Genomic DNA, 57671 nt, shown 5'->3' with positions numbered 1-57671 from the left:
GACCAAAAAAGGACCTGTTTTCTTTGGCGATACTACTGTCAACGTAGATCCAACGGCAGAAGAGCTGGTAGATATTACGTTATTGCTTGATAAATCTGTTAAGCAGTTTAACATCAAACCCCGTATTGCTTTATTATCATATTCGAACTTTGGTTCAAATGATGGGGTAACACCAAATAAAGTAAGAGAAACGGTTAACCTCCTGCATAAAAATCACCCAGAGGTAATTGTGGATGGAGAGATGCAAGGAAACTTTGCCATCAACAACGAACTACTGAAAGATAATTTTCCATTTAGCACTTTGGCCGATGCTCCGGCGAATACTTTGGTGTTCCCAAATCTGGAGTCTGGAAATATTGCATACAAATTGTTACAAGAGTTAGGCGGTGCCGAAGCGGTTGGTCCGATCTTGTTAGGACTCAATAAACCTGTTCATATTGTTCAATTAGGTAGTTCTGTACGCGAAATCGTCAATATGGTTACCATAGCTGTTGTAGATGTGCAAGCAAAAGAAGAAATTGCAACATCCAAACGAAAAGGTATATTTGGAAAAACAACTAAAAAGTAGAATTACATGTACGCCTATATTGATGGTAAATTGACATTCAAGAACCCAGCATATGTTGTGGTTGAAGCCGGAGGTATAGGCTATCATATAAACATTTCTTTAAATACATACAGCGCTTTAGCTGATGCAGAAAGGTGTAAGCTCTACACTTGGCTGCATGTAAAAGAAGATGCACATACATTATACGGCTTCGCCGATGAAGGCGAACGCCGTTTATTTTTACACTTAATATCGGTATCGGGAATTGGACCAAATACAGGTAGAATGATTTTATCATCGATCACACCTATAGAGATCCAGACCGCAATTGTTAAAGCAGATTTACCTCTAATTCAAAGAATTAAGGGCTTAGGGGCTAAAACCGCACAACGCCTGGTTTTAGAACTACAGGATAAACTAAAAAAAGAAGGGGTAGATTCATTAATTTCTATGCCTCAACACAATACTGTTAAAGATGAAGCGTTATCAGCATTGGTAATGCTCGGATTCGCCAAACAAACCGCCGAAAAAACTATTGACCAGATTTTAAAAGTGACAGAGGGGACACTTTCGGTAGAGCAACTAATTAAACAAGCTTTAAAAACTTTATAGATCTACTGCCTTTGAAGAGAATATCTACATTTCTGTTTCTCATCCCTCTTTTCTTAATTGCTTCTCAAAACGTCTTCTCTCAAGTTGTTCCAAGCAAAACGGATACTATTACCCCAAAAAATAATTTTAGTTTACGAGAAAAAGAACATTTAGGACTTAGTCCGGCAGTTAATCCGTTTTATCCGGCACCTAGCAATTTAAAGCGTGTTGTAGAATACGATGCCAAGAATAAACGTTATGTGGTAAAGGAATTAATTGGCGAAAAATTTGTTTTAAACACACAATACTTAACCATTGATGAATACCAGCGATTGGTTAACAGTGAGATAAAACGCGGTAACTGGCGTAGCATTTCAAATGCAGAGGTAAGTGATTACAGAAGCACTGGTATTATTCCACAGATCCAGGTAAACAGCAAAGCTTTCGAAAAATTATTTGGTGGAACAACCATTGATATTCAGCCCCGTGGAGAGGCAGAACTCACCTTTTTAGGCCGGGTAAATAAAAATGAAAACCCGCTTTTTAACGAAAGACAGCGGGTGCAGACCAATTTCGATTTTAACCAAAGAATCCAGATGGATCTGGTTGGTAATATCGGAACCAAACTAAAAATCAAAAGTAATTACAATACCGAGGCCCAGTTTGATTTCGAAAATCAGATTAAGCTCGATTATACCGGCGGACCTGATGATATTATCCAAAAAATTGAAGCGGGTAACGTAAGCTTGCCTTTAAATACCTCTTTAATTACCGGAACCCAGGCCCTCTTCGGTATTAAAACACAATTAAAATTCGGGCGTTTAAACGTAACAAGTGTTTACACGCAACAAAAATCGCAATCACGGGAAATTAAAATTACCAATGGCGCGCAACAAAATACCACCACGGTAAATATTGATAGCTATGAGGCCAACAAACACTATTTCCTCTCACAATATTTTAGGAATAACTACAATAAAAACCTGGCCAACGCACCTATTATCACCTCTCCGATCCAGATTACCAAAATTGAGGTATGGATTACCAATAAGGCAGGTAATACTACTGACTCCAGAGATGTATTGGGCTTGATGGACTTGGGAGAAAATGTTCCTTTTAACAATAATTTAATTACCGGAGGAACTTCTGGTTTGCCGGCAGGAACTACCGCTACGGGTTTCCCACAACAGTCAAACAACCTGATCTCGCAGTTAAATGCTTATCAGGGCGGTGCTGTAAGGCAGACAAATTCAAACGCCGTCCTTTCTTTCTTCCAGACAACGCCAGCTAACAGTAGCAATACCGATAACTTTGCTAAACTGGTTTACGCAAGAAAGTTAACCGAGCGTGAGTTTACCTTTCAGCCGCAACTGGGTTATTTATCGCTGAACAACCCGCTAAATGCCGACGAGGTTTTAGCTGTTGCCTACCGCTATACCTATAACGGGGTAGAGTATCAGGTTGGTGAGTTTTCTACCGATGTATCTTTCGATGCGGCTAATCCCAAGGTGCTTTATGCCAAATTATTAAAGAACGAAACCACCAAGATCCAACTGCCAACATGGGATCTGATGATGAAAAATATTTATTCTATCGGAGGGTACCAGATCAGCAGTCAGAATTTTAAACTTGATATTTACCGTATCGATAATGAAACCGGCGTGGATAACCCGGTAATGACTGAAGGACAAAATACGGCGAATAAGCAGTGGATTGCCTTAACCGAATTTGATCGTTTGAACCAGCAAAATGAACGCAGGCCAGATGGGGTTTTCGATTTCGTGGCCGCAAATAATGCTTTTGGCGCTTATTCTACTGCAAGCAATGCCAATCAAGCCAGTATGTTCGGTGTAGGCAGCAATGGGCAAACTTCGTTGGTTACCAATACCAATTCGGGTTATATCACCATCGATCCGGCAAATGGAAGGATTATTTTCCCTGTTATTGAGCCATTTGGTAAAGATTTAGCTTCGAAGTTTTTACCGAGTGAGCAGGCTCTGATCAATAAATATACTTTTACTGCGCTTTACGATTCAACACAAACCATTGCTAAGCAGTTGTTTCAAAACCAGAACAGGTATACCATTAAGGTAAATTACCAATCTGATATTTCTTCTGAATTCAGTTTAAATGCCATTAACGTTCCGGAAGGATCGGTAAAGGTTTTTGCCGGAACAATGCCATTAACCGAGGGGATAGATTTTACTGTCGATTATCAGGGTGGCCGGGTGAGCATCATCAATCAGGCACTTTTGGTGTCTGGTCAGCCGATTCGGATTACGACTGAAAACAGTGAAACCTTTGGCCTGCAGCAACGATCACTTTTTGGAACTCGGTTAGATTACCGTGTAAACAATAAACTAAACCTTGGCGGTACCATCATGAACCTGACCGAGAAACCTTTAACCCAAAAGGTAAACATCGGCGAAGAACCCATTTCGAATACCATTTGGGGAGCAGATATCAACTATAGCTCACCATCAAGATTTTTAACAAAACTGGTTGATAAACTTCCGTTCATTTCAACCAAAGCACCTTCGAGTGTAACGTTTTATGGAGAGTTTGCGCAATTGATTCCTGGCCACCCAAGGGCATTGAATTTTGCCGGCAGTAAAAACGGGGTAAGTTACTTAGATGATTTCGAAGCATCCAGATCGGTAATCGATTTAAAGAGTGCCATTGCCTGGCAGCTGTCGGGTACGCCACAGCTTTTCTCAGAATTTGATAAATCCAACGATTTATCTTATGGTTACAATCGGGCAAGAATTGCATTTTATAACATCGACCCAACTTTTTATAATTCTGCCGCTTCAACCACTCCGGCCAATATCAGGGGCAACCGGGGAGAACTTTCCAATCACTATGTGAGAGAGGTAATTGAGCAAGAGGTTTTTCCGTTTAAAGAAACGGCAACCGGACAGGCCTTAAACATTACCACTTTCGATGTGGCATATTACCCAACCGTTAGAGGGCCTTATAATTTCCGTACTACCGACTTTAGGCCAGATGGAACATTATTGCAGCCCAAAAATAACTGGGGAGGTTTCCAAAGAAAAATCGAAACCAATGATTTTGAAGCCTTAAATGTGGGCTTTATTGAGTTTTGGGTAATGGATCCATTCATCTATAAACCAAATTCTGCCGGTGGCGACATGTATTTTAACTTGGGAAATATCTCAGAAGATATTCTTAAGGATGGCCGGAAATCGTTAGAAAACGGTCTTCCAGCAACAAACGATCCAAGCAAATATGAAGAAACCGCTTGGGGCCGTGTACCAAAACTGCAACCCGTTGTACAGGCTTTCGATAACAATGCCAGTTCGCGTAGAGCACAGGATGTAGGTTTGGATGGACTATCAGATGCTGATGAAAAAGTAAAATTTGCAGCGGCAATTACGCAGATTAAATCGCAGTTAAATGCCACCGCTTCTGCCGCGCTTGATGCCGATCCATCATCAGATAATTATACTTATTTCAGAGGTCCGGCACTAGATCAGATCAATGCGGGTATTCTTAAACGCTACGAAAAATATAACGGTACTGAAGGAAACTCTAAAACTTCGCAACAGTCGCAAGAAGAACTAGGGCTTGAAAACTCTGCATCTACTTCTTTACCCGATGGGGAAGACATCAACCGCGATAATAACATGACGCAAAGTGATGAGTATTTTCAGTATAAAGTTTCGATCCGCCCGGGAGATTTAAATGTTGGGCAGAACTTTATTACCGATAAGGTTACCTCGCAGGTAAAATTGGCTAATGGAAATACCCAGGCTGTTTCATGGTATCAATTCAGAATCCCGATCGGTCAGTACCAGGACAAAGTAGGCGGTATCCAGGATTTTAAATCGATCCGTTTCTTCAGGATGTTTATGACCAATTTCGCTGATACTGCTGTGATGCGTTTTGCCAAGTTGCAGTTAATCCGTGGAGAGTGGAGAGAATATAATGCTTCCAACCAAGCTGCACAGGTAATCGTCGATCCATCGTTGCCTGCACTTACCCCTGATAATTCTACTATTGAAGTTTCGACAGTAAATATTGAAGAAAATGGAAAACGTTCACCGATTCCATACGTTACCCCTCCGGGCATTCTTCGCGAGCGCGATTATAGCAACTATCGTGGCGATACACGTTTAAATGAGCAATCGCTATCGGTTATTGTAAAATCGTTAAGAGATGGCTATGGTAGAGCGGCATTTAAAACAGCCTACAGCGATTTCAGATCTTACAAACATTTGGAAATGTTTATTCATGCCGAGGCTGTTAATAACCAAATTTTAAATGATAATGATGTTGCCGCATTCTTAAGAATCGGAACCGATAACCAGGATAACTATTATGAATATGTAATCCCGTTAAAGGTGACCAATCCGGGTACAAGCGATCCTGATGCCATTTGGCCTGAAGCCAATAGAATGGATATTGATTTAACACTTTTCCAAAATGCCAAGCTCGCCCGTAACGTAGCTAAACAAGCCAACGGACAACCATGGCCTACAAATGTTCCATTTACCTATACCGACGGAAATAGAACCATTGTAGTTAAAGGGCAACCTGATATGAGCAAGGTTAGGGTGTACATGGTGGGGATTAAAAATCCGCTCCGTGCCGCCAGTGATGAACGGAACGATGATGGCCTTGATAAAAATGCACTGGTTTGGTTTAACGAATTGAGGTTAACTGAATTTGACGAAAAGGGCGGTTGGGCAGCTACAGGAAGATTGAACTTAAAACTGGCTGATTTTGCAGATGTAAATATTTCCGGAAGTAAATCTACCATCGGTTTCGGATCTATCGATTCGAAAGTGAGCGAGCGGAACCGTGCAGATAATGTATTGCTTGATGTTTCTTCTGCCATGGAATTAGGTAAGTTCCTGCCGCAAAAATCGGGTGTGAAAATCCCGATGTTTGTAAGTTACTCTAAACAGGTTTCTACTCCACAGTACAATCCTCGCACTCCGGATATCGAGCTTAAAAATGCATTAAACCAATCAACGAAAGAACAAAAAGATTCGATTTTAAATTTCGCACAGGATTATACCGTTAGAAGAGGCATAAACTTTACCAATGTCAGAAAAGAACGGACCAATAACAGTAAACCTGTCCGCCTATGGGATATTGAAAATTTTGCCGCAAGTTATGCCTACACCCAATATAATCATCGCGATTTTATTAATCAGAGCAGTATTCAGAATACCTATAGGGCATCGCTGCAGTATAGTTATTCTAGAGAAGCCAAAACAATAGCACCGTTTGAAAAGATTATTAAATCGAACATGCTGGCTTTACTGAAGGATTTTAACTTCAGCATTTTTCCAAGTGCCATTAATTTCAGGATCGATGTAGACCGTTTATATTCAGAAAATACCTTACGGAATAACGATCCGAATAATACCATTGGGGTTTACCAGAGTGGTTACGGCACTACCTTTAACAAAAACTTTACCATGAGCCGGATTTATGGTATCGCCTGGAACCTTACCCGTTCGTTACAGTTAGATTTTAATGCCACCAATTATTCGATCATTGATGAACCGGATGGAAGGCTTGACGGTTTAAAACGCGATACCGTTTGGCAAAACTTAAAACGTTTAGGGCGTACAACCGATTATAACCATAATTTAAACGTTACCTATAACCTGCCAATTGATAAAATACCAGGACTAAACTGGATTACCGTAAAAACCCGTTATGGGACCAACTTTAACTGGCAAACCGAGCCGCTTTCTACTTTACGCGATCCGAATATTAATTTGGGTAATACGGTACAGAACAGCAGAACGGTACAGGTAAATCCAACCTTAAACTTAACTACTTTATACAACAAGTTTGGTTTTATCAGAAAGGCAGGCAACGATCAGGAAGGAAGTGGCGCTAAGACATTTTTTATTAATCTATTAACGAGTGTAAAAAACGTTAATGCCAGCTTTGTTCAAACCAAAGGTATTTTCTTGCCGGGCTATCTGCCAACCACCAAGTATTTTGGTATCGATAATGCAACTGGTGCACCAGGCTTGGGTTTTGCTTTCGGAAGTCAGCGCGATATTCGCGATATGGCCTTAAACAACGGATGGTTAACCACCGATACCTTGCAGAACCAACTGTATGTAAACACACTCAGAGAAGATTTTCAGCTTACCGGGCAGGTAGAGCCATTTAAAGATTTACGGATTACGCTAAAAGCCAATAAGGCGCAAACAAGAAACTTTTCTACCAATTTCAGGTATGTAGCCAGTGTATCATCGTTCGAAAACTTAAGTGCCATCACTACGGGCGATTATAGCGTGTCGTACATTGCTTTGGGTACGGCTTTCAAGGAAAATAACTCAACAGTAATTTCGGGTCTGTTTAATCAGTTTATGGCCAATCGGATCATCATCTCTCGAAGATTGGGTGCTCAGAATCCAAATTCAGGGGGTGTAAACGGCAGTTATGCCGATGGTTACGGTAAAGAAAGTCAGGATGTAATTATTTCTGCTTTTATGGCCGCTTATTCGGGCAAAGATGCCGGAAAAACGAAAATGAATGCCTTCCCTAAAATTCCCCTTCCAAACTGGAGTTTAACCTATAGCGGTTTAACACGTATTCCTTTTATCGCCGATAAGTTTTCGTCTGTCGATATCAGACACGGCTACCGCTCTGCCTATAATATTAATGGCTTTAACTCCTTATTGCGCTATCAGGAAACCAATGGTGCAGTTAGCAGTAGAGATGTTAACAATAACTTTTTACCGGAATACCAGTTTGCCCAGGTAACCATTTCTGAATATTTTTCTCCATTAGTTGGTGTTGATACCAGGTTTAAAAATAACCTGACCGCTTCTTTCGAATTAAACCGTTCACGTTTATTGGGATTAAGTTTATCAAACAGCCAGCTGGCACAGCTATCAGAAAATAATATGGTTTTAGGATTAGGCTACCGTACCAATAAATTCCGCTTCCCATTCGGATGGTTTAAAAGCCTGAAAATGGATAACAACATGGATTTCAAACTGGATGTAGCTATCCGCGATAATAAAACCGTTATTTATCGTGCCGATGTTACCGAAGCCGAAGTTTCTTCAGGCGCAAAGAACATTACATTAAGGCCAAGTGTAGATTATGTGTTGAATCAGAAATTTAATATCAAATTGTTTTACGATTCGAATATTACCAAACCTTATACTTCGCAGACTTTTAATACTTCATTCAGTAATTTCGGGTTTAGTTTAAGGTTTACATTGAATTAGGAAACGCGCAATAGTGGAGAATCCTAAAAACTGAACTTGATTACAGTAGAGCTATTCAGCGTCTTGATAAAATTTTCGCTGTTGAACCTGAACATATGATGTTTTCTGAGGCGAATTGCTTGGTTTCTTGTTTAAGCTAAATCAATCTAGATTTATCCAATACATCATTAGGATTCTTGAAGCCAAATTTCGTGAATTTCGATAGAACGGAAAAATTAATGCCTATTGGCGAACGCCAGAGAACAAGGCATTTGTTAGTTGGGCAGTTGGTTATTTAATAACAAATCCAAATGAATATGATGAAACCTTTAAGAAAATACTTACTGGCCCAGAGTATATAGCTGTTGATCCAACCTTAGTAGTTCAACCACAAAATAAATTGTGTTCATCAAGTTTTGTGTTTTCAACTGTTGTTATTCCAGATCCTAGTCAAAACTCTAGAGGCTGGAAAGAAGCAGCCATTAAAGATGTAACAATTAATGTATTACCTGAAAGTTATTTGGAGAATATTTGGGATATTGTTACAACAGGGAGCATATTTGCTAAAGGAATTTTTAATTTAACAGTTGGAGTGCCTGGAGATCTGCCTAATTCAATTGTTGCAAAGGAGGCAGCAATTGCTGCAAATACGACGATGGTTCAATTGGAAAAAAGCTATGGAACAAAAGGGTTAACAATTCTTATAAAATCTGGTACATTGGGCAGAACTGTTGCAAAACTAATGCAGATACAATTAGGAACTGCAGTACCTGGAGCAAGAGTTAGTGCTAAATTAACTGGAAGCACTCCACCTCATACACCGGTAACTGGAATAAATTGTCAATAATGAATAATATAAAAGAAAAAATTTACCAAATAATTAAAAATCTGTTTCGAAGAGATTTTTTTTATGATCAGGGTTCTGCCACTACTACTGAAAATATCAATGTGCAAATCAAAAAATTTGAGAAAGAAAATCCAAATGCTACAACTATTTTTTTAAATAACCTGAATAATAGCTTCCCAAATATTAAAATTGAAAACTTTACACATTTTTTTAATCAAGATCGATGCATAAGGTTCCTTATACAAATAAGTGAAGAAAAAAGATTTATATGTCAATTAAGTGTTTTTAATTATTTTTCGGTCTACCAACATAGTGTAAAATTTATTGATGGAAGATACGAATATGAAAAACCTCATTTTGTTAACACCAATGAATCAGAAATCTGCGATGAAATTTATAGATGTAGTAAAGTAAACGCAATTAGGGCAATTTGGTTAAGCAGAGATATTTTAAATGAAGTTGTTGATGAGTTTTCAATTCTAGACGATGATCCCTTATTCCGATATGAGATAAAAATTTCTGACATACTTTTCACAGATCATTATATTTAACAAAGAATTAAAAATGTGTTTAATGGCAACTTTCTGTCAAAAACCTCACTTTAAACATCATTAGTTTATATCCTCATTATTAGATTATTCAAATGCTGATTATCATAGATTAAAGTTTACAGATCAGTCTTTCGAAGAGCTAAAAAATGATTTTGAAAATATAGATAATACCTGTTTTGCATACAATTCGTTCTGGACAAGCGAATCAGATGCATTATTATCGGAAATAGATAATGATTAATGAAAGCATCATCATAATAACATTTAAAAATATGAAAGCAAGCAATTTCGTTGATAGAATTCAAAAATTAAAGCCAAGAAAAAAGGATTTCAAAAATACAGATATTTCAATGAGTTTTGTTGAACGATGTATAAATGAATTTGAAATTACTCCAGTAGGGGAAAAGAAATTTGACAATGAAATAATGACTTTGATTTTGAATTACAATGTAGATAACTTAAATCTTAATGATATTACATTTGATTCTGATTATCAGGGAAATAATGAATATATTTTTTTGGGTGGGATATAAATGACCGTGTGTTAGAAAAATTCAAGAAAACGGTTGAAGATCAAAAATTAACAGGTATCGAATTCATGCCAAGCAACTTAAGGCTTGTAGAGTGGTTACAAGGTGGTGTAAGAGAAAAAATTTATGGCAAAGCATAATAAAGAAATTAACCCCATAAAAAACTGGATTGATAGTGATAGTGCTTTGGCTTCTATTTTAGTTGAGATACAGAGTTTAAACAAATCAATTGAAGAACAGGCTGAAGTCGCATTTCATAGATTATGCGAGACATACAATTTACCAAAGATGCCAATAGATGTTGATGAAACAGAAGATTCGGATATCGAACAAATATCTGTATATCAAGAACTGGGTTTAGTTAAGTTTCTTGAACCTAACGATGATCTTCGAGGTTTAGTTTTAGTAGCGGTTTATAATGTGATCAATCAGATCACTATAAATTTAGATGAGGTGTATAAAAAGGCCGGTATTAATAAAGAAACTTTAATTTGTTACAAGGGTGAATATTCTAATGTGAGTATCTCTTTTCTAAATGATAATGAAAGCTGGTTTGCTAATGGTTGTGTTATGTGCTTGAAAGGAGCATAACAAATCTTATTTCATTCTTTAGAGGCAGTATGTATACTAATTTTGATTGATTTAATTTTGGATAACAGAATGATCGATTAACACTTCGACATTCCAACATAATATTTAACTTTGCGAAAACTAATTTTAAAACCATGAATTTTCCATCAGAATTAAAATACACTAAAGACCACGAGTGGGTTAAAGTTGAAGGTAACGAAGCTATTATCGGTGTTACTGATTTCGCTCAGCGCGAATTAGGTGATATTGTTTATGTTGATATCAATACGGTAGGTAGCGAAGTAGCAAAAGAAGAAGTTTTTGGTACTGTAGAAGCTGTTAAAACGGTGTCTGACTTATATATGCCAGTTACGGGTACGGTGTTAGAAGTTAATGCTGAACTGAACGACAATCCTGAATTGGTAAATTCTGATCCTTACGGAAAAGGCTGGATGGTAAAAGTATCTTTAGCTGATTTAGCTGAAGTAGAAAGTTTATTAACTGCAGCAGCATACCAGGAATTGGTAGGCGCTTAATTATTATATTTTGTACAAAGCACTGAAACAACAAAAATGGGCCATTTTCTGGACTATTGTCGTTTTAGTGCTTTGTAATATTAAGATGCCCGATTCACCTGGGCATGGCTTTTTTTTCGAAGGCTTTGATAAAATGACCCATATGGGTTTTTTCTTTGTCTTATCGGTATTACTCTTCTACGGGAAAATAAGATATCAGCATACCTTCGCTTTCAGAACATTAACCATTTTTAAAATATTGCTTATCAATGTGATCATTGGTGGCGGAATTGAACTGTTACAATGGAAAGTTTTTACCTACCGATCTGCAGAATGGTGGGATTTTGGCTGCGATATGTTAGGCGCAACTATGGCAGTTTTTAGTTATGTATTGCTTCATAAATTAAATTTCAATGAAAACAAAAATTAGTATCATCTGTGTAATTGTGGCCATAGGTTTAAGTGGATGCAGTATCTTTAAAAAGAACTGTAACTGCCCAAAAGTGTACTACAAAACTTATCCTTCGCCACAAAAATAATCCCCTCTCCGATCGACCTTCCTTTTAGATCTGATCACCTTCCTAAAAAGGCTGTATTTAAAATGTTACCAAGCTTTTAACACACCTTAACAAACCTTTGCGCCTTTCCCTAGTCTGATAGCTTAGTTTTGTATTATAATATCTAATTTTTTTTAATGAAAAGAAACGTTCAGCGGGCAATATTCATTGTGCTCCTATTTTGTGGATATATTGCCCAGGCTCAAAATACTGGCTCAATAAGCGGTAAAGTAATTAACGCAAAAGATAAAAAGCCGGTCGACTTTGCTACCATAGCGGTTAAAAGCTTAAAAGATTCGAGTGTTGTGGCCTCAGGTCAAACCAATCCTGATGGATCTTTCAGTTTTAAGAGCATTGCTCCAGGTAAATATAGAATCTACTCCGCCTTTTTAGGTTTAAAAACAGCTACTAAAGATATAGAAGTGGCTAAAGCAGCAGTAAATGCGGGCGAAATTAGCATGAGTGATGATGGTGTAGATTTAAAAGATGTTAATGTTACTGCAAGCATTCCGGTGGTTGTAAAAACCGATACCATAGAGTTTGATGGGAAATCGATCAAGGTTAGAGAGAACGCTGTTGTAGAAGATATGTTGAAGAAACTACCTGGAGTAGAGGTGGCAAAAGATGGAAGTATTAAAGCGCAGGGCGAAACCGTTACCAAGGTTAAAGTAGATGGTAAAGAGTTTTTTGGAACAGATCCCTTATTGGCGACCAAAAACTTGCCTGCCGATATGGTAGATAAGATCCAGGTAATTGATGAGATGTCTGAGCAATCTCAATTTTCAGGCGTTGATGATGGTACGAGGAATAAAATCTTAAATATCACCACTAAAGCCGGAATGAAAAAGGGTTATTTTGGAAATAGCACGGTTGGATATGGAACACAAGATCGTTATGATGCAAGCTTAAATGTGAACAAGTTCGATAATGACCAGCAGTTTAGTTTTATCGGCCAATTTAACAACGTAAATAAACAAAACTTCGGACAGGGCAATGGCGTTGGTAACGGTTTTGGCGGCGGTGGCCGGGGTAATTTTGGCGGTGGTGGCAGTGGTGCGGGTAGTGGTGGCATTACAACCACAAATGCAGCTGGTTTAAACTTTGCAGATACCTATAAAGATGGCACCCAAATTCAGGGAAGTTACTTTTTTAACAAATCGGCTGTTTCAAACCAGCAGACAAGTTTCACTCAAAATTTATTGGGAGACAGAATTACTACCGTTTCGAACAATGCGGATAATAATACGGACCGGATCAACCATAGGTTTAATTTTATGATCGATACCAAGCTGGATTCTTCCACAACAATTAAGATCCAGCCAAACGTATCCTATACCGAAAGTGATGCTACAAACTTGAGCGATTATACCCGAAATCTGATCCAGTCTACAACTGTCGGAAATCAGCGCTATATCAGCAACAGTACTGCTCCAAACATCAGCAATAATCTTTTGGTCCGTAAAAAGTTTAAAAGACGCGGGAGAACATTATCGCTTAATGTTAACACCAGTATTAATAATAATGATGCCGATAATTATAATTACATATCTGAAACGAATACCATTAACAGTACGCCAACGGCTAGTTTGATCGATCAGTTGAACAAAGTGAACACAAACTCTATTAACAATACCTCCAGATTGGTATATACCGAGCCCTTATCAAAAACAACAAGTTTAGAGTTTAACTATCAAAATGGATATAGCCATGATAACCAGGGCCGCCAGGTATTGGATTTCAACTCAGCAAGCGGGCAATATGATCTTGTTAATCTGGATTTTACCAATATTTATGAGAATCAAACGTTAACAAATGCTGCGGGTGTAAGTTTTACCACCAACGAAAAGAAATATAACTGGAATATTGGTTTAGCTGCACAACAAACCAATCGCGAAAATACCAACCTAACAACGGGTTTGGTAAGAACGCAGAATTTTATCAATTTAACGCCCTCGGCTAATTTCAGGTATAATTTCAGCAACTCCAGAAGATTGAATATCCGTTATAGAGGAACAACCCAACAGCCAACAATCAACCAGATACAGCCAATACCTGATAATACCAATACACAAAGTGTTTTTGTCGGTAATCCAGGTTTAAAGCCTCAGTTTAACAATAATTTAAATATTAACTATAATAATTTTGATTTCGCCAAAAGCAGAATGTTCTTCGCTTTTTTAAGTCTGAGTCAAACTTTTAATGCAATTGGTAACAGTAGTCAATTGGTGACTGACCAAAATGATAAGGATTTCGGTAAAATCAGAACGACCTACGTTAATGTTGATGGAGTTTATTCGGGTAATGCAAGTATCAATATGGGGGTCCCAATTTTACCTGAACGTAAATTGACACTGAATGCATCGTTAAACGGAAACTACAACAGGAATGTGAATTTTACCTCGGGTAATAATAACACTGCTGATCTGGTAAAAAATATCACGAATTCCTGGTCAGTTACCAACAAATATAATTTTGTAACCAACTTTGATAAATTTGATCTTACTGGCGGTATTTCTGGCACATACAATAGGGCAACTTACTCTGCCCAGCCAAACTCCACCACAAACTATTATACCTTAAATCCCAGTTTTGATATCAGTTATTTATTTCCCGGAAATATCCGTTTAGCGGTAGATTTAGATTATATTAAAAATACAGGTAGAGGTGAAGGATATAATACCGAATATACTTTGGTAAATTCTTATATCAGCCGCCAGTTCTTTAAAAATAGAGGTACATTTAAAATTGCTGTTAACGATGCATTTAACCAGAACCAGGGCATTAGCAGAACAGCAACCAATAATACCATTACAGATTTAAACTATAACGTGTTAAAACGTTATTACATGTTCTCATTCACCTATTCTTTAACCCGAATCGGCGGAAGAAATATGAGCGGAGATATGCAGATGCCTGCTCAGGGAGGCGATGGCGGTCGTCGTATGAGAATGTAATCTGTCTTCTTCACTATATCGTCATTTCGACCGAAGTGTTCCAAAGGAGCTCCTTTGGAGGAGAAATCTAAAATAATGCTTAAAGATTTCTCTCCCGAAAGTTCGGGATTACACTCCAGTCGAAATGACGATTTTACTTTAGAAAAGTCTCGGTTTTAACCGGGACTTTCCTGTTTTATAGCCGCGGAGTTTTATGATTAAATGTATTGTTGACATTTATGTATTTCAAATGTTACCTAAGTAAAAATAAACCTTTATAAAAGTCGATAGTCTCTATGCTATAAACCAAACTAACCGAATGAAACAAATTTTTACGCTCCTTCTTATTTTATCATCTTTTTATGTTTACGCTCAGAAAACGGGTTCAGTTAGCGGACGGGTTGTCCAATCAAAAGATAAAAAACCAATCGATTATGCCTCTATAGCGGTTAAAAACTTAACCGATTCTAGTATGGTTGGTGCAGTGAGCACCACCGAAGATGGGAAATTTGTTTTCAAGGGGTTAAAACCTGGTACTTACAAGTTATATGCTGCATTTTTAGGCTTAAAAAATACCACTAAAGATTTTACCATCTCAACAGATAAACTTGATATCATCTTGGGCGATATTGTTTTAGAAGGTGGCGCAATAGACCTTCAAACGGTTGATATTAAAGCAGAAATTCCGCCGATTGTGGTGAAAAAGGATACACTCGAGTTTAATGCAAGCTCGTTTAAAGTGGTAGAGAATGCAGTAGTAGAAGACCTGTTAAAGAAACTGCCAGGAGTAGAGGTAGATAAGGCTGGAACAGTAAAAGCCCAGGGCGAAACCATTACAAAAGTTAAAGTAGATGGTAAAGAGTTTTTTGGGAACGATCCTTTATTGGCTACTAAAAACCTTCCAGCCGATATGATCGATAAAATTCAGATTATTGATGAACTGTCAGATCAGGCACAGTTTACCGGAATCGATGATGGCTCGAGAACCAAGATCATTAATATCACCACCAGAAAAGATAAGAAAAACGGTTATTTTGGAAATAGCACGGCGGGCTATGGTTCTAATGACCGTTACGATGTAAATGCGAACATTAACCATTTTAACCAAGATAAGCGATTGAGCATAATTGCGCAGTTCAACAATGTAAACAAACAAAACTTTGGCGGTGGCTTGGGTGGAGGGAATGGCGGCAGTAATGGTGGCCGGGGCGGAATTACCGATACCAAAGCTGGCGGTTTTAATTTTTCGGATGAATATGCCGATCAAACCGAAGTTAGTCTAAGTTATTTCGTTAATAAATCTGATAACCTTATTCTGTCGAACAGTGTAAGGCAAAATTTATTGGGTAATGAGACTACAGTTTTTAATAACAACCAGGTCAATAATTCCGATCGGTTAAATCACCGCTTAAACTTTATGGTCGATACCAAGATTGATTCGTTGACCTCGCTTCGGATACAGCCAAATTTAAGTTATACCGATAACGAGAGCTTGAACAACAGCACCTATACCCGAGATTTTAACAGGTACATGATTACTGGAACGCAGACGTTAAGAAATCACAATACCGCGCCATCCATCAGCAACAACATTTTATTGCGTAAAAAATTTATGCGCAGGGGAAGAACGCTTTCATTAAACTTCAGTACCAACATCAACAATAACGATGCTGATAATTACAATACCAACCCTGAAACCAGAAAAGAAAACGGGACAACTACTCAAAAAACAACCGATCAGTTTAATGATCAGGAGAGTGAGTCCATCAGTCAGAATACAAGATTGGTATATACCGAACCCCTGGATAAAACTTTGAGCCTGGAATTTAATTACCAGAATGGTTATAACCACAATACATCCGATCGTTTTACCTATAATTTCAATCCGGCCACTTTACAATATGATCTGTTGGATGAAACCTTTAGCAATGCCTATGAAAATACCATTTTAACCAACTTGGCGGGTTTTAGCTTTAACAAAATGGCAAAAAAATACAACTGGAATGTGGGCATGGCGGTTCAGAACACAGATCGCACAAATAACAATATCAGCAGGGGCTTTGTACTCAAGCAGAATGTTTTCAACTACACGCCTTCGGCTATGTTCAGGTATAATTTTAGCAACAGCAAACGCCTGGTATTTAACTATAGGGGGAGTACAAACCAGCCGACTATTCAGCAGTTACAGCCGATCAGGAACAATACCAACACACAAAGTATTCCCGTTGGTAACCCCGATCTGAAACCCGAATTCAATAATACCCTTCGTGTAGCCTACAATACATTTACTGTTGGAAAAAACAGGTCCTTATTCGTGAATTTAAACCTTACCCAAACGTCAAACCGGATTGCGAATAGCAGCAGCCTGATTCAAAGTGGCGAAGACCAGGGGAAACTGGCCATTACTCCGGTTAATGTAAGTGGTGTTTACTCAGGGTCTGTTTCCTCTTCATTAAGTTTGCCGATTATGGCCGAGAATAAGCTGAATTTCCATATCAACGTTAGTGGTAGTTATGATAGGGATGTAAACTTTACCAACGCCTTAAAAAATATCACCAATAGCTGGTCTGTTACCAATGGCTATCGTCTGGTCTCTAATTTAGATAAGCTCGATTTAACAGCAGGCGTAAGTGGCTCAATTAACCGTGCAACATACTCGGTTCAGCCTAATTCTAATACACGTTATTATACCTTTAGTCCGAATGTGAGTGTAAGCTATTTGTTCCCTGGAAATATCCGCTGGGCAATAGATGCCGATTATAACCAGAATACCGGAAGGGGAGAGGGTTTTGATACACATTTTACGCTCGTAAATTCTTACATCAGCAAACAGTTTTTCAAAAACAGGGGAACCTTTAAAGCGGCGGTAAACGACTTACTGAACGAAAACCAGGGCGTAAGCCGTACGGCCAATAACAATACCATTCAGGATGTAAGTTATAATGTATTGCAGCGTTATTTTATGGTTTCGTTTACCTATTCCTTAAACCGTATGGGTGGTAAAAACCGCATCAGGGGAGGTGAAGAAGGCGGCAGGGGCCGTGGTGGTAATGGCGGTGGCGGCTTTGGCGGAGGCAGACAGCGGAACTAGATCATTTTAGGGTAAAGCTGTGTAATTTATATCCCACACACCACTATCTTATTTGGAATAAATCTAAAGAAAGGTTAACTTGCGCCAAATTTAGCACATGAAACTGTCGCACCTTAAAGTTGGAGAAAAAGGAACAATTGTAGCTTTTACAGATTTAGATATGTCTGTAAAGTTAATGGAGATGGGCTGCTTGCCTGGTGAGGTGGTAGAGGTAGAGCGTTTTGCTCCTTTGGGCGATCCTATGGCGATCCGTGTTGCTGGTTATCAGCTTTGCTTGCGTAAAAGCGAAGCCGATGTTATCATTATTCAATAAAAAAGCTGGGTTTGGATATTAAAGTTGCGTTAGTTGGTAATCCCAATACAGGTAAATCTACTTTATTTAACCGTTTAACAGGGTTAAATCAAAAAATCGGAAATTTTCCAGGCATCACTGTCGATAAGAAAACAGGTTTTACCAAACTTGCTGATGGTAAAGAAGCCGAGATCATTGATTTACCTGGAACATATAGCTTATATCCGAAAAGTGCTGACGAAAGTATCGTTTTTCAAGTACTTGCCGATAAAAAAAACAATAGCCATCCTGATGTTATTGTCCTCATTGCCGATGCTTCCAATTTAAAGCGCAATATGCTTTTGTATTCGCAAGTAGCAGATTTAGGCATTCCTATGATTTTAGCCCTGAATATGATCGATCTTTCGGCTAAACAGGGGATCGAGATTAATCTGGATAAACTTGCAGAGAAACTGGGCGTCCAGGTGGTTCCCATTTCAGCACGAAACAACATTGGGATTGACAAACTAAAACAGGCCATTGCCAATACCAATAAAATTGCCACACAGCTGCAGGATGTAGATGTGAATTTTCTAGCTCCTGAAGCGATTAATGCCATAAAATCGAAACTTAATTCTGATAACGATTATTACGCGCTGCAGGTTTTGCACCAGCACGAGCATTTAACTTTCTTTACCGAAAAGGAACAAGAAGAAATTGAAAATATAGAGCAGTCGCACCATTTCGAATCTTCAAAAATTCAGGCTGCAGAAACCATTGCCAGGTACAAACACCTCAGTACCATTTTATCTGATGTGGTTGTTGACAAGGGTACTGAAAAGAAGTTTTCTTTTAGTGATAAATTGGATGCTATTTTAACCCATAAAATATGGGGATTTGCCATTTTCCTGCTCATTCTTTTTGTTATTTTCAATGCTATATTTGCCTGGTCGTCCTATCCAATGGACTGGATTGAGACTGGTTTTGGTTTTATAACGAGTACCGGTCACGAATATCTGCCGGCGGGTATGCTTACCGATCTGTTATTGGATGGTGTTGTTGCCGGACTGGGTGGCATATTCGTATTTATCCCACAGATTGCAATCCTTTTTGCCTTTATATCCATTTTAGAAGATACCGGCTACATGGCCCGTGTTACCTTTATGATGGATAAAATTATGAGCAAGGTTGGCCTTAACGGTAAATCGGTAGTGCCAATGATCGGTGGTTTGGCCTGTGCAGTTCCGTCTATTATGGCTGCAAGAAATATCGAAAACTGGAAAGACAGGATGATTACGATCATGGTTACCCCATTGGTAAGCTGTTCGGCGAGGCTCCCGGTGTATATTTTAATCATTTCCTTAATCATTCCTTCTCAAAACGTTCTAGGTATTTTTAACCTGCAGGGATTGGCGCTGATGGTGATGTACCTGGTAGGTATTATCGCTGCGGTATTAGTGGCATGGGTAATGAAATTCATCATCAAAACCAAAGAAAGGTCATATTTTATCATGGAGCTGCCTATTTACCGCATGCCAAGGTGGAAAAATGTATTCTACACCATGTATGAGAAATCGAAAACCTTTGTTTTTGAAGCGGGTAAGGTAATCATTGCCATTTCCATCATCCTTTGGGTAATGGCCTCTTTCGGGCCAGGAAACCGTTTCGAAAGTATCGATAAAAAATACGAAACCGCTTTGGCCGATACCACAAAAAATACAGATCACATCAAGACCATAGTGGCTACAGAGAAGTTGGAAAACTCTTATGTAGGTATCCTTGGGCATTGGATCGAGCCTGCCATCCGCCCTCTGGGATACGATTGGAAGATTGGTATCGGTTTAATTACCTCTTTTGCTGCCCGTGAAGCCTTTGTGGGTACAATGGCCACCATTTATAGTGTTGATGGCGGTGACGAAGATACAGCAACCATTAGAGAACGTATGTCGGCCTCGGTGAATAGCCGCACTGGCTTACCTGTGTATAGTTTTGCTACAGGTATTTCGTTAATGCTTTTTTACGCTTTTGCTATGCAGTGCATGAGTACAGTTGCTATTGTTTACCGTGAAACCAAAGGATGGAAATGGCCGGTTATCCAATTGGCTTATATGACAGCCATGGCTTACGTTGCTGCGCTTGTTGCTTATCAGTTGTTGAAATAAATAGATCCGTCATTTCGAGCGGAGTACAACGTAGCCGAGAAATCTGTCTTGATAATGCTTTCTAACTTATATCCGGATTAAACATGAGTTGAGAGAATAGTTTTTTACAACATATTCCCGCGTTGTCACCCTGAGCGGAGTCGAAGGGCGTTACTAAAATATTTATTATAATGATTAGAAGAGCAATTCCTGTACAGCTTATGTGAGCTACCTACCGCTTTCAGTTTTACTTTGCCTGCGGCTTCGTGTTCACTCCATCCGGTAGCTATCGGATCGGGTCTAGGTGGCCCGTTAGGTAGTACTATTTTTGTCTAGGAGTATATGTGCCCTTCTCCGAGTCCTTATATTGAACAGGTTGTTGCGTTTGTCACCCTGAGCGTAGTCGAAGGGTCGATAAGCAAATTGCTATTTATTGCACAAACCTTTGTTTCTAAACCCGGTAGTAGCGGCAGCCTCCTTCCGATTTTACATTGGGATTTATCGGAGCTATAGCGGATAACGGGACTGCCGTTCCCGAAACCCCACTGAACGTTCATTTCCCAATAATTATTAAGCGTAATTAAAAGCATTTTACCATATAAGGCATTAAGGCCATTTAAGCTTGGTGCTCTAATAACATCCTTTTGCTTTAGTCTTTCCGCTTTAGTCTTTCTGCTTTTACCCCAGTTCAATCTGACGCTTAATGCTCTCTTCTAACGAGATTAAAGTCTCCGTACGCTGAATACCGTTCACGGCCTGTATTTCTTCGTTTAAAACATGGCGTAAATGATTGGTATCCCTGCAGATAATTTTGGCAAACATGCTGTAGGCACCGGTAGTATAATGCAATTCTACCACTTCCTTAATTTTGCTCAGTTGTGCAACGGCATCTTTGTACTGGATTCCTTTCTCCAGGTAAATACCCAAAAAGGCACAAATATCATATCCAGCCTTCTGCGGATCAATGATTAAGTGGGAGCCCTTGATAATGCCCATTTCCTGCAGTTTCTTCATCCTAACATGTATGGTTCCGCCCGAAACAATCAGATCTTTAGCGATTTCTGTATAAGGTTTAGTGGCATCCTGCATCAATTGCTTCAATATATCGATGTCGAGGTTGTCAATTTCTAAATTGGAATTGTCTTTTTTAAGCATATTTTTGAATTATGATAAGCGAATTTACGAATATTTATCAATATTATAAAAATAAAATTAAATGTTTAAAATATTTGCAAGGTATTGGTTGTTCCTTTACATTTGTATCAAGCAATTAACAAAAAGGAAACGTTCTTTCAAAATTGCATAACATAATGTAGGGTGGTGAAACAGGCAGACACACCTCCTTGTCTCGGTGGCGGAGAATAATGGGAATATACCGGTTTCGGTACTAACCACTCCTTGAAGGTTCGATTCCTTCCCCTACAGCGGCTTTAGTCCTAAGTCAAGAGTCCATAGTCTTTAGTAGACTTACGACTGCAGGCTTTGGACTAATGACTAAAATTGTTGGGTGGTGAAATTGGCAGACACGCCTCCTTGTCTCGGTGGTGGGGAATAATGGGACAAACGCAGTTTATTGGGTTGACCACAAATTAATTTTTTGAACTGTAGCTAACTACCCCTTGAAGGTTCGACTCCTTCCCCAACAGCATTTTTTATGAATAATAAGTTAGTTAATCGAGCAATCCTGGATAGGTTGCTCTTTTTCTTTTTAAACTAGTTTTTTTCATAACCCTCCTATATTTATAGATATATTGTTATATTACCCATCAAATTTTATCCGTTAAATGCCTGTGATGAAGAAACGCGTTTCGATTAAAGATATCGCTAAACAATTAAATATTTCCATTACAACTGTATCGTTTGTAATTAATGGGAAAGCAAGAGAAAAAAATATTAGCGAATCGCTTACCAAAAAGGTTTTAGAACTGGTTGCTGAATTAAATTATCAGCCCAATACCCTTGCAACAAGTTTAAGAACAGGCAAAACAAAAATTATCGGATTCCTGGTTGATGATATTTCTGAACCTTTTTTCTCAGGTATAGCGCGCCGAATTGATGAAATTGCTTCGAGCCTTGGTTATAAGATACTTTTTAGCAGTACCAGGAACGATACCGAAAAGGCAATAGAACTGCTACAGATTTTTAAAGACAGGCATGTTGATGGCTATATTATGGCCTTGCCTGAGGGTTTGGAAGAAGAAGTTAAAAAATTGATTCAAACAGAGGCTCCAGTAGTACTATTTGATCGGTATGTACAGGATGTTAAAACGGATTATGTAATAATCGATAACCTAAGCAGCACCTACGAAGCCACAGCGCACCTCATTAAAAATAATTATAAAAAAATAGGTTTCGTAACCATCGATACCTTACAGCAACAGATGGTAGACCGTTTGGCCGGTTACGAAAGCGCTGTAGAAAAATATAACTTGCCGGCAATTGTAAAGAAGATTAAATATGTAAATTCTGCCGACTCAATTGAGGAGATGATCAAGTTTTTTAAAGCGGAGAAAGAGCTAGATGCGGTAGTTTTTGCAGCCAACTATATTTGTTTAGATGGCTTAAGAACTTTTAGGAAACTAGGGATTCAGATCCACAAGGATATGGCAGTTGTTTCTTTCGATGATTTCGAAATCCTGGAGTTTTGCGAGCCTCCGGTTACGGCTATTGCACAGCCTCTCGAGGCCATTGCAGAAAACGTGATGAAAATTTTATTGAATAAGCTCAAAAAAGCCGGAAAGTCTGTCGAAAATACGCAGGTATCGTTACCTACCATCTTAAACGTTAGGGGCTCAAGCGCAAAAAAATAAGCAATAAAAAAGGGAATAGATTTAAATCCATTCCCGTTCGGTTTATATTTTACACAGATTAAACTGTCATTACATCTTTTTCTTTGGCCTCTGCATGTTTGTCAACCTTAATGATATAAGCATCGGTTAACTTTTGCACTTCGCCTTCACCTGTTTTAATCTCATCATCAGATACACCTTCGCCTTTCAGTTTTTGAATTTTGGTATTGGCATCTTTACGGATGTTGCGGACAGTAATGCGGCCTCTTTCGGCTTCTTCCTTCACTTTTTTCACTAAGTCTTTTCTACGCTCTTCTGTTAAAGGCGGCACAACCAGACGGATAACAATACCATCATTTTGTGGATTGATACCAATATTGGCTACTTGAATAGCTTTTTCAATTGCAGTTAAAAGTGATTTTTCCCAAGGTTGGATTACGATTGTTCTGGCATCTGGCGTATTAATACTAGCTACTTGTGATAATGCTGTAGCGGCGCCATAATAATCCACGAAAATACCATCCAACATTCCAGCTGATGCTTTGCCAGCTCTGATTTTAGTTAATTCAGATTCACAATGATCGATGGCTCTGTCCATTGCAGATTGAGCATCCATTAATTGTAATTGTATGAGGTCGTTCATAATTGTGTGTATTTCTACAAAAATAATAATTTTTATTCCTTATTTAACCAAGGTTCCAATAGGTTCGCCATTGGCGATTTTCATGAAATTGCCATGTTTGTTCATATCAAACACAATAATCGGCACTTGGTTTTCTTCGCAAAGGGTAAATGCGGTCATATCCATTACATTAAGCCCCTTATCGTAAACTTCCCTGAAAGAAATTTCTTCATATTTAGTGGCCAATGGATCTTTCTCAGGGTCGGCTGTATAAATCCCATCAACACGTGTTCCTTTTAAAACAACATCAGCTTTGATTTCGATAGCGCGCAAAGCTGCTGCAGAATCGGTTGTGAAGTATGGATTTCCCGTTCCTGCACCAAAAATAACCACACGGCCTTTTTCTAAATGGCGAACAGCTCTTCTGCGGATAAATGGCTCACAGATCTGCTCCATTTTAATGGCGGTAAGTAAACGTGTTTTAATACCCACTTTTTCTAACGCATCTTGCAGGGCCATAGAGTTGATAACGGTTGCCAACATGCCCATATAATCGGCCTGTGCCCTGTCCATCCCACTTTTTTCGGCGCTTAAACCTCTAAAAATATTTCCTCCTCCAATTACGATTGCGATTTCTAAACCTTTATCGTGCACGGCTTTGATATCTTCTGCGTATTGTTTAACGCGTTCATTATCAATTCCATATTGTTTGTCGCCCATTAGCGATTCTCCGCTAAGCTTTAATAGGATGCGTTTGTATTTCATGACCTCAAAAATATTAACATTTTTTTAATACCAAGCTATGCTTTTTAATAATTGATGTAAATATTTAAATAGAAATGCTCATTTAAAGAAAAAGGAACAATAAATAAAATATTGTTCCTTTTGTGATATCGTTTTTATGGTGTTTGGCAGGTCTTTGGACTTATATCGTTTCGCCTTTAAATATGACTTCTTTTAAATTCAGATCATCATCAAGTACCAATAAGTTTGCCTGATGCCCGGTTTCTATCGTGGCAGTAAGATTTTCTATTCCGATCAATTGGGCAGGGTAGAGCGTTCCCATTTTAACTGCATCATTTAAGCTGATATCACAATGTAATGCACAATTTCTGACCGCTTCTAACATGGTGAGCGATGAGCCGGAAAGCGTACCATCGGGCATCACATATTTATTGCCCTTTTGAACATGCTGATATGGCCCTATTGAACAAGCAGTAACCGCATCGGTGATGAGGAACAAACGTTCTCTTAATAGTTTTTGAGCAAACTTTACTACTGCAAAATCTACATGTTGCCCATCGGCAATAATACTGGCCATAGCTTTGTCGTGGCTAAAAACAGCGGTCGGAATACCCGGTTCACGGTGATGGATTGGACTCATGGCATTAAAAAGGTGAGTAGTGGTTTGGATGCCTTTGTTATAAGCACTAGTTGCCTCATCAAAAGTTGCATTACTATGCCCTAATGAAACCACAACACCATGGTCTAGTAAGTGTTGGATGACTTCATCATCCTGGATTTCCGGCGCTATCGTCATCATTTTAATTACACCATCACCAAAATCAATCAGTTTCTTAATTTCATCCAGTGAGGCTTTACGTACAAAGGCAGGAACATGGGCACCTAAGCGTTTCGGATTTAAAAACGGTCCTTCTAAATGTAAGCCCATAAAGTTTTTTGCAGATTTACGGTGTTCTTTAGCTGCTTTGATACATTCATCAAAAACTTCAGGAGAATTTGTTGCCATACAAGCTAAAAAGCCTGTAGTGCCTTTTTTAAGTAGGTCATTTTCCATGATACTTAATGATTCGGTGCTTGGCTCGGCTGAAAATAACCTATCGCCGGCACCATAAATCTGTAAATCTATAAAACCTGGTATAACAAGCGAAGGACTGGTTTCTTTGTTGCTGCTTTCATTAATATTGGAAATTAGAGCGCCATTAATTATGATGTCCTGATTTTTTTTTAAATCGTTGCCCTGAAAATAGGAGATATTGGAAATTACTTTAGGCATATCAAACGTTTGAGTAAATTTAATCTTACACGGTTAAAGTTAAATATTGTAGGTATATATTTGGGTAATAAGATAAAATAACCAAATGAATGAAAATCAGTCTAATAGAAGAGGTTTTTTAAAGGCCGGACTCACTTTAGGTGCTGCTGCTTTGGTAGCTCCAACAATGGCGATTGCAGCTGTACCCGCTGAGGAAGAAGGTTTTAAAATTGCAGTAGGTCCTTATCTCCAAACCAATTTCAATAATGAAATGACCATTCTTTGGTTAACCAATAAAAATGCTGCAGGTTGGGTAGAATTTGGGGAGCAGGCTGACCAGCTAAGTCAAAAAGCATATGGAAAGGCCGAGTTGGGCTTGATGCAGGCTAATAGTAAGTTGAATGCCGTAACGCTCAAAAATTTAAAACCAGGAACAAAATATTATTATAAAATTGTTTCGAAGGAAATTAAAGACTTCCAGCCCTACAAATTAACCTATGGTGTAACGGTAAGCAGTGCTGTAGAGGAATTTGTGAATGCCGACCGAGCGAAAGAGGAAGTTTCATTCTTAATGATGAATGATACGCACGATCGCCCAGAATCAATCCCTCAATTGTTAGGGCTGGTTCAGGACAAGAAGCAAGACTTTATTTTCTTTAACGGAGATATATTCGATTATCAAACTGATGAGAAACAGATTATCGAACATATGCTCCAGCCTTGTGTAGATAGTTTTGCAAAGCGTACCCCTTTTATTTACGTAAGGGGCAATCACGAAACAAGAGGTAAATTTGCACGCGAATTTCCGCAGTATTATATGCATGTTGGCCACACAGCTTTTACCTTAGGGCCTGTTCGTTTTGTAATTTTAGATACTGGTGAAGATAAAGAAGATGCGCATCCAGTATACGCGGGTATTGTAGATTTTGATGATTATAGAGTTCAACAGGCTGAATGGCTGAAAACAGAAATAAATTCAAGAGAATTTAAAAAAGCACCGTTTAGAGTTGTGATGATGCATATTCCACCACGCTTTTCGGGCGATGCGCATGGACCAAAACATTGCACTGAGCTATTTGAGCCATTGTTAAATCAGGGTAAAGTAGACTTGGTTTTAAGTGGCCATACTCATAAGTACATGGTGCACCAACCTGATAAAGCATTAAACCATTACCCTTTAATTATTGGTGGTGGCCCGAGGACAGGGACAAGAACAATTACCAAGATAAAAGCTGATAGAAATAAACTTGTGGCGAGTATGCTCGATGATTCGGGTAAGGAAGTTGGTGCTTATACTGCTTTGAGGAAATAGGTAAAACTTAAGCGGTCGTCATTTCGAGCGGACCCGATAGCTATCGGGTGCGACGGAGTCGAGAAATCTATCTAGAGAGCGTTTTTGAATTAGATCTCTCCATTTCACTGCGTTTCAGTCGAGATGACGATGTCTTCTTCTATTGAAATGCGTAATGGTATTGGAATGGAGAGAGGAAGGGAATTGTAGGAATACCACGCATAAAAAAAGCTCCCAAAATTTTTTGGGAGCTTTTTATTATTCTAGAAGTGCTTATGCACCTAATTGTACACGTTTGAAAGCAGATACTGTTAAACCTTTAGAAGTGTTATCTAAATATTTACGCACATCCATAGCGCTATCTTTAACAAACTCCTGGTTTAATAAAGTACTGTCTTTGTAGAATTTATTCAATTTACCAGCAGCAATTTTCTCAACCATTTCTTCTGGTTTGCCTTCTTGACGGATAACGTCTTTAGCGATCTCAATTTCACGTTCGATAGTAGCAGGATCAACACCGTCTTTATCAACAGCAACTGGGTTCATTGCAGCAATTTGCATGGCAACATCTTTACCAGCTTCAGTAATATCTACGCCATTAGCGCCTTCAAATACCACTAAAACACCCATTTTACCATTAGAGTGGATATAAGAAACGATTTTTTCGCCAGATATATTTGCGTACTCTTGAATAACGATTTTCTCTCCGATTTTACCGGTTAGTTCAGTTATGGTTTCGGCAACTGTACGTCCATCTTCCAAAGTAATCGCTGATAATTCTTCAGCAGTAGCAGGATTGTTGGCAACTGCTGCAGCTAAAACGGCCTGAGCTAGATTACGGAAATCTTCAACTTTAGAAACAGGTTCAGTTTCGCAAGCTAAAGCAAGTAATTTACCATTTGTGCCATCCGCTGAAACATTGATTGATACCAGACCTTCAGAAGTAGCATTACCAGAACGAGCGGCAGATACTTTTTGACCTTTTTTGCGCAATAAATCAACAGCAGCTTCGAAATCGCCATTAGCTTCTACTAAAGCTTTTTTGCAATCCATCATACCAGCACCAGTTTGTTGGCGTAGTTTATTTACATCAGCGGCAGTAATTTGTACTGTAGACATTTTATTTCCTTTTTTAAATTTTACAATCTTGTTATAACAATTACAGGTTACAAGTTACAAGCGCCAAGTTAAACTCATGTTAAGCCAACTTAAAACCTGAAACCAGTAACCTGCAATTAAAAAAATATTACTATTCTTCTGTTTTAGTTTCTTCTGATGCTGACGCTTCAACTTCTGCCTCAGCAGCTTTTTTACGTCTTGGCTCTTTTGCTTCTGGAGCATCAGCGGCAGCTTTAGCAGCTACTGCTTCTTTTTCAGCCTCATCATCTTTTTCGCGTTTACGCTCATCTAAACCTTCTTCAATAGCTTTGATAATTACATCAGTAATTAAAGAGATTGATTTTGTAGCATCATCATTCGCCGGGATAGGGAAATCGATGTTAGAAGGATCAGAGTTAGTATCAACCATCGCAAAAGTAGGGATGTTTAATTTTAACGCTTCAGTAACTGCAATGTGTTCTTTCTTAACATCAATTAAGAATAATGCTGCAGGTAAACGGTTTAAATCAGCAATACCACCTAAAAGTGATTCTAATTTAATACGCTCACGTTGAATCATTAAACGCTCTTTTTTAGATAAGATCGAATAAGTACCGTCTTTAGTCATTTTATCGATGTTAGACATCTTTTTGATTGACTTGCGAACAGTAGCAAAGTTAGTTAACATACCACCTAACCAACGCTCGGTTACGAAAGGCATGTTTACTTTTTTAGCTTGTTCAGCTACGATTCCTTTTGCTTGTTTTTTTGTTGAAACAAATAATACTTTACGTCCTGATTTTACGATTTGTTTAATCGCAGCCGCAGCTTCTTCAGTTTTAGTTAAAGTTTTATTTAAATCTATAATGTGAATTCCATTACGCTCCATGAAAATGTAAGGAGCCATTTTTGGATTCCATTTACGGGTAAGGTGACCAAAGTGTACACCTGCATCCAATAAGTCTTGATAAGTTGTTCTTGCCATTGTCTTTGCCTCCTGTGATTAACGTTTACTGAATTGGAATTTCTTACGAGCTTTAGCACGTCCTGGTTTTTTACGCTCAACCATACGCATATCACGCGTCATTAGGCCTTTAGCACGTAATGCAGGTTTTTTCTCCGCATCTAGTTCAACAATCGCTTTAGCAATAGCTAAACGAACAGCTTCTGCTTGTCCTTTTACTCCACCACCTTGAACATTTACAGTGATATCATAACGACCTACAAGTTCAGAAACTTCTAAACTTTGGTTTACGATATATTGCAATGGTAAAGTTGGGAAATATACTTTGTGATCTTTACCGTTAACGGTAATTGCGCCAGCACCATCTTTTAAGTAGATACGTGCAACAGCTGTTTTTCTTCTTCCTGAAGTGTTAGTAACTGACATTTCTTAAAGTTTAATGGTTTTTGGAGATTGAGCTGCATGAGGGTGAGTTTCACCAGCATACACAAAAAGATTGGTGTATAATTTTTTACCCAATTTAGTTTTCGGTAGCATACCGCGTACCGCTTTCTCGATTACACGTTGAGGGTGTTTCGCCATTAACTCCTTAGGAGAAATAAAACGTTGACCACCTGGATAACCAGTATAAGAAACATATTGCTTTTCGCTGAATTTGTTTCCTGTCAATTTAACCTTGTCTGCATTAATAACGATAACGTTATCTCCGCAGTCTACGTGTGGGGTGTACTCAGGCTTGTTTTTACCACGGATGATCATAGCGATCTTCGATGACAAGCGCCCCAAAATCTCGCCTTGCGCATCAACAACAATCCACTGTTTGTTAACAGTTTTCGCATTGGCCGAGACAGTTTTGTAACTTAACGTATTCACTTGCTTGTATTTAATTTATTAAACAATTTATTATTCCCATTAAATTTGGGACTGCAAAGATAGATAGAATACTTTTATTATCAAATAGTTGGTTGAAAAAAGTTTTGGATTTTACCTCGCAATCGTCATGCTGAATTTATTTCAGCATCTAACAGGCTATATCTTTTTCAGGTTGTGAAAAGAAAACCGGAAATTATTTGGGTGGTTCCAGACAGGCTTTACGCTAAATTTTTTTTGTTTTTTTAAGCTTTGACAAATTTCTTGCCTCAGCGCTATTAATTTGTCGAAGCAAAAAACAAAAAAGGATATCGCTGCAATCCCGTTTAGAAAATTCAGGTAGGGTGGTGCTATTAATGGTTAAATTTACGGCGCCAATTTCCTGAGTCAAATCTTGAAGTCGCAATTTGCGACTTCAAGATTTTTTAAATATTCATTAAAATCACAAATCATCAGGCATATAGCCAATTCTTTTTCTCGGCCCAATTTTCTTATCGATGAGTTTATCCAAATAGGTGAAAACCAATTCGATGTTTTTATCCTGATTACTTACTTTTTGTTTAATCTCTTCGATTTCAAGTTTGAGTTCGCCGCTATCAATAATGAATTGGCGTATGCGCGAGAAAATCCTTACAATTTGAATATTCACCTGAATCGCTTGCTTGCTATTTAATACACTTGAGAGCATTAATATGCCATGTTCGGTAAAAACATTGGGTAAATAGGTTCTTCCACCTCTTTTACCTTTTGAGGTCACAATTTGTGACCTCAAAGATTCCCATTCTTCACCGGTTAGTTGGAACATGAAATCATTGGGGAAACGTTCTATGTTTCGGCGGATACTTTGATTTAAAACCTTAGTTTCTACTCCATAGAGCTCGGCCAAATCGCTATCGAGCATCACTTTAAGACCTCTTAGCTCGTAAATTTTATTAACTACAATATTGTCAGGGATGATAGGAAGCACTTGTTTAGCTGTCATATCATTTTTTGGATTTGAATTGAAGATACAAAAAATAGATGCTTTAGACCAAAATTGAATCTATAATTTTTTTGATCTTTTCTTCCCTTTCTGCATAATTTCCACTGATCTGAATATAGTTTATTCCACGTTTTTCAAGCTCATTCTTAAACAGATTAAACATTTCCAGGCGCCTATCTCCAAAATCGCGGAGATGATCAGCTACCCATTCTACATCAATATCCAATAGAAAATATAAATCGTACCTGATTTCATTTTCAAGATCGTTTAGGATATCCGGAATCTCATTTAAATAGTATCGCGAGTATATTTTTGTCGTAATTAAATCAGTATCACAAAAAATGATTTTATTCGCAACTTTGGTTTTTTCTTTTACCCTTTCCGTTTGTGCTACCCCGATTTTGATAATATCATCAATTGTGATATCGTTCGAGTTGATTAATTCTCGCGCAACTTCTGGAACAAAGGTAGTTTGATAATGCATAGCCATTTTCTCGGACATGGTCGATTTTCCTGTGCTTTCTGGTCCGTAGAAACAAATCTTCTTTACAAAATATGGGCGGACTTCTTTCGGGATAAATCCCCAGTATTGGAATGGGTTGGATCTGATCATAGTTGCAGAAACAGGGATGAATTTTCTTGGTTCGTCAAACAAAATATGTTTAGCGTCTAAATTGGCAGCAAAAGGCTCTCCATAAAATTCTGAACTAAAAAGAATGTCGATCTTTGGATAAACCTCCCGCATTCTAATCGCCCAGATATTTGTCCGATCATTTAAAGGGAGTGTTTCATTATCAAAATCATCAGCAATAATGGCCGGCTTGATTTTGGGCTGATCTTTAAATATTTCTCTGATCCATTCGAAACGCACCACCGGATCAATCCTGTCTGCAGGAGTAAAACTCATTGATACAATCAGCTCATCGCAATGTGATGCAGCAAAATCAATAAGCGCAATATGCCCATTATGAATAGGCATAAACTTGCCAATCACTAATCCCCTTTTCATGCGGTTTTTGAATAGTTTCTGTATTCTTTTATCCAATGCCATAAAGCAAAAGCAGCAATGATGGTAAAAATTAAATACTCTACCCCCATAAACTTGATGCCTTTTAAAAAGTATAAATAAGTAGCTACTACATCGATGAGCAGCCAGATAATCCAGCATTCTACTCTTTTCTGGATCATTAAAAAAGTGGTAATTACACTCATTACAAAAATAAATGAATCAATAAAAGGATAAGCACTAGGTAAATTGAATAATAGTGGCAGCCAATTGTGTAGCTGGCTGGCCAAAGTACCCATTAATAATGTGCCAACAATGCCAACGGCCAGCAAGACTAGAAATTGCCTTAACGGCATAAAACTGATTTTAAGCTCCTTGTTTTTATCTTCTTCCTCAGGTTTTGGATTTGTCCACCGCCACCAGCCCATGATGTTGGTTATAAAAAAGAAAGCCATCAAAAACATATCGGGGTAAAGCTGGTTTTGATAATACAAAAAGGCTGATAAGAATACATTAACAATGCCAGCGGGCCAGCTCCAAACGCTTGCTTTTGCTGAAAGGACAACTGAAACAATCCCCGTAATTACTGCGAAGAATTCCAGATAGCTCATTTTATATTCAAGAACCGTGAAAAATATACTTTTGGCATCGAAAAAATTCATCTTTTATTTTTTTGAAGATATGCAAAATGCTAATGTAAATAATTTATTTGCGGCTCTTGGTTTCCTGTTGGCAAACAATCCAAAAATATAGCTGTTATAAGAATATCCATTGGCTAATCGCCGTATTTATTAACCACAAATTTCGTTTATGCAGTATATCGACCAGATTTTCGGTTATCCAATCCCTTTGTTTTTTAAGAATCTCATCATCGGATTAATAGCGGTATCTTTTGGCATTTTAATCAAGTTTATCATTCACAAAACTTTCATCCTGCTTTCGCGATGGTGGGATTTTATCATTATAAAATCGACAGTGAAGCATTTGAGGAGACCTGTAGCTATTTTTATTCCCTTATTGTTCCTTAACTTCTCGTTAACGCTGATGGAGATGGCGCCAACATATCGTCTTCCAATAACCAAGATATTGGAAATTGCACTTACGGTTACTTTTGCACTTATTTTGGTGAGGGCAATTAACGTTTTGGAAGATTATTTCTACCTGAAATATGACCTAAACAAAGAAAATAACCTAAAGGAACGTAAAATCAGAACGCAGCTGCAGTTTGTTCGAAAATTTATTGTTTCGCTTATTATTTTAATTACTGCTGCTATTATTTTATTGAGTTTTGAAAGCATGCGTAAAATCGGGGCTGGCTTACTTACAGGTGTTGGCATAGGTGGGATTATCATCGGTTTTGCGGCGCAGAAATCCCTTGGAAATTTATTGGCAGGCTTTCAGATTGCCTTTACCCAGCCGATCAGAATTGATGATGTTGTAATTGTGGAAGGCGAATGGGGAAAAGTCGAAGAAATTACTTTAACATATGTGGTGGTTAATATCTGGGATCAACGGCGGTTGATCTTACCGATTACCTATTTTATTGAAAAACCATTTCAAAACTGGACACGTGTTTCTGCTGATCTGCTTGGAACGGTTTTTTTATATCTTGATTATACCATCCCAATTGAGCCATTACGGCAAGAATTAACCAGGTTATTGAATGCTAATCCACTTTGGGACAAGCGCGTAAATGTGGTACAGGTTACCGATAGTACAAAAGATGGCGCCATCGAAGTCCGATTTCTGATGAGTGCTTCTAATTCTTCAAGGGCTTTCGATTTACGTTGCCATGTAAGGGAAGCTATGATTTCGTTTATTCAAACAAATTATCCTGAAAGTTTACCGAAGAAGAGATTGGAGTTTGAGAAACAGTAATTACATGTCATACTGAGCCTGTCGAAGACTCCCTAAATACTTCGACAGGCTCAGTATGACAATTGCCCTAAATTATTTAAACATGCCTTTCAGCTTTGCTAATTTTTCCTGTAAATCGCCATCAGCATCTTTTGGTTCATTACGGGGTTTGGAATTAGGCTTGTTGTTATTGGGTTTGTATTCTTGCTTAGGCTTATGTTCTTTAGACTCCCGACTGCGGACTTCAGACTTCGGACTAACTTCAGTTTTCATTGATAGCGAAATCCTTTTACGTGCTGCATCAACTTCCATCACCGTAACTTCTACCTTTTGATGCACTTTTACCACATCATTTGGGTTAGCCACAAAACGGTTAGCCAGCTGACTAGTGTGAACCAAGCCATCCTGGTGTACACCGATATCAACAAAGGCGCCGAAATTGGTGATGTTGGTTACAATTCCAGGCAGTTTCATGCCTATCCTTAAATCTGAAATCTCGTTCACACCATCTGTAAAACTAAAAGCTTCAAACTGCTCACGTGGATCGCGGCCAGGTTTTGCAAGTTCTTTTAAGATATCTGTTAGTGTTGGTAAACCGATTTCATCCGTTACGTATTGCTGCGGTTTAATCTGTTTTTGCAGCTGCGTATCTTTCATCAAAGCAGAAACGGTTGTGCCCAGATCTTTCGCCATTTTATCTACTACAGCATAACGCTCAGGGTGAACACCGCTCGTATCCAGAACATTTTCCGCATTGCGAATGCGTAAGAAACCTGCTGCCTGCTCGTAAGCTTTGTCGCCCAAACGAGGTACTTTTTTCAAACTCTCACGGTTTTTAAAAGCACCATGCGTATTTCTATAGTCTACAATATTTTGTGCTAAAGTTGGACCCAAGCCAGAAACATAGGCTAAAATCTGTTTTGAGGCGGTGTTTAATTCTACACCCACAGCGTTTACCGCACTGATTACTGTATCATCCAAACTTGCCTGTAATTTATTCTGATCAACATCATGCTGGTATTGACCAACACCGATAGATTTTGGGTCGATTTTTACCAGTTCTGCCAATGGATCCATTAAACGGCGACCGATTGAAACTGCTCCCCGTACGGTAATATCCTGTGTAGGGAACTCTTCTCTGGCCACTTCTGATGCTGAATAAATGGAAGCGCCACTTTCGTTAACCATTACAATGGTGATGTGCGGTAAATTTAACGCACGAACAAAAGCTTCAGTTTCTCGCCCTGCGGTACCGTTACCAATGGCAATGGCTTCAACATTATGTTTTTCACAAAGCTGTTGAATGGTAAATTCGGCATTTTTTACATTCCCTTGTCCCGTATGGGGATAAATTGCTGTGTTTTCTAACAACTGACCTTGTTTATCTAAACAAACCACCTTACAGCCCGTACGGAAACCAGGATCGATAGCCAGTACATTTTTTTGTCCCATTGGGGCTGCCAATAACAATTGACGTGCATTTTCGGCAAAAACCCTGATAGCCTCTTCGTCCGCTTTTTGTTTGGTAAATACACGAAGTTCGGTTTCCATAGCCGGTTCCAGTAAACGTTTATAGCCATCTTCTAAAGCCTGCTGAACTTGTTTTGAAGCGGCGTTATTGCCTAAAATAAACTGGTTCTCTAAAATGGCAATGGCATCTTCTGCTGGTGGAAGTGCATCTAATCTTAAAATTAATTCCTTTTCGCCACGGCGCATCGCCAAAACGCGATGTGAAGCTGCTGTTTTAACCGGCTCGCTCCATTCAAAGTAATCTTTATATTTAATGCCTTCTTCTTCTTTTCCTTTGATCACTTCTGATTTAAAAACAGCTTTTTCCTGAAAATAAGTGCGCATTTTGGTCCGCGCCTCCACATTTTCAGAAATCATTTCGGCTATGATATCCCTTGCGCCTGCTAAAGCTTCGTCAAGTGAGTTTACACCTTTCTCAGCATCGATAAATTTATCTGCTGATGCCTCTAAATCAAAAGCATTTTGCTCAAATATCTGCAAGGCCAAAGGCTCTAAGCCTTTCTCTTTTGCTACCGATGCACGTGTTTTACGCTTAGGTTTAAATGGCAGGTAAATGTCTTCTAAAAGCGAAATGGTTTCTGCTTCGTTGATCTTTTTTTCCAGTTCTGGTGTTAACTTGCCAAGCTCGGTCATCGATTTCAAAATTGCTTCCCGGCGCTTGTCTAAATCGCGCAACTGCAAAACCCGATCGCGGATTGCAGCTACTTCAACCTCATCTAAACTGCCTGTGGCCTCTTTACGGTAACGCGATATAAAGGGTACGGTTGCACCTTCATCTAACAGATTTATGGTTGCCGTTACTTGTTTTTCTGCAACTTTTAATTCGGCTGCAATTATTTTATGGTGGGTTAACATATCCTAAAGATAAAAATTAAAGGAAGCAAAGCTAATCAGGATTTGCGGGATTTAATGATTTTTAGAATGAAGTTTTCCACCGAAATTTGTGAGTAAGTTTTTGGAAAATGCCAGGGTTATATTCACCGGCGTTCGATCATTTTTCCATTTATAATCAGCCAGTTGTTGGGAAACAATTTTACAAGTCTTTGCTTTTCAGCCTCGGTAACCTGCCCGGTAAGTTCTAATCTTCCGATTTGAATTTTACCCAGTTCGTCAGGAATAGCAATGTTTTTTAAGAATTTGATCCGCAATGTGCCTATGCTTTTTAAAGTATACAGCTCTTTTGGAATTTCGCTAATGTTACTCATTGAAAGATCATCAGCGCTGGTTTTATTGCCAAAAACGGAAGTTTCGGATGGTGCATGGTCTTTATTTACAATAGCCCAGCTCATTTCCGGTTTCATAGTGAAATCTTTGTTATTTTGGGATAAACCGATAAACCCTGCCCAAATTTCCATATTGTGCTTCGTGTGGTGTGCTGCATCTTCCAGAATAAAAGGAACTTTTACAATTTCCGAAGCCAGATTGTTTACGCTGGTAATTGGTTTTAAACCTGTTTTGTTTCCTTCTTTGGTATAAGGAAAGAACTTTACAATCCAGCCGTCGATTGTATTTACCGTTCCATATTTCTTTTCGGTATGGTATTTTACCATATTCATCCAGAAATCTTTATTCACTTTTCCTTTTTTCGCAGCTATTATTTCTTCGATAATAGGGATGAGTTCATTTGTCCACCACTCTAATTTATACTGCGAGAGATATTTTGTTTTCTCCAGTAATTTTTTCCAGTCTTGCGTGGTGCCTTCGATGGTAATTTTTGGGATGCCGCAGCCAATAATAATCACCTTAAATTCGAAATAAGATTTTACGGTTTCCATAATCGTAACCTGACTTACAATTTTCGAGGTGGGGGTGGTAGTGCTAAAATCGGAGGTCAAAACACCCACCAGTTTTTTGCCTGTATAATCGTTAATCTGCGCGTTAAATTGCTGAAAAATTGAAGCCCAATCTGATTTGGGGTTACCAAGCCAGATTTTATCTGAAACAACGGTTAAAGTCTTCCTTCCCTCAAAGTTTACCATCTGCGAGCTAAGTTCTTCTGCATTTTGAGTGATATGCCGGGCAAAACCCTGGCTGATCAATAACCAGAAAATATCGGGAGAGATCACAAACGGCCTGTGATCTATATATGAATTTAAAATGCCCGTTAGGAAAGGATGCTCACCATAATAAACCAAACTGTCGGGTAGATTTTCAATATTTCTTTCTACATCTGCTTTCAACACTTTGAGTATTTCCGAAGTAGGAACAACAGGAATAAGTTTTGCTGGTTTCGAAAGTGTTTCAATTTTTACAACTGTTGCTTTCTGGCAAAATGATTTGATAGAGATAAAGAGAAGTAGGAGTAAAAGTATTTTTTTCATCAGGCTAACGTTTTTTTAGAATGGTTTACTAGACTGATGCTTTTTTGAGCTGCTTTCCATAATCCACACTTCATCTACCCGGATGAAAATACCAGAAGCGCTATGATTTCTTCTTTTTAACTTTCCCTAAATCTTTTTCTGCTTTAAACCTGGTTATTCTGGTAATCAGATCTAGCGGCAAAGGTTTATCTAAAGCAAACTGTACAGCTCCCTTACTCCATTTGTACTGGGCAAACTCTTCTTTAAATGCCTCGATTCCTGAGCCAGTTGGATAAAAGCCAATGTGTTTAGCATAACCGGCAAAATAAACCAATACGGTGTTCCGTTTGAAGGCGGGCATCCCATAACTGATTACTTCTTTGGCTTCTGGTACGGCCTGGTGGATAGTTTCGCGGATTTGCTGTAGCAACTTTTGTGTTGCTGCCGGAAAATTAGCAATGTATTGGTCAATGTTTTCTGGTTTTGGCTGTTCCATAGTCGATGGTTTTGTAAGCTGAATTTACAAAATTTCTTAAAAACCTATTCGCTGACCTGGATATCGTGTTTGTATAATAGTTGACAATGTAAAGCACATTTGGACGCTGCCCTGAAAGAGGGAATAAAAAAATCCCCCAAATTGCTTTGGAGGATTTATATGTTTTGGTCGTCGCCTAACTCAGACTATAATTTGTAATTACTTTTTAACGTACATTACTTCTTTTACCGCTTTAACAACACGCTCAGCGTTTGGTAAGCTTGCTGCGATTAAAGTTGGTGAATATGGAAGCGGAACGTCGGCACAGGTGATACGTAAAACCGGTGCATCTAAATAATCGAATGCATGTTTTTGTACCATGAAAGCAATCTCTCCAGAAAGAGATGCCAAAGGCCATGCCTCTTCTACAACAACCAAACGGTTTGTTTTCTTAACAGAAGCGATAATGGTATCATAATCGATAGGACGTACAGTACGTAAATCGATCACTTCAACATTGATGCCTTCTTTAGTTAATTCTTCTACAGCTGGGTTTACAACGCGGGTTAACATTTTACCAAAAGTTACGATGGTTACATCCGTACCTTGTTTGGTTACATTTGCTTTTCCTAATTCGATATAGTATTCTTCTGCAGGAACATCGCCTTTATCGCCGTACATTACTTCAGATTCCATGAAAATAACCGGATCCTGATCTATGATTGATTGCTTTAATAATCCTTTTGCATCGTAAGGAGTAGCCGGAACTACCACTTTTAATCCTGGTGTGTTTGCAAACCAGTTTTCGAAGTTTTGAGAGTGTTGCGCACCTAATTGACCTGCGTTACCTGTTGGGCCACGAAAAACCATAGGGCATGAGAACTGGCCACCGCTCATTGATAAAATTTTAGCAGCACCGTTGATAATCTGATCGATAGCTACTAATGAGAAGTTAAAGGTCATAAATTCCACAATTGGAATAAGGCCTGCTGTTGCTGCACCAGTTGCAATACCTGCGAAACCTAGTTCGGCAATCGGGGTATCGATAATGCGTTTCGCACCAAACTCATCAAGCATACCCTGACTTACTTTGTACGCACCGTTATATTCTGCTACTTCTTCACCTAATAAAAAAACGCGGTCATCTTTACGCATTTCTTCGCTCATGGCTTCGCGTAGTGCTTCTCTAAATTGGATTTCTCTCATTGTAAATTTTAATAACGGTGGCAAATATAATTATTAATCGCTTTGAAACCAAAGGCTAAAATGCCTATGTTTTGTAATAATTATAGGTAATATGCCTAATTATTCAGGCTTTTTGAGGCTGTATTTTTTGTTTATTTGTTAAAAGAAGAAATAATATTGGGCAATTGTGTTTTTGATTAGCTTAATGTATCAAAGCTTATGCTTTTTCCGAAATATCTTCTTCAAAATGAATAATATCCATCTTCATACTTAAAAAATAAGGTGGGTTCATCTTTACTGGATAATATTTAAGGCTTAATGATTTGGATTTAATAAACCATAAATCTCACTATCAAGAAACTGACCTTTGAAATAATAATCTTGTTTAAAATGCGCTTCTTTTACAAAGCCATGTTTGATCAGCATCTGTCTTGAAGCATCATTTTCTACGTTAATATTGGCACTGATGGTATGCAAATTGACTTCTTCGAAACCAAAAGCGATTGATTTTTTCAGTGCTTCGGAAATAATTCCTTTTCTCCAATAATCCGGATGGAGCATGTAACCAATTTCAGCCCTGTGGTTAGCAAAATCAGTGCGCCAATAACCTATGGATCCGATCATTTGTTTAGGGTTTTCTTTTAAGGCGATTACCCAAGCCAGGTTATCGCCGTTTTCGTAACCATTTCTAAAACGTGAGATAAAATCTTTGATCTCAAAAATATCTTTGGGCCTTTCCCTATCAATGTATTTCATTACCGTTTCATTGGTACGCATGGCAAAAAGGGTTTCGGCATCGGCAAGATCATGTTCTCGAAGAATTAAACGCTCGGTTTCAAGAACGGGGAATTTTGTGAAATTTAAGGTTAGCATTTTTAAATTTAAGAGATTAACCGCAAAGCGCGCAAAGTTTTCGCAAAGAACACGAAGTTTTGTTTTACCACAACGCACAAGGAGATTTTCACGGAGGGCACGAAGTTGATGTTTTTCAATCCAGCTCCGAGTACGCTGCGGCTTACTTTGTGTGCGCTATGGTTATTTTACGAAGCACTTGGCGCGCTTTGCGATTTACTTTATTTCTTTGCGGTTGAAACTATTTCCCAAACAAGGTTTTATAAATAGAATATTTGTAATTATCCTCAACAGTGCTGGCAACGAAATAAGGTGCTTCAAAAAGTTCGGTTAGCTTTTTTCTTAACTCAGCAAGAAATTCAGGCTTAATTTCTTCTAAATAAGCTCCCGATAGATTTTGCCTGCCTGATTTAAACCAAACGCCATCTACGCTCATGGTTTTTACTACATATAGGTTGGGCTCTACAAAAGTTCTGCCCGAGAATTGTTCGTAAGCAAAGGTGTACAATAAAGTTTGGATTAAAGCTTTATTGATATGTTTACCATCAGAATTGAACAATTCAGGAACGTCTTTAAAGGTTAACTTATCATTTCCGGTTTTGTAATCAATAATTTTAGTTACCCCATCTTTTACATCAACACGGTCTATAAAACCAAATATTTTAACGCTGGCTTCTTTTCCTTTAAGCGGGAAACTGATTTCGGCTTCTACTTTTTGCTCCAGGCTAATGATCGTAAATGGCGTTTGTGCTTCATCCTGATTTAAAATGATGTTTACATAGGCATCAACAATTGATAAAATTACCTTTTGCATGCCCTTATATTCCATCACCGTATCGGGATTTTTAAACATCACGGCATTAAACCCTTTTTGTATCAAAGTAGGAATCTGTTTCCGCTTTTCTTTAATCCGCTCTGCAGTAATTTCGGCCGATCTTAAATCCTCATAAAAATACTCCATCACTTTGTGTAAAATTGACCCGATTTCATTGGCTTCAACCACAGCACTTACTTCCTTAGGTTCTTTAATACCAGCAATGTAATTGAAAAAGAAATCTATTGGGTTGGAGATATACTGCGTAAGTGCTGATGGGGAAAGCACTTTCTTTTTATCGAGGTATTTCTGAAGTGTTTCCTGAATAAAGGCATTATTGGTTTTCTCGATCTTTACTTCTTTAAAAGGCTCGGTTTTGACCTCCAGATTAAGCTCATTATAGGTGAAATCAAAACCGCTTTCGTACTCGAGCTGCTTTAAGATTCTGCTGGCTTCACCTGAAGTAGACTCGTCTGTTAAACTGTTATAGACAAAATTGATATTCTTTGCTCTCTGTAATAGACGGTACACCATATAGGAGGAAATGGCATCAAGATTTTCAAGAACCGGAAGGCCGTAAACGCGGCGTATAGAATCGGGAATAAAACTATTACCGATGGATGATTTTGGAATGATACCTTCGTTGAAGCCTAAAATCACCACTTTGTCGAAATTTAAGTTCCGGGTTTCGAGTAATCCCATTACCTGTATCCCATTTAGCGGATCGCCAGAAAGCGGTACCGCAATGGCCTGCAGTGATTTTTGAACAAGATAAATTACAAAGGGGATCTCCTCTTTACCGATGTGGTTGCTAAAAGTATCGTGTAGCCTGTTTAATTCCTGTATGGTTTTTACGAATAGTTCGGCGTCGATTTTTTTTAATGTTTTCGCATTCGATAATCTTGTTAACACATAATCCAATACATCCAATAAATTAGTTACAACATGCTGCGGATCATCGATTTTTTTATAAAAAGTTTCAAATAGTCCGCTTTGGCGTAATAGGCGTTTATGGTCGATCTCCACCTGGTTTTCTTCCAATAATGCGGTTAAAATTTTATCCCGCATTTTTTGGGTAAGTCCTGTTAAGGGATGGGTTAAAAATGCTTCTACATTTTTATAGGTTACTTTATCCCGCTGTAAAATCTCTAGCTGACTGCCCAACCATAAATCTACCAAACCAAAAATACTTGAGGTTGACAGCGCAAAACCCATAGTTACGTTGAGGTCGATTTCTTTTCCGTTATAGGTGGTTGGAATAGTCTGTAAAGTAGGAATCAACAGGCTTTCATCTGCCAAAACCACCACTGTTTTACCAACAGTCTCATTATCTGTATAATCTTCCTCTAAAATATTATTCAGGATTTTGGCCTGTGCCGATTGCCCCTGAACCTTGAAAACCTTCACATGATGTTCTGCAGTTTTCATTAAACTTTCATGGTTGGCAAATACATTTTTTAAACCCAGCTGGTTAATGTTTTTGCGTAAGAACAAACCTGCTTCCTGCGATATATCATCCAAATAATAAGTATCAGCATCAAAATAAAACAATGCTTTGTCGGCTTCTTGTAGCTGGGTAAATATTTTAGCTTCGGCGCTGCTCAAAGCGTTAAAACCTACAAAAATGATCTTACCCTTATCAAAATTCGAGATAAACTGCTGGTGATTGGTAATGTCATCGGCCAGGTGGCGATAAACAGAGCCATTGGTTAAATATCCCTGTTCTTTAAGCGTTGCATGAAATTTATGGTAAAGCTTGGGCATCCTGCGCCACATCTTGATGAACAGTTCCTGTTGTTTTTTGTGTTTTCCTTCAGAATAGGATGTCCAGAACTGGGCTAGGAACTCATATTGCTCAGAGCTTAAATAATCGAAATCTTTATTGATGACCGAAATATCTTCCAGATCGCGGTATAGTTTCTCTGCATCAACCAGGTCGGCATCAATCTGGTTAAAATCGCTTAAGATGATCTTGGCCAATGGAAAAAATTTATGGCTCGAAATGCTTTCTAATTGCTCTTCGGCAAGCAGCTGGTTATAAATACGGTGTAAAGTAAAAAACTGGAGATAAAAATCGGCTATTTTATAACTGGTAGAGCTGGCGAAAAATTCTTGTATGGTAAAAAAAGAAGGACTGAAAAAAGGCTTGCCAATGATATCGGCGAAGTGTTTCTGCAAATAGGCCGATGGTCGTTTATTGTTAAAAACGATGGCACAGTTTTCCAGCTGATTCCCAAGCCTGGTAACTAAATCTTCGGCAACTTCCTGTAAAAATGCGATCATCCTTCTAAATATTTTGCTAGTTACTTATTCTTTTCTTAATCTGAACGATTTACCTCCAAAAGTCGATAAATTATAATTCAATCCAAAAGTCACAACGCGCATAACCTGATTGGTTCTACTCTCTATTATGGAATTCCCTAGTACCCGCTGGGAAATGTTGTTCCCTTGGTTAAGTAGATCGCTAACGCTAATGTTGCAATTTAACGCTCTGCTCTTTAAGAAAGATTTTTCGGCTCCAATATTGATCATGAGCGGGTTAATGTTGGTTAGGCTATACCCTTTTGTAATTCTCTTATTTGCATTGATATTAAAATGGTATGATTTAAATATTGTTGCATTACCTGATGCTCCAAAGTTAAACGATTGTATTCTGGTATTTACATTGAGCGCTGTATTGTTGTTGTTATCGTTCTTACTATTATTATAGCTGGCGTTAAAGTTCAGGTTTAAGTTTTTTAGCCTTAAGGAAGTCGAAAAGCGACTGTTAAAATTTTTGGTCTTAAAAAAAGACTGACCTGTGTTGAGCAGTAAGTTATAAGGGGTTTGGCCATTAGTGGAAAATTCTCCTAAACTATTATCATTGTTCGTGCTCGTCGAATAGCCCATGCCCATATTTGCGTTGAACTTCTTAACGGTAAACGAGCCTGAGATATTCTGCGAAAAATTAAAGCCTTTATTAAAGGTTCTATTATTATTGATTATGGCCGTTTTTTTTGAATTGCCTGCAGTTCCATTGAAACTGATTACATATTTACGTGATTTAAAAGGAATATTTAAGTTATAGTTAAGGTTTGCGTTATAGTTCCCATTTACATTTTCAAAACGGGTTTCTTGTTTAAATGCACCCAAAGTATCAGGGATGATGATGATATTGTTAACAACTTCGTTACTGGTTGTGCTGAAACCTAGTCCGCTTTGAAAAGAAAAATTCGATTTTTTGCCGAAGTAATTAAAATTAGAAGAAATAGAATGGCTAAAAGATGATTTCAGATTAGGATTTCCAATCACAATGTTCTGTAAGTTTTGAGTATTCCTAACCGGTTGCATTTGTGAAATGGATGGGTTACTGTTTTGTCCGTTATAATTAACAGATATTGATTTTGATTGGGTTATACTTCTGGAATAGTGAAATATTGGAGAAAAGTTGATATAGGTGTTGCTAAAATTGCTATTAAGCTCCGGGTAATTATTCCGGACCAGATTTGGCCTGATATTTAATCCACCTGTTATCCTGTTTTTCTTCCCTGATTGATAGTACGAAAGATTAAGCGACTGATTGATGGTTGAATTATTGGTAAATACACTTAAGGAGTCTACTTTAACTGAGGCCATTGATAATGGATTGAGCACATAAGTTTGAAGATCGCTCTGTATGATATTCACGCTACCATTATAATCGAAAGAAATACTTTTTGTTGCTAACGAATCTTGTTTAAGCATGAGGCCATAACTTAACCCAAAGCCAAATTGTTTACTGTTGTTGCTATTGTACACACTTCGGTTAAGTAAAGAGTCTTTTTCTAAAGTGCCATTTGCATCATAATATGAAGTATTGGTTATGATATTTTGATCAGACCGGTTTGATGATGTTGATACGGAAAAATTTCCTGATAAAGTATTTTTCTTGAGCTTCCTTGAAAAATTTACACCGGCACGCAATGATGGAGAATTATTATTGTTATTGGCATTGTTTTTAAAGTCCTGCCTGCTAAAACCCGTTTGATAATTTAGTGAACCTGTACGCGAATCATTGTTGTTATAACTGAAGTTAACCGAACTTGATAAATAGATCTTTTTTGTTCTTTGATTAAAATTTAAACCCAAAGCCTGTCCATTGTTTGCCGCGTAATTGGTGTTTTCTATCTGGCTATTTAATTGCCCTAAAGTATTAACGGTTTCTACCGCTTGTAAGGTTTTAGAATTGTTGTTGCTTCCATTGTAATTATAATTCAGGCCAAAGTGGGCATTAGTTCCAATTTTGTTGCTATGACTTATTCCGATATTCCTGCTTTGAGAAAGCCCAGCACCGTTGTCTCCAATATTATAACCTAAGCCTGCGCTCGATTGTTTCGAGCCATTCCATAAGTTAGCGTTGCCATGGCTTCCAATTTGTTTATTTGTACCCCCATTAATGGATAGGCCTCCAAATTGACCATTATCCATGCCGGGCTTGGTTACAATGTTTAGCATTTTTTGCGATTCTCCAATTTTTATCCCTGTAAAGTTTGCCTGATCGCCAAAATCATCTATTACCTGTATTTTTGCCACAATGCCAGCAGGTAGTTTTGATATAAAGTCCTTAACATCATTGGTGAAAAAGTCCTGCCCGTTAACCCGGAGTTTCGTCATGCTTTTTCCCATAGCCGTAACATGCTCGTCTTCATCTACCTCTACACCTGGCAGCTGTTTTAAAAGATCAGTAACCCGGTCATCTTCCTGTACATGAAAAGCATTTGCATCGTATTCAACAGTATCTTGCTTGTATTTTATAGCAACGGGCTTCGCTTTAATGATAACATCGGCCAGTGCGATTTCTCCACCTTTCAAAATAATGGTGCCCAAATCTATTTCTTTCATATCGGCCTTAATATTATAATTTGCCAGGTACGTTTTAAACCCTATGCCACTTACCTTTAGAGTGAATTCTTCAACCTTTATGTTTGAAAAAGAAAAATACCCCTTATCATTAGTGCTGGTATTTAATGAATCGTTACCAAAATAGAGCCTGACGGTAATATTGCTGATCGTTTTTTTCGCAGAATCGGCAACAATACCATTGATGTTGCAGTTGATTTGTGCACTAACTGGCTTGCAGTAAACCAGTATGATTAATGAGAGTGAGAGCAGAAAGGTTTTCAATGAGATGTTAATTTGTTAAAACGGGTTTTTAGTTTTAAGATGGATGATTTAATGATTTTCCATAAGCTTTTTATTTTATAATTACCTATTATACCAACTTCAATTTGCCGTTAACTGCGTAGAAAAGATAGGTTTTGATATTTTGATAGCCCATCTCTGAAAGCAATATTCTGTAACTATTTACCTGTTCGATGTGTTTGTCGCTTTCTTCTAAAGTAAATTTATAATCCAGAATAATTACTTCATCGGCATTGATCAGCACCCGGTCTGGCCGATGAAGCTTACCGTGGGCATCAATAATATTTTTTTCTACGATACTTTCACTGGCTTTACCTAAAATAGCCTGAAGTTCAGGATTGTTCAATACTTCAAGTGCTGAATCGATTAATTTCTGTCTTTCTTCTTCCTTAATAATGCCCTGCAAAACCAGATTGCCTGTATAATCATTTACCTCTTTTGAAGTACTGGCACTGGCCAGGATATCATGTAACAAGGAACCTTTTCTTCCTGATTTCTCAATATTGACCAAATGCTTTAAATGTTTGTCTTCTGATGGGATATAAAGCGCTGATAGGCGGGTTGTAGTAGGGTAACTTTTTAAATTGATAAAATTAGAATCCTCAGATTTACTTTCAAGGGTTACATAATCAACAATTTCGTACACGCCATTTTCATCAAACTGCTCATCGAAAGTAAAATTGATCACATCGCCGATATTAGACAACTTTAGCTCTTTTTTTGCCATCGTAGCGATGTACAAATAATCTTTTGAACGTGTGGTAGCCACATAAAGCATATTCAACGCATCCATATTATTATAAAGTAACTCCTCATAATATGCTTTCGCGATTGCCGAATCGGCCAGGGCTTCATTATATTTTAACGGAATGCCTTTTAACTCTTTATATACCGTTTCTTCAGAAGAAACCCAAAAAGTACCATTCGGTTTTCCTTTGATTTCCCAATTACAAAAAGGAACAAAAACAGCCCTAAAAGCAAGGCCTTTAGCTTTATGTATGGTAATAATCTGTATGGCATCAGCTCCCTCCGGAGAGGGTAGTGATTTTTTGATGCCGTCTTCTTCCCACCAGGTTAAAAAGGAAATAATACCTTTTTCGCCAAGCTTGCCGGCAGAAGCGGTTAAATCTCTAAAAGCCAAGAGATAGGGTAAATTAGCGGTCAGGTTTTTTAGCCCATAACTTTCAATTAATATCTCAACCAGCTCAGGTAGGGGAAGTTGTAACCAGCTTTGCCAGTTCTCGCACAAAGCTAGAGGTAAAATTTCGGTGAGTGTGTTTAAAGGCTTATTGTTAAGGTTTAAATAATAATTAGCATTGATCTCTTTCTCGTGTAAAGAGTGATATAGTGCTATACAATTGGCTTTATATAATGCTGTTTGCGATTCTAGACCGATGAGCACTTTCAAGGTATTGATGATGAGCTGTATCGCCGAGTTGTTCGAAATCAATAAAGCATCACCAGATAAAACAGGTAAGTTATGCCCCATTAATTTTTTAACCGTCAGTAAGGCTTCGCTGTTCGAACGAACCAAAATGGCAATATCTTTTAGTGCATACTGTTGTTCGTTTTTGAGGTGCTTTATTTCTTCAACAATATCATCTAAAGCAATATCCCTGAAAACGGTTTCAGTAAAACGCGCTTCGTTAGGCGCATGATCTTTGCCGAACTTCTTAATTTTAATGGTTCCACCTTTTAAGGTATTAGTGGCGAAATTTTGGGTTGAGCCACTATAAATATCGGTAATAATCTGTTGGTAATGCTGTTCCTGCCACCATTTAGCAATGCTTTCAGGTTTGCTTTCCAGATTTTCGTTCAGTTCGTTCTGCAGCGTTAAAGGGATAGCCTTGTAAAGGAAATTGTTAAAAGTGATGATGTTCTCGGCACTTCTATAATTTTCTTCCAAGCTTTCTTCCAATACATTTTCTGCACCAACATCTAACTTGGCGTGCTTATGCAGGATGTTCCAGTCGCCATTGCGCCAGCGGTAAATAGATTGTTTGGTATCGCCAACAATCAGGTGATCGATCAGATCCTGACTAGGCGTGGCCATCGCATTTGTTAAGAGCGATTTAAAACTTCCCCATTGGCTGGTAGAGGTATCCTGAAATTCGTCGAATAGAAAATTACGGTAGCGGTTACCCACTTTTTCCCAGATAAAAGAAGGATTATCGCCTGCATCTTCGGTAATACCTGAGATCAGTTTTTGTGCATCGCTGATGAGCAGGTTGTCATTTTCTGCCCGGTACTGTTTCAATAATACGGCAATTTCCTGCATCAACCGCAAATAGTAAAGATTTTTATTAAAAGCGATGGCGAGGCTGTAATTTGGTAAATGTGATAAATAATGCGTTTTTAATTTCTGGAGGATCGGATTTACCGTATCGTAAGCCTCTGGAAAGTTTACATTTTTTTGAAACCACTCATCAGGTTCGTCGATTAAATTGAAAAGTGGCTCTATTTTAGAAAAATCGCCCCTGGCTACCAAAATAATTTTAGCCAGCGGACTTCTCGATTTTCCTTTGAGGTGCTCGGTTTCTACGCCGATTACGTTCAGGGCTTCATTCGCTTCAGCAGCTAATGCAATCAGCTCGTCTTCGAAGTTTTTGATTTCTGCCTTGGTAACGCTGATATATTTTTTAAATAATTCGTCGATGTTTTCCAAACCAAGCGTACTTACTGCATCTTCAAAGATCTGGAAACGCTCAGAAAATATTTCTCCAATGAGGTTATAAAGTTCGAATTTATAATTCCAGCTTTTGTTGTCGCTAATGCGTTCGATAGCCAGATCGATGATCCATTGTAAGAGCTGTTTATTATGGTCTAAAGCCTCGTCCAGTTTGTTTACAAGGTCATCTTTAACCTTGTCATAATTCATTTCTAAATTATAATCGGCATTTAATCCTAACTCGAAAGCAAAACCACGGATTACTTTTTGCACAAAGCCATCAATCGTACTTACTGAAAAACGGCTGTAATCGTGCAAAATTTTCCGGTAGATCTTGTCCGCCCTAAACTGTAATTCCTGCGGGCTTATTGCCGGGTAGGCTAACAAGATCAATTTTCTATAATCTTCAATTTTTTTTGATGGATTACCTTTTGCCAGCCCAAGCAATACCTCCAGTATTCTCGTTTTCATTTCTTCGGTCGCCTTATTCGTAAAGGTTACCGCTAAAATTTCGCGATACTTGTTATCTCCACTGAAAAGCAGTGTAAGATAATGTGCCGTAAGACTGAAGGTTTTACCGGAACCTGCGGAGGCCTGAAGAATTTTGAGGGGCTGGGGCATATTGTTTTCTTAATTCCTCCCGATTGTAAATCGGGAGGTGCCCATAGGGCAGGGTGGTTTTAATTTATAATATTGAGTTGTTTTTATCAGCGCTTTTAGAGGGTTTATTAAGGAGGAATAATCCCATATTCTGCAATAATATATTCTTCTAAACCCATGATTACAAAATCCATTTGTTTCATTGCATCATCAACAGTAATCCTATACACTTTTAATCCCAAAGAGATTAAATAATCTTCTCTTAGTTTATCGTAAATCTGCTTATCATCATGACTACAGCCATCTATTTCGATTACTAAGCCAAGTTGTTTGACGTAGAAATCAACGATGTAATTTCCAATTATGCGCTGCCTATCAAAATCTATTTTATGAAAGCGTTTTTTGATTACTTGCATCCAAAATAATACTTCTGGTAAATTTCCAGCTTGGCGAAGTGCTTTTGCCCTTTCTTTTAACCGGGGTTGATAAGGCAAATTTGTAATTGGTGTTAGCTTTAAAGTTGTTCCGTTAATTATGATATCTTTTTGCAAAATGTTTTTTAACACCCCGTCCTTCGGACACCCCTCTGCGAGAGGGGAATGCTGGGCGCCTAAACCGGCATGAGGGTTAGTTTTCTGTTGCATTTTTTAAGTTGGGTTATTCCCGGGGTGGTTTAATCTTACCCTAACTTACAACAATTTAAAATTTTCACGAAATCATGATATCAACAATTCATCATGATCAAGTTTTTTTACTTTTCCTTTTATTGAGCGTTTTATGGCTGATTCTTGCAGGGCGTTCGGCCATTTCGATTGGCAGACCAAGCAGATCGCGGATTACAACCGAGGCGCAGGCACCACCAAATGCTGCAGGCAGGTAAGAAACTGTGCCGTAAGCCGAGCGTTTAAAATTACTTCCATCAGTCATGATCATTGAGTTTTTATCCATTTCTTCTGTTGAAAAAACTGCTTTTATTTTTGCGGCATTGGCGAGCTTATTCAGCCTCTTGCGTACGTAACTCGCAAAAACACATTGATAGGTGTCTGGAAGTAAGGTAATCCTTATTCTGGTAGGGTCCATTTTACCACCTGCACCCATTGAGCTTACAATTGGGATGTTCTTTTCCAACGCCGTTCCCAACAAAGTGATTTTAGGCATTACACTATCAATGCAATCCATAATGTAATCAAAGCCAGATTCTAAAATTTCCCTGCATTTCTCGGGGGTAAGAAAAGTGTTTACCACATGGAGTTTTAATTCAGGGTTAATGGCTAATAAACGCTCTTGCATGATTGCGGCTTTGCTCACACCATGATTGGTTGCCAAAGCAGGCAGCTGTCTGTTCCGGTTGGTTGGGTCAACTACATCACCATCAACAATGGTCATTTCACCAACGCCAGAACGGCAGATAAATTCGGAAGCAAAAGAACCTACTCCGCCCAAACCGATTACTAAAACATGTTTCGATTGGAGTTTATCTATTCCATCATTTCCAACAAGGAGGGCAGAGCGCGAAAGCCAGCTAACATCAGACATATTAATTTTTTATATTTAACCACAGATGAAAAGGACGAACACAGATTTTGGCCTTTTATCTGTGTGTATCTGTGCTAATCTGTGGTCAGTTTTTTATTATATTTTTGCCACGGAGACACGGATTAACACGGAAATATTTTCTCCCGTGGCTTCTGTCTCCGTGGTTAACTTTTTAAGTTGTTCCAGTCAGCAAAAATACGAGCTTTAAGCTCATCAATGCTACATTTTTTTAAAATGGCTGCGGCTTGGTAAATTTCTTCAATTGAGATATCCGAATCATCAGTTTCCAGGAAAAATTGATCGGTACTTTGAATCAGTTTAGCTGCACCCGAATTTTCTTTTAAAGCAGTTATTCCAAAGGAAAGAAGGAAACCTTTATCCAGTAGCTGTTGGCCAAGCTGTTCATTTTTGTTAAAACCATGGATAATCATCGGTACTTTAACTTTTAATCGCTCTTTAATTGAAATTAACTCTGAAAAGCATTTAACACAATGTAAAATCAATGGCTTGTTAATTTTTTCTGCCAATTCGATCTGATTTTCTAGGATTATGGTCTGATTTTCCAGGTTTTCACCCCTTAGCCGGTCTAAACCACACTCCCCAATCTGTTTTACGTTTGTTTGATTGGCCACAACGCTTAGATATTTCATCTGGAGTTCGAGCTGATCAATTTTAGCAAACCAGGGATGAAGTCCAACAGAGATTGGCTTGGTTTTAGGCATCGCTAAAAAGATATCGCTGGTTAACGACAAACTTTGAATGCTGATTACCCCAGGTTGGGTAGCAACTTTATGGGTATGTATGTCTAAAAAATCCATTGGAAAACAAAGATAGATAAAAATGGAAGGTGGATAAAGTAAAGATATTGATTAAACTAAACCTTCCATATCAATGCAGTTCCATTCTATGGACTATGGACTATGGACTATGGACTATGGACTATGGACTGTTTCTGCTCTGTAAAGAATTCGCGAATAATCCATTGTAACCCTAGACTTTATTACATTTGCTATTATTATTCATTGAAAATTATGAAAAAATTAATCATTTTATTAACTGCTGTGTTAATTTCGACAGCGGCGTTTAGTCAGACGAAAAAAGAAGGTGTTCACATCTATAACCCTCAAGCAGACGCTAAAGGTGAAATTGCTGCAGCGGTTGCAAAAGCTGCCAAAGAAAATAAACATGTTTTGTTGCAGGTTGGTGGTAACTGGTGCAGTTGGTGTATTGCCTTTCATAATCTGGTTGACAGCACAGCAACGCTAAAAAAATACATTAACGATAATTTTGAAACCGTTCTGGTTAATTACAGCCCTGAAAATAAAAACGAAAATGTTTTAGCGAGCTTAGGCTACCCTCAACGTTTTGGTTTTCCGGTATTTTTAATTCTGGATGGGAAAGGCAAAGTACTTCACATCGAAAATTCTTCTTACTTAGAAACCGAAGAAATTGGCGCTAATGGTAAAAAGAAGGTTGGGCATGATGTAAAGAAAATCACTTCCTTTTTAAAAGGATGGACAACCGCTGCGGTTAATCCCGAAACTTATAAGCCGAAGGCTAAATAGAGGTTTAGGGTAGAAAGGTGTAAGGTTAGGGAGAAAACTGTACAACTTAAAAAATAAAAAAGCCTTTCTGATTTTACATCAGAAAGGCTTTCTTTTTTAATCATCTAGATCATCTTCTTCCACTTCATCATCAAGGTTTAACTCATAAGAAGCCCTCGATGCTTCATCGGCTTGCTCCAGCAGATCTTTATCATGTTCAATGCTGGTATCGTCACCATTAATTTCGTTGATATTTTCTACATCATCCTCTCTGCGTAAAGCATCGTTTGGATCGTTTGAATAATTGTCGTTTTCCGGATCTATCATAATATTAAGGTTTTATATTAGATAATCGTTTTGAAAGTAAAATTGTTTTAGGGAAAGCTAAAAGACTAAAGCTGAAAGCGCAAAGCAATAGATTGATTATCCGTAAACGCTGTATTTCCGGAGCTAAAATATATAAATAAAAAATGCCGGATGATTTACTCATCCGGCATGCAATTCTTTTTCGAATTAAAGCCATCCCTTTAGGGGAGGGTTAAAGGCCATCTCCAAATTTATAGAATGGCGCCACACCTACAGGCAACTTTCCTGTTGGTACCAATCTGTTATTAATTACGGCAGCAGCAGAAATCTGCATATAATCTTCTTTTTGATAGGCAACAACTAAACCTTTACTGTTTTCTAAGCCTGATAAACCAGCCAGATTATATGGATTTGCAAAGAGCGCAAAAACAGCATTCTTTGCCGATAATTCTTTAATAAAATTCTTTACGCCTGCATTTAGCGGGATATTATTGGCTGGCCTTGCACGACTATCGTGGATACCCACAATCACCTGGTCAAAAGCGCCGATTTCGCGGGCAATGTTCGAAATCTGTGTAGCACTGGCATCTTTATCCAGCACATAATAAACAGAGTTATAATAACCTTTCGAAACCTCTTTTTGGAAAGTGGTAACCGAAGGTACACCGATGCTGATAATAGCGGTTCTTCTGATTGGGATGAGGCGCTTGATATAATCTTTACCTTTTAACAGTGTTACCGATGCATTGGCAAGTTCCTGTACCAAAGCATTGCTCGACTTGCGGTTTACACCTGCAACAACACCTTGGGTTACAATCGTATCGCGTTTGGCGAGGCCTGCCCAGTATTTTGCGGTCAATATTTTACGCACACTCTGGTCTATTTCGGCCATGCTTACACGATCCTGCCTTACGGCTTTACGCACCAATTTAATGGCCCTGTCGCTGTTTTCAGATAGCTCAATAATATCGTTTCCGGCAATGATACCCATTAAATCAGCTTCACCATCTTTGAAATATTTTACCACGCCTTTCATATCCATCGCGTCAGAGATAATCAAACCTTTAAAGCCCAGTTTCTGTTTTAAAATGCCTGTAACAATCGGTTTAGACAGGGTAGAAGGTAGGTTTGGTGTAGCATCTAACGATGGGATGTTCATGTGGGCAATCATCACACCAGATGCACCTTGTTTAATCAGCTCTTTAAAAGGATATATCTCCAAGGTATCCAAACGTGTAGCAGAGAAAGTAAGCTGAGGCAGATCGTAGTGTGAATCTACATCGGTATCGCCATGGCCCGGAAAGTGTTTCAATGTAGTTAATAAACCGCCATCCTGCATGCCTTTCATATAAGCGGCAACCTTAGTGGTTACGTTGTATTTGTTTTCGCCGAAAGAGCGGTAGTTGATTACCGGGTTTTTGGGATTGTTGTTGATGTCGGCATCGGGGGCTAAATTCATCTGCATCCCCATGCGTTTATAATCTTTGGCCACTTCAAGGCCCATTTTATACAATAGCTCCTTGTTTTGGATGGCTCCCAAAGTCATTTGATAAGGATAAGAAATGGTACTATCCAAACGCATGCCCAGGCCCCATTCGCCATCATTGGCCACAATTAATGGTACCCTGCTTAATTTTTGATAGGCATTGGTGGCTAAAACCTGCCGGCCGGGGCCTCCTTGAAAAAAGATAACCCCACCTAACTGTTCTTTTTTAATTACCTGGCCAACTGAATCGGTATATTTTTTACCCAAATTGGTGTGTGCCCGAACAAAGAACATCTGTGCAATACGTTCTCTACGGTTAAGTTTGTTAAAAACCGAATCGACCCATTTAGGTTGATTGGCCAGTAATTCTAAATAGGTTTTCTGTTGTGCGCTTGCCGAAAATGCAGCGCCACAAAGCGCAATGAGTATAAATAAGTTTTTTTTCACGTGTTTTGTTGTATCTGCTGCCGCTAAATTAGTAATCAAAAGGCGAATTAAACAAAAACCAATCCATTAATCGATTTAATACAATGTTTTGTAAGCCTGTTGCTTTTTAATGCTGTAAAGGTGAGAAATATTGATCTCTGCTATTTATACATGCCCTTACCTTCAATAAAATCGATCACTTTATCGGGCAGAAAAAACTGTACATTCTTTTTCTCTTTAATGGCTTTGCGGATAAATGTTGATGAAATTTCCATTAAAGGGGTTTTAGTAAAGGTGATGGAAGGATGATTTTCCCATTCACTTACATTCGCCTCAGGGCGTGGGTAAACGTAAATCTGATAATTTTTTAAAAGCACCTCGTAGTTTTTCCATTTTTTAAATGATACCAGATTATCTGCACCCATAATCAACACAAATTCCTTTTCAGGGTATTTCTCATGAAGATAGGCTAAGGTATCGATGGTGTAAGATGGCTGAGGCAATGCAAATTCGATATCGCTCACACGGATGTGTTCTGCATTTTCGGTAGCCAGTTTGGCCATTTCCAAACGGTCGTACATATTGGTTAATCCACTCTTATCCTTTAGCGGATTATGTGGAGAAACCACCAACCACACTTCATCAAGCCCGGTATGGTTAGCCATGTAATTGGCAATAATTAAATGTCCGGTATGGATTGGGTTATATGAACCGAAGAATAGGCCGGTTTTCAGTTTACAGTTTGCAGTTGACATTTTTTTAGTTTTCAGTTAACTGTTTTCAGTTGGAGCATGTTAATTGACAATTCTTTAAAGAACACCATACTTCTCCGGAAAATTTATCATGTGATTTAACAATTTCCCTACTTCGTCGCTTTGTAATGTTAATTTTTCGTGTTGTTCTTCATCAATATATTTACACTCAAAAGCAAACTTTAACCAGCCTTTCGTCTCACTATTCTCCATATCACTGTCCGAAAGCTTACTGATGAAATGGGCTTTATATCTTCGTTTCCTATAAGCTTCAACTAAACAAATATTTGTAGACCGTGAAGACCTTCTAATCTGATCTGTTAATGAGTACATTTCGTCTTTTGGAAAAGACTTGCTGAGTTCGAATATATTCATGGCCAACTCAAATGACTTTTTGTAAACTAATAGATCAGAAAAATCGCCCATAATGTGACTTTAAGATTTCACCAAACAATATTTTAAAGCACCCAAAACTGAGAATTGGAAACTATAAACTGCTAACTTTTTAAAAAATCTCCTACCAATTGCTCTGCTTCAGCACAGGCTGTAGCCAGATCGTAATTTTTTAAAATCACATCAAACTTATCTGCATAGAGCAATTCTTTTTCAGCTTTGATAAAACGTTCCTGTAATTTTTCCGGACTATCTGTTCCACGACCGCTTAAACGTTCTTTTAAAATATCTAATGATGGTGGCTGAACAAAAATGGCCAAAGCATCTTCTTCATATTTTCTTTTCAAACGGATACCGCCTTCTACGTCAATATCGAAAATAACATGTTTACCATCATTCCAGATCCGCTCGATCTCGGAGCGTAAGGTGCCATAAAAAGTTCCGTTATAAACTTCTTCAAATTCCACAAACTCCTGGCGGGCAACTTTGTGTAAAAACTCTTCCTTACTAATAAAATAGTAATCGTTTTCATGTGTTTCAGCACCTCTCAATTCGCGTGTGGTTGCAGAAATAGAAAAGCTCAGCTCAGGAAATTTTGTTAATAAATGATGTACTATAGTGGTTTTACCTGCTCCTGATGGTGCCGAAAATATGATTAATTTGCCTTGTTTCATTTTGTAAGCTGAAAGCAAAAAGCTAAAAGACCAAAGATTTATGCTTTAGTCTTTAGTCTTTCTCCTTATAATACGTTTAATAATTGTTCTTTTATCTTTTCTAATTCTTCTTTCATACCTACAACAAATTGTTGCATCTGGGCATCATTTGCTTTGGCGCCCATGGTATTAATTTCTCTTCCTATTTCCTGAGAAATGAAGCCCATTTTCTTTCCATTTGCTTCTTTGCTTGCTAATGTTTGCAAGAAATAATCGCAGTGGCTTTTTAAACGTGTTTTTTCTTCCGTAATGTCTATTTTATCGATGTAATAGATCAATTCCTGTTCGAAACGGTTCTGATCGATATTTACTTTACCTACCGCATCATCCAAAAACTGGGTAAATTTATCGCGGATAGCGGTAATCCTTTTAGGCTCCAATTCTTCTACAGATTTAAAATAAGAAAGGATGTTTTTAATTCTCAGCTCTAAATCGGCCTTTAAAACAGCACCTTCGTCTTCTCTGAATTTATTGAAATTGGCCAGAGCCGAGGTGAAAATCTGAAATAATTGGTTCCACTCATCCTCACTCACACTTTCTTCCTTGTAACTAATTACATCAGGAAAGGTTAATGCTGTTTGCAATAAATTACTGCTATCAGCACCTAATTCGTTGTTAACGGCAATAAGCTGTTTGTAGTAGTGGCTTAATAACGCTATATTGATGGTAGCACCCGTAACTTCACCATTGCTACGCTCTACATTGATGCTTAAACTTACTTTTCCTCTTTCGATGTCTTTACTGCAGATATTGCGCAGAATCAGCTCTTTATCAGAAAAAGCTTTAGGATATTTTAAATTCAGCTCCAGGAATTTACTGTTGAGCGATTTGATTTCGACACTATACTTCGCATTTGCATAATCGGCTGTTGCTAAGCCGTATCCTGTCATGGATTTTATCATGCGCAAAGATAGGGTTTTAAGCTGAAAGGAGAAATAATAATAGGTAAGGGTTGTAGCATACCAGTATAAAATACCTTAACATTTAGAAAACCAGCGTCCAGTATTTCTTCGGTGATTGCAGCCCCGCTCATATCTTTATCTTTATAATAAAATAATCAAAAGAGGGAGATAAACTTGTAGTCCCGCAAGGCACGGAAAT

At 38.2% G+C, this 57671-nt stretch carries 47 protein-coding genes and 1 tRNA gene (1 of these 48 running past the window's edge); 20 read left to right on the top strand and 28 right to left on the bottom strand.

Annotated features, from left to right (window positions below):
- The 15 genes from AC1RJ8_RS24270 to feoB all read left to right on the top strand — a co-directional run.
- Window positions 1–568, top strand: partial view of an NADP-dependent malic enzyme gene (locus tag AC1RJ8_RS24270; protein ID WP_492955979.1) — the end only. The gene continues 1748 nt to the left of window position 1, outside the view; only the last 568 of its 2316 coding nucleotides appear in the window; the start codon falls outside the window, past its left edge; it ends in the stop codon at window positions 566–568.
- Window positions 569–574: 6 nt separating this feature from the next.
- Window positions 575–1159 carry a Holliday junction branch migration protein RuvA gene (gene ruvA, locus AC1RJ8_RS24265; protein WP_215124881.1) on the top strand — a complete coding sequence of 195 codons (585 nt, stop codon included), beginning with the start codon at window positions 575–577 and terminating at the stop codon, window positions 1157–1159.
- An 11-nt stretch (window positions 1160–1170) separates the two neighbouring features.
- Window positions 1171–8370: a T9SS outer membrane translocon Sov/SprA gene (gene sov, locus AC1RJ8_RS24260; protein WP_492955980.1), complete on the top strand. Its 7200-nt coding sequence runs from the start codon at window positions 1171–1173 to the stop codon at window positions 8368–8370.
- 379 nt (window positions 8371–8749) lie between these two features.
- Window positions 8750–9196 carry a hypothetical protein gene (locus tag AC1RJ8_RS24255; RefSeq protein ID WP_492955981.1) on the top strand — a complete coding sequence of 149 codons (447 nt, stop codon included), beginning with the start codon at window positions 8750–8752 and terminating at the stop codon, window positions 9194–9196.
- Window positions 9196–9747: a hypothetical protein gene (locus AC1RJ8_RS24250; protein WP_492955982.1), complete on the top strand. Its 552-nt coding sequence runs from the start codon at window positions 9196–9198 to the stop codon at window positions 9745–9747. Before AC1RJ8_RS24255 ends, AC1RJ8_RS24250 begins: the two co-directional genes overlap by 1 nt.
- A 272-nt stretch (window positions 9748–10019) precedes the next feature.
- Window positions 10020–10280 carry a hypothetical protein gene (locus tag AC1RJ8_RS24245; protein WP_492955983.1) on the top strand — a complete coding sequence of 87 codons (261 nt, stop codon included), beginning with the start codon at window positions 10020–10022 and terminating at the stop codon, window positions 10278–10280.
- Between the two features lie 8 nt (window positions 10281–10288).
- A complete protein-coding gene (locus AC1RJ8_RS24240; RefSeq protein ID WP_492955984.1) occupies window positions 10289–10417 on the top strand; it encodes a hypothetical protein in 129 nt (42 codons plus the stop codon).
- Entirely contained in the window at window positions 10404–10868 is a 465-nt protein-coding gene (locus AC1RJ8_RS24235) for a hypothetical protein (protein WP_492955985.1), read from the top strand. The genes AC1RJ8_RS24240 and AC1RJ8_RS24235 overlap by 14 nt, the downstream gene beginning before the upstream one ends.
- A 134-nt stretch (window positions 10869–11002) precedes the next feature.
- The gene (gcvH, locus tag AC1RJ8_RS24230) at window positions 11003–11383 is read left to right on the top strand and encodes a glycine cleavage system protein GcvH (protein ID WP_492955986.1); all 381 of its coding nucleotides are present in this window, start codon (window positions 11003–11005) and stop codon (window positions 11381–11383) included.
- 10 nt (window positions 11384–11393) lie between these two features.
- Complete coding sequence (locus AC1RJ8_RS24225) at window positions 11394–11792, top strand: VanZ family protein (protein WP_492955987.1); 399 nt, start codon at window positions 11394–11396, stop codon at window positions 11790–11792.
- Window positions 11776–11901, top strand: a complete 126-nt coding sequence (locus AC1RJ8_RS24220) for a hypothetical protein (RefSeq protein ID WP_492955988.1) — start codon at window positions 11776–11778, stop codon at window positions 11899–11901. The genes AC1RJ8_RS24225 and AC1RJ8_RS24220 overlap by 17 nt, the downstream gene beginning before the upstream one ends.
- Before the next feature lie 155 nt (window positions 11902–12056).
- Window positions 12057–14873 carry an outer membrane beta-barrel family protein gene (locus AC1RJ8_RS24215; protein WP_492955989.1) on the top strand — a complete coding sequence of 939 codons (2817 nt, stop codon included), beginning with the start codon at window positions 12057–12059 and terminating at the stop codon, window positions 14871–14873.
- A gap of 298 nt (window positions 14874–15171) precedes the next feature.
- Complete coding sequence (locus tag AC1RJ8_RS24210; protein WP_492955990.1) at window positions 15172–17943, top strand: outer membrane beta-barrel protein; 2772 nt, start codon at window positions 15172–15174, stop codon at window positions 17941–17943.
- A gap of 97 nt (window positions 17944–18040) precedes the next feature.
- Window positions 18041–18256, top strand: coding sequence for a FeoA family protein (locus AC1RJ8_RS24205; protein WP_055913318.1), 216 nt, complete (start codon window positions 18041–18043; stop codon window positions 18254–18256).
- 11 nt (window positions 18257–18267) lie between these two features.
- Window positions 18268–20376 (top strand): ferrous iron transport protein B, encoded by a 2109-nt coding sequence (feoB, locus tag AC1RJ8_RS24200; protein ID WP_492955991.1) that lies wholly within the window; start codon window positions 18268–18270, stop codon window positions 20374–20376.
- Between the two features lie 657 nt (window positions 20377–21033).
- Here feoB and AC1RJ8_RS24195 read toward each other — a convergent pair.
- On the bottom strand, window positions 21034–21510 hold the full coding sequence (locus AC1RJ8_RS24195) for an Lrp/AsnC ligand binding domain-containing protein (RefSeq protein WP_025145395.1): 477 nt from the start codon (window positions 21508–21510) through the stop codon (window positions 21034–21036).
- A gap of 346 nt (window positions 21511–21856) precedes the next feature.
- Here AC1RJ8_RS24195 and AC1RJ8_RS24190 point away from each other — a divergent pair.
- A tRNA-Asp gene (locus tag AC1RJ8_RS24190) sits at window positions 21857–22001 on the top strand.
- 147 nt (window positions 22002–22148) lie between these two features.
- Window positions 22149–23165 (top strand): LacI family DNA-binding transcriptional regulator, encoded by a 1017-nt coding sequence (locus AC1RJ8_RS24185; protein ID WP_492955992.1) that lies wholly within the window; start codon window positions 22149–22151, stop codon window positions 23163–23165.
- 58 nt (window positions 23166–23223) lie between these two features.
- Here AC1RJ8_RS24185 and frr read toward each other — a convergent pair whose 3' ends face one another.
- From frr to nagA, 3 genes are all read right to left on the bottom strand, one after another.
- Window positions 23224–23787, bottom strand: coding sequence for a ribosome recycling factor (gene frr / locus AC1RJ8_RS24180; RefSeq protein WP_029279059.1), 564 nt, complete (start codon window positions 23785–23787; stop codon window positions 23224–23226).
- A gap of 39 nt (window positions 23788–23826) precedes the next feature.
- Window positions 23827–24531 (bottom strand): UMP kinase, encoded by a 705-nt coding sequence (gene pyrH, locus AC1RJ8_RS24175; RefSeq protein WP_086548079.1) that lies wholly within the window; start codon window positions 24529–24531, stop codon window positions 23827–23829.
- 160 nt (window positions 24532–24691) lie between these two features.
- Entirely contained in the window at window positions 24692–25783 is a 1092-nt protein-coding gene (gene nagA, locus AC1RJ8_RS24170; protein ID WP_492955993.1) for an N-acetylglucosamine-6-phosphate deacetylase, read from the bottom strand.
- Window positions 25784–25868: 85 nt separating this feature from the next.
- Here nagA and AC1RJ8_RS24165 point away from each other — a divergent pair, with 85 nt between their 5' ends.
- Window positions 25869–27074 carry a purple acid phosphatase family protein gene (locus tag AC1RJ8_RS24165; RefSeq protein WP_492955994.1) on the top strand — a complete coding sequence of 402 codons (1206 nt, stop codon included), beginning with the start codon at window positions 25869–25871 and terminating at the stop codon, window positions 27072–27074.
- 252 nt (window positions 27075–27326) lie between these two features.
- Here the strand turns inward: AC1RJ8_RS24165 and tsf are convergent, their stop codons facing one another.
- The 7 genes from tsf to pnuC form a co-directional block, all read right to left on the bottom strand.
- Window positions 27327–28172, bottom strand: coding sequence for a translation elongation factor Ts (tsf, locus tag AC1RJ8_RS24160; protein ID WP_492955995.1), 846 nt, complete (start codon window positions 28170–28172; stop codon window positions 27327–27329).
- 130 nt (window positions 28173–28302) lie between these two features.
- Window positions 28303–29136 (bottom strand): 30S ribosomal protein S2, encoded by an 834-nt coding sequence (rpsB, locus tag AC1RJ8_RS24155; protein ID WP_057931874.1) that lies wholly within the window; start codon window positions 29134–29136, stop codon window positions 28303–28305.
- An 18-nt stretch (window positions 29137–29154) separates the two neighbouring features.
- Window positions 29155–29541, bottom strand: a complete 387-nt coding sequence (gene rpsI / locus AC1RJ8_RS24150; RefSeq protein WP_029279076.1) for a 30S ribosomal protein S9 — start codon at window positions 29539–29541, stop codon at window positions 29155–29157.
- A gap of 3 nt (window positions 29542–29544) precedes the next feature.
- A complete protein-coding gene (gene rplM, locus AC1RJ8_RS24145; RefSeq protein ID WP_010602007.1) occupies window positions 29545–29988 on the bottom strand; it encodes a 50S ribosomal protein L13 in 444 nt (147 codons plus the stop codon).
- Window positions 29989–30427: 439 nt separating this feature from the next.
- Window positions 30428–30967, bottom strand: a complete 540-nt coding sequence (locus tag AC1RJ8_RS24140; protein ID WP_492955996.1) for an ORF6N domain-containing protein — start codon at window positions 30965–30967, stop codon at window positions 30428–30430.
- A gap of 43 nt (window positions 30968–31010) precedes the next feature.
- Complete coding sequence (locus AC1RJ8_RS24135; RefSeq protein ID WP_492955997.1) at window positions 31011–31976, bottom strand: AAA family ATPase; 966 nt, start codon at window positions 31974–31976, stop codon at window positions 31011–31013.
- Window positions 31973–32635, bottom strand: a complete 663-nt coding sequence (gene pnuC / locus AC1RJ8_RS24130) for a nicotinamide riboside transporter PnuC (protein ID WP_492955998.1) — start codon at window positions 32633–32635, stop codon at window positions 31973–31975. Before pnuC ends, AC1RJ8_RS24135 begins: the two co-directional genes overlap by 4 nt.
- A 148-nt stretch (window positions 32636–32783) precedes the next feature.
- Here pnuC and AC1RJ8_RS24125 point away from each other — a divergent pair, with 148 nt between their 5' ends.
- A complete protein-coding gene (locus AC1RJ8_RS24125) occupies window positions 32784–33851 on the top strand; it encodes a mechanosensitive ion channel family protein (RefSeq protein WP_492955999.1) in 1068 nt (355 codons plus the stop codon).
- A gap of 72 nt (window positions 33852–33923) precedes the next feature.
- On the opposite strand, the gene AC1RJ8_RS24120 is transcribed toward AC1RJ8_RS24125, so the two are convergent.
- The 11 genes from AC1RJ8_RS24120 to AC1RJ8_RS24070 form a co-directional block, all read right to left on the bottom strand.
- Window positions 33924–36215 carry a Tex family protein gene (locus AC1RJ8_RS24120; protein ID WP_492956000.1) on the bottom strand — a complete coding sequence of 764 codons (2292 nt, stop codon included), beginning with the start codon at window positions 36213–36215 and terminating at the stop codon, window positions 33924–33926.
- A gap of 122 nt (window positions 36216–36337) precedes the next feature.
- Entirely contained in the window at window positions 36338–37681 is a 1344-nt protein-coding gene (locus tag AC1RJ8_RS24115; protein WP_492956001.1) for a DUF4419 domain-containing protein, read from the bottom strand.
- A gap of 100 nt (window positions 37682–37781) precedes the next feature.
- Window positions 37782–38156, bottom strand: a complete 375-nt coding sequence (locus tag AC1RJ8_RS24110; protein WP_492956002.1) for an iron chaperone — start codon at window positions 38154–38156, stop codon at window positions 37782–37784.
- Between the two features lie 198 nt (window positions 38157–38354).
- Entirely contained in the window at window positions 38355–39341 is a 987-nt protein-coding gene (locus tag AC1RJ8_RS24105; RefSeq protein WP_029275017.1) for a pyruvate dehydrogenase complex E1 component subunit beta, read from the bottom strand.
- Window positions 39342–39635: 294 nt separating this feature from the next.
- Window positions 39636–40193: a GNAT family N-acetyltransferase gene (locus AC1RJ8_RS24100; RefSeq protein ID WP_492956003.1), complete on the bottom strand. Its 558-nt coding sequence runs from the start codon at window positions 40191–40193 to the stop codon at window positions 39636–39638.
- 220 nt (window positions 40194–40413) lie between these two features.
- Window positions 40414–43269 carry a PD-(D/E)XK nuclease family protein gene (locus AC1RJ8_RS24095; protein ID WP_492956004.1) on the bottom strand — a complete coding sequence of 952 codons (2856 nt, stop codon included), beginning with the start codon at window positions 43267–43269 and terminating at the stop codon, window positions 40414–40416.
- A gap of 24 nt (window positions 43270–43293) precedes the next feature.
- Window positions 43294–46128: a TonB-dependent receptor gene (locus tag AC1RJ8_RS24090; RefSeq protein ID WP_492956005.1), complete on the bottom strand. Its 2835-nt coding sequence runs from the start codon at window positions 46126–46128 to the stop codon at window positions 43294–43296.
- 88 nt (window positions 46129–46216) lie between these two features.
- On the bottom strand, window positions 46217–49435 hold the full coding sequence (locus AC1RJ8_RS24085) for a UvrD-helicase domain-containing protein (protein WP_492956006.1): 3219 nt from the start codon (window positions 49433–49435) through the stop codon (window positions 46217–46219).
- 107 nt (window positions 49436–49542) lie between these two features.
- Window positions 49543–50058: an endonuclease domain-containing protein gene (locus tag AC1RJ8_RS24080; protein ID WP_492956007.1), complete on the bottom strand. Its 516-nt coding sequence runs from the start codon at window positions 50056–50058 to the stop codon at window positions 49543–49545.
- 97 nt (window positions 50059–50155) lie between these two features.
- The gene (locus AC1RJ8_RS24075) at window positions 50156–50950 is read right to left on the bottom strand and encodes a tRNA threonylcarbamoyladenosine dehydratase (RefSeq protein WP_492956008.1); all 795 of its coding nucleotides are present in this window, start codon (window positions 50948–50950) and stop codon (window positions 50156–50158) included.
- 164 nt (window positions 50951–51114) lie between these two features.
- Complete coding sequence (locus AC1RJ8_RS24070) at window positions 51115–51768, bottom strand: TatD family hydrolase (protein WP_492956009.1); 654 nt, start codon at window positions 51766–51768, stop codon at window positions 51115–51117.
- A 213-nt stretch (window positions 51769–51981) separates the two neighbouring features.
- On the opposite strand from AC1RJ8_RS24070, the gene AC1RJ8_RS24065 reads away from it, so the two are divergent.
- Window positions 51982–52515: a thioredoxin family protein gene (locus tag AC1RJ8_RS24065; RefSeq protein ID WP_492956010.1), complete on the top strand. Its 534-nt coding sequence runs from the start codon at window positions 51982–51984 to the stop codon at window positions 52513–52515.
- A 96-nt stretch (window positions 52516–52611) separates the two neighbouring features.
- Here AC1RJ8_RS24065 and AC1RJ8_RS24060 read toward each other — a convergent pair whose 3' ends face one another.
- From AC1RJ8_RS24060 to AC1RJ8_RS24035, 6 genes are all read right to left on the bottom strand, one after another.
- A complete protein-coding gene (locus AC1RJ8_RS24060; RefSeq protein ID WP_492956011.1) occupies window positions 52612–52821 on the bottom strand; it encodes a hypothetical protein in 210 nt (69 codons plus the stop codon).
- A 211-nt stretch (window positions 52822–53032) separates the two neighbouring features.
- Window positions 53033–54733 (bottom strand): glycoside hydrolase family 3 protein, encoded by a 1701-nt coding sequence (locus AC1RJ8_RS24055; RefSeq protein ID WP_492956012.1) that lies wholly within the window; start codon window positions 54731–54733, stop codon window positions 53033–53035.
- A 140-nt stretch (window positions 54734–54873) separates the two neighbouring features.
- A complete protein-coding gene (nadD, locus tag AC1RJ8_RS24050) occupies window positions 54874–55467 on the bottom strand; it encodes a nicotinate (nicotinamide) nucleotide adenylyltransferase (protein WP_492956013.1) in 594 nt (197 codons plus the stop codon).
- 54 nt (window positions 55468–55521) lie between these two features.
- Entirely contained in the window at window positions 55522–55890 is a 369-nt protein-coding gene (locus AC1RJ8_RS24045; protein WP_492956014.1) for a four helix bundle protein, read from the bottom strand.
- Window positions 55891–55961: 71 nt separating this feature from the next.
- On the bottom strand, window positions 55962–56531 hold the full coding sequence (gene gmk / locus AC1RJ8_RS24040; RefSeq protein ID WP_492956015.1) for a guanylate kinase: 570 nt from the start codon (window positions 56529–56531) through the stop codon (window positions 55962–55964).
- A gap of 65 nt (window positions 56532–56596) precedes the next feature.
- Complete coding sequence (locus AC1RJ8_RS24035; RefSeq protein WP_492956016.1) at window positions 56597–57460, bottom strand: YicC/YloC family endoribonuclease; 864 nt, start codon at window positions 57458–57460, stop codon at window positions 56597–56599.
- Window positions 57461–57671 lie beyond the last annotated feature (211 nt).

The organism is Pedobacter sp. GW822-FHT03F06, from assembly GCF_058801365.1.
This window is presented reverse-complemented; position numbering and strand designations above follow the sequence as displayed.

Bases quoted from the DNA above. Each gene is read 5' to 3' on its own strand.
- AC1RJ8_RS24115 (WP_492956001.1), bottom strand. From the start codon at position 37,681: ATGAAAAAAATACTTTTACTCCTACTTCTCTTTATCTCTATCAAATCA.
- AC1RJ8_RS24045 (WP_492956014.1), bottom strand. From the start codon at position 55,890: ATGGGCGATTTTTCTGATCTATTAGTTTACAAAAAGTCATTTGAGTTG.
- gmk (WP_492956015.1), bottom strand. From the start codon at position 56,531: ATGAAACAAGGCAAATTAATCATATTTTCGGCACCATCAGGAGCAGGT.
- AC1RJ8_RS24235 (WP_492955985.1), top strand. From the start codon at position 10,404: ATGGCAAAGCATAATAAAGAAATTAACCCCATAAAAAACTGGATTGAT.
- AC1RJ8_RS24210 (WP_492955990.1), top strand. From the start codon at position 15,172: ATGAAACAAATTTTTACGCTCCTTCTTATTTTATCATCTTTTTATGTT.
- AC1RJ8_RS24080 (WP_492956007.1), bottom strand. From the start codon at position 50,058: ATGCAACAGAAAACTAACCCTCATGCCGGTTTAGGCGCCCAGCATTCC.
- AC1RJ8_RS24205 (WP_055913318.1), top strand. From the start codon at position 18,041: ATGAAACTGTCGCACCTTAAAGTTGGAGAAAAAGGAACAATTGTAGCT.
- pnuC (WP_492955998.1), bottom strand. From the start codon at position 32,635: ATGAATTTTTTCGATGCCAAAAGTATATTTTTCACGGTTCTTGAATAT.
- pyrH (WP_086548079.1), bottom strand. From the start codon at position 24,531: ATGAAATACAAACGCATCCTATTAAAGCTTAGCGGAGAATCGCTAATG.
- gcvH (WP_492955986.1), top strand. From the start codon at position 11,003: ATGAATTTTCCATCAGAATTAAAATACACTAAAGACCACGAGTGGGTT.
- AC1RJ8_RS24095 (WP_492956004.1), bottom strand. From the start codon at position 43,269: ATGATCGCATTTTTACAGGAAGTTGCCGAAGATTTAGTTACCAGGCTT.
- AC1RJ8_RS24035 (WP_492956016.1), bottom strand. From the start codon at position 57,460: ATGACAGGATACGGCTTAGCAACAGCCGATTATGCAAATGCGAAGTAT.
- AC1RJ8_RS24065 (WP_492956010.1), top strand. From the start codon at position 51,982: ATGAAAAAATTAATCATTTTATTAACTGCTGTGTTAATTTCGACAGCG.
- AC1RJ8_RS24185 (WP_492955992.1), top strand. From the start codon at position 22,149: ATGAAGAAACGCGTTTCGATTAAAGATATCGCTAAACAATTAAATATT.
- ruvA (WP_215124881.1), top strand. From the start codon at position 575: ATGTACGCCTATATTGATGGTAAATTGACATTCAAGAACCCAGCATAT.
- AC1RJ8_RS24125 (WP_492955999.1), top strand. From the start codon at position 32,784: ATGCAGTATATCGACCAGATTTTCGGTTATCCAATCCCTTTGTTTTTT.
- frr (WP_029279059.1), bottom strand. From the start codon at position 23,787: ATGAACGACCTCATACAATTACAATTAATGGATGCTCAATCTGCAATG.
- AC1RJ8_RS24105 (WP_029275017.1), bottom strand. From the start codon at position 39,341: ATGAGAGAAATCCAATTTAGAGAAGCACTACGCGAAGCCATGAGCGAA.
- rpsI (WP_029279076.1), bottom strand. From the start codon at position 29,541: ATGTCAGTTACTAACACTTCAGGAAGAAGAAAAACAGCTGTTGCACGT.
- AC1RJ8_RS24220 (WP_492955988.1), top strand. From the start codon at position 11,776: ATGAAAACAAAAATTAGTATCATCTGTGTAATTGTGGCCATAGGTTTA.
- AC1RJ8_RS24075 (WP_492956008.1), bottom strand. From the start codon at position 50,950: ATGTCTGATGTTAGCTGGCTTTCGCGCTCTGCCCTCCTTGTTGGAAAT.
- AC1RJ8_RS24245 (WP_492955983.1), top strand. From the start codon at position 10,020: ATGAAAGCAAGCAATTTCGTTGATAGAATTCAAAAATTAAAGCCAAGA.
- AC1RJ8_RS24070 (WP_492956009.1), bottom strand. From the start codon at position 51,768: ATGGATTTTTTAGACATACATACCCATAAAGTTGCTACCCAACCTGGG.
- AC1RJ8_RS24060 (WP_492956011.1), bottom strand. From the start codon at position 52,821: ATGATAGATCCGGAAAACGACAATTATTCAAACGATCCAAACGATGCT.
- tsf (WP_492955995.1), bottom strand. From the start codon at position 28,172: ATGTCTACAGTACAAATTACTGCCGCTGATGTAAATAAACTACGCCAA.
- AC1RJ8_RS24140 (WP_492955996.1), bottom strand. From the start codon at position 30,967: ATGACAGCTAAACAAGTGCTTCCTATCATCCCTGACAATATTGTAGTT.
- AC1RJ8_RS24135 (WP_492955997.1), bottom strand. From the start codon at position 31,976: ATGAAAAGGGGATTAGTGATTGGCAAGTTTATGCCTATTCATAATGGG.
- AC1RJ8_RS24215 (WP_492955989.1), top strand. From the start codon at position 12,057: ATGAAAAGAAACGTTCAGCGGGCAATATTCATTGTGCTCCTATTTTGT.
- AC1RJ8_RS24120 (WP_492956000.1), bottom strand. From the start codon at position 36,215: ATGTTAACCCACCATAAAATAATTGCAGCCGAATTAAAAGTTGCAGAA.
- rpsB (WP_057931874.1), bottom strand. From the start codon at position 29,136: ATGGCAAGAACAACTTATCAAGACTTATTGGATGCAGGTGTACACTTT.
- nagA (WP_492955993.1), bottom strand. From the start codon at position 25,783: ATGCCTAAAGTAATTTCCAATATCTCCTATTTTCAGGGCAACGATTTA.
- AC1RJ8_RS24250 (WP_492955982.1), top strand. From the start codon at position 9,196: ATGAATAATATAAAAGAAAAAATTTACCAAATAATTAAAAATCTGTTT.
- nadD (WP_492956013.1), bottom strand. From the start codon at position 55,467: ATGTCAACTGCAAACTGTAAACTGAAAACCGGCCTATTCTTCGGTTCA.
- AC1RJ8_RS24195 (WP_025145395.1), bottom strand. From the start codon at position 21,510: ATGCTTAAAAAAGACAATTCCAATTTAGAAATTGACAACCTCGACATC.
- AC1RJ8_RS24110 (WP_492956002.1), bottom strand. From the start codon at position 38,156: ATGGAACAGCCAAAACCAGAAAACATTGACCAATACATTGCTAATTTT.
- AC1RJ8_RS24085 (WP_492956006.1), bottom strand. From the start codon at position 49,435: ATGCCCCAGCCCCTCAAAATTCTTCAGGCCTCCGCAGGTTCCGGTAAA.
- AC1RJ8_RS24100 (WP_492956003.1), bottom strand. From the start codon at position 40,193: ATGCTAACCTTAAATTTCACAAAATTCCCCGTTCTTGAAACCGAGCGT.
- AC1RJ8_RS24165 (WP_492955994.1), top strand. From the start codon at position 25,869: ATGAATGAAAATCAGTCTAATAGAAGAGGTTTTTTAAAGGCCGGACTC.